Annotated in this window: 40 protein-coding genes and 1 riboswitch (1 of these 41 running past the window's edge); of the genes, 37 read left to right on the top strand and 3 right to left on the bottom strand. The window is 68.8% G+C overall.

What is annotated here, in order from left to right; genetic code table 11:
• Nucleotides 1-2,308, bottom strand: the 5' portion of a protein-coding gene (locus tag KA248_10285; protein ID MBP7830293.1) for an alpha amylase C-terminal domain-containing protein. It extends 1,016 nt beyond the left edge of the window; the window shows 2,308 of its 3,324 coding nt (coding positions 1-2,308); its start codon is at nucleotides 2,306-2,308; its stop codon lies beyond the left edge, outside the window.
• Nucleotides 2,309-2,584: 276 nt separating this feature from the next.
• Between KA248_10285 and KA248_10280 the strand changes: the two genes are divergently transcribed.
• The 13 genes from KA248_10280 (at nucleotide 2,585) to KA248_10220 (ending at nucleotide 26,732) form a co-directional block, all read left to right on the top strand.
• Nucleotides 2,585-5,440, top strand: a complete 2,856-nt coding sequence (locus KA248_10280) for a hypothetical protein (protein MBP7830292.1) — start codon at nucleotides 2,585-2,587, stop codon at nucleotides 5,438-5,440.
• Between the two features lie 28 nt (nucleotides 5,441-5,468).
• Nucleotides 5,469-6,455 carry a MoxR family ATPase gene (locus KA248_10275; protein ID MBP7830291.1) on the top strand — a complete coding sequence of 329 codons (987 nt, stop codon included), beginning with the start codon at nucleotides 5,469-5,471 and terminating at the stop codon, nucleotides 6,453-6,455.
• 124 nt (nucleotides 6,456-6,579) lie between these two features.
• Nucleotides 6,580-7,455 (top strand): DUF58 domain-containing protein, encoded by an 876-nt coding sequence (locus KA248_10270; GenBank protein ID MBP7830290.1) that lies wholly within the window; start codon nucleotides 6,580-6,582, stop codon nucleotides 7,453-7,455.
• Complete coding sequence (locus tag KA248_10265) at nucleotides 7,452-9,467, top strand: BatA and WFA domain-containing protein (GenBank protein ID MBP7830289.1); 2,016 nt, start codon at nucleotides 7,452-7,454, stop codon at nucleotides 9,465-9,467. Before KA248_10270 ends, KA248_10265 begins: the two co-directional genes overlap by 4 nt.
• Entirely contained in the window at nucleotides 9,464-11,674 is a 2,211-nt protein-coding gene (locus KA248_10260) for a hypothetical protein (protein ID MBP7830288.1), read from the top strand. The genes KA248_10265 and KA248_10260 overlap by 4 nt, the downstream gene beginning before the upstream one ends.
• Nucleotides 11,671-14,466, top strand: a complete 2,796-nt coding sequence (locus tag KA248_10255; GenBank protein MBP7830287.1) for a hypothetical protein — start codon at nucleotides 11,671-11,673, stop codon at nucleotides 14,464-14,466. The genes KA248_10260 and KA248_10255 overlap by 4 nt, the downstream gene beginning before the upstream one ends.
• Nucleotides 14,467-14,468: 2 nt before the next feature.
• The gene (locus tag KA248_10250) at nucleotides 14,469-15,110 is read left to right on the top strand and encodes a DUF4159 domain-containing protein (protein MBP7830286.1); all 642 of its coding nucleotides are present in this window, start codon (nucleotides 14,469-14,471) and stop codon (nucleotides 15,108-15,110) included.
• A gap of 334 nt (nucleotides 15,111-15,444) precedes the next feature.
• Nucleotides 15,445-19,845 carry a HEAT repeat domain-containing protein gene (locus KA248_10245; GenBank protein MBP7830285.1) on the top strand — a complete coding sequence of 1,467 codons (4,401 nt, stop codon included), beginning with the start codon at nucleotides 15,445-15,447 and terminating at the stop codon, nucleotides 19,843-19,845.
• A gap of 177 nt (nucleotides 19,846-20,022) precedes the next feature.
• Nucleotides 20,023-22,038, top strand: a complete 2,016-nt coding sequence (locus KA248_10240) for an elongation factor G (GenBank protein MBP7830284.1) — start codon at nucleotides 20,023-20,025, stop codon at nucleotides 22,036-22,038.
• Between the two features lie 22 nt (nucleotides 22,039-22,060).
• Nucleotides 22,061-22,813 carry a YebC/PmpR family DNA-binding transcriptional regulator gene (locus KA248_10235; GenBank protein MBP7830283.1) on the top strand — a complete coding sequence of 251 codons (753 nt, stop codon included), beginning with the start codon at nucleotides 22,061-22,063 and terminating at the stop codon, nucleotides 22,811-22,813.
• A gap of 12 nt (nucleotides 22,814-22,825) precedes the next feature.
• Nucleotides 22,826-23,323 (top strand): crossover junction endodeoxyribonuclease RuvC, encoded by a 498-nt coding sequence (ruvC, locus tag KA248_10230; GenBank protein ID MBP7830282.1) that lies wholly within the window; start codon nucleotides 22,826-22,828, stop codon nucleotides 23,321-23,323.
• A gap of 86 nt (nucleotides 23,324-23,409) precedes the next feature.
• The gene (gene clpB, locus KA248_10225) at nucleotides 23,410-26,043 is read left to right on the top strand and encodes an ATP-dependent chaperone ClpB (protein MBP7830281.1); all 2,634 of its coding nucleotides are present in this window, start codon (nucleotides 23,410-23,412) and stop codon (nucleotides 26,041-26,043) included.
• Between the two features lie 227 nt (nucleotides 26,044-26,270).
• Nucleotides 26,271-26,732 carry a bifunctional nuclease family protein gene (locus KA248_10220; GenBank protein ID MBP7830280.1) on the top strand — a complete coding sequence of 154 codons (462 nt, stop codon included), beginning with the start codon at nucleotides 26,271-26,273 and terminating at the stop codon, nucleotides 26,730-26,732.
• A gap of 7 nt (nucleotides 26,733-26,739) precedes the next feature.
• Here the strand turns inward: KA248_10220 and KA248_10215 are convergent, their stop codons facing one another.
• Together KA248_10215 and KA248_10210 are read right to left on the bottom strand one after the other, a co-directional pair.
• A complete protein-coding gene (locus KA248_10215; GenBank protein MBP7830279.1) occupies nucleotides 26,740-27,828 on the bottom strand; it encodes an LptF/LptG family permease in 1,089 nt (362 codons plus the stop codon).
• A 67-nt stretch (nucleotides 27,829-27,895) separates the two neighbouring features.
• Nucleotides 27,896-28,867 carry a hypothetical protein gene (locus tag KA248_10210; GenBank protein ID MBP7830278.1) on the bottom strand — a complete coding sequence of 324 codons (972 nt, stop codon included), beginning with the start codon at nucleotides 28,865-28,867 and terminating at the stop codon, nucleotides 27,896-27,898.
• Between the two features lie 201 nt (nucleotides 28,868-29,068).
• On the opposite strand from KA248_10210, the gene KA248_10205 reads away from it, so the two are divergent.
• From KA248_10205 to KA248_10090, 24 genes are all read left to right on the top strand, one after another.
• Nucleotides 29,069-32,203: an isoleucine--tRNA ligase gene (locus KA248_10205; protein ID MBP7830277.1), complete on the top strand. Its 3,135-nt coding sequence runs from the start codon at nucleotides 29,069-29,071 to the stop codon at nucleotides 32,201-32,203.
• A gap of 106 nt (nucleotides 32,204-32,309) precedes the next feature.
• Entirely contained in the window at nucleotides 32,310-32,945 is a 636-nt protein-coding gene (locus KA248_10200) for a TraR/DksA C4-type zinc finger protein (GenBank protein MBP7830276.1), read from the top strand.
• Nucleotides 32,946-32,973: 28 nt separating this feature from the next.
• Nucleotides 32,974-33,477, top strand: a complete 504-nt coding sequence (gene lspA, locus KA248_10195; protein MBP7830275.1) for a signal peptidase II — start codon at nucleotides 32,974-32,976, stop codon at nucleotides 33,475-33,477.
• Nucleotides 33,477-34,400, top strand: a complete 924-nt coding sequence (miaA, locus tag KA248_10190) for a tRNA (adenosine(37)-N6)-dimethylallyltransferase MiaA (GenBank protein ID MBP7830274.1) — start codon at nucleotides 33,477-33,479, stop codon at nucleotides 34,398-34,400. Before lspA ends, miaA begins: the two co-directional genes overlap by 1 nt.
• Nucleotides 34,369-35,697 (top strand): GTPase HflX, encoded by a 1,329-nt coding sequence (gene hflX / locus KA248_10185; GenBank protein MBP7830273.1) that lies wholly within the window; start codon nucleotides 34,369-34,371, stop codon nucleotides 35,695-35,697. Before miaA ends, hflX begins: the two co-directional genes overlap by 32 nt.
• 2 nt (nucleotides 35,698-35,699) lie before the next feature.
• Nucleotides 35,700-36,440, top strand: coding sequence for a DNA repair protein RadC (radC, locus tag KA248_10180; protein ID MBP7830272.1), 741 nt, complete (start codon nucleotides 35,700-35,702; stop codon nucleotides 36,438-36,440).
• Complete coding sequence (gene lpxA, locus KA248_10175; GenBank protein ID MBP7830271.1) at nucleotides 36,437-37,246, top strand: acyl-ACP--UDP-N-acetylglucosamine O-acyltransferase; 810 nt, start codon at nucleotides 36,437-36,439, stop codon at nucleotides 37,244-37,246. The genes radC and lpxA overlap by 4 nt, the downstream gene beginning before the upstream one ends.
• Nucleotides 37,247-37,530: 284 nt before the next feature.
• Complete coding sequence (locus tag KA248_10170) at nucleotides 37,531-40,323, top strand: hypothetical protein (protein MBP7830270.1); 2,793 nt, start codon at nucleotides 37,531-37,533, stop codon at nucleotides 40,321-40,323.
• Nucleotides 40,324-40,695: 372 nt separating this feature from the next.
• Nucleotides 40,696-40,872: riboswitch (FMN riboswitch) on the top strand.
• Between the two features lie 48 nt (nucleotides 40,873-40,920).
• Nucleotides 40,921-42,144 carry a bifunctional 3,4-dihydroxy-2-butanone-4-phosphate synthase/GTP cyclohydrolase II gene (locus KA248_10165; protein ID MBP7830269.1) on the top strand — a complete coding sequence of 408 codons (1,224 nt, stop codon included), beginning with the start codon at nucleotides 40,921-40,923 and terminating at the stop codon, nucleotides 42,142-42,144.
• Between the two features lie 14 nt (nucleotides 42,145-42,158).
• On the top strand, nucleotides 42,159-42,629 hold the full coding sequence (locus tag KA248_10160) for a 6,7-dimethyl-8-ribityllumazine synthase (protein MBP7830268.1): 471 nt from the start codon (nucleotides 42,159-42,161) through the stop codon (nucleotides 42,627-42,629).
• 6 nt (nucleotides 42,630-42,635) lie between these two features.
• Entirely contained in the window at nucleotides 42,636-43,088 is a 453-nt protein-coding gene (nusB, locus tag KA248_10155) for a transcription antitermination factor NusB (protein ID MBP7830267.1), read from the top strand.
• Nucleotides 43,072-43,980, top strand: coding sequence for a signal recognition particle-docking protein FtsY (gene ftsY, locus KA248_10150; protein MBP7830266.1), 909 nt, complete (start codon nucleotides 43,072-43,074; stop codon nucleotides 43,978-43,980). Before nusB ends, ftsY begins: the two co-directional genes overlap by 17 nt.
• Nucleotides 43,981-44,060: 80 nt before the next feature.
• Nucleotides 44,061-45,143 carry a bifunctional diaminohydroxyphosphoribosylaminopyrimidine deaminase/5-amino-6-(5-phosphoribosylamino)uracil reductase RibD gene (gene ribD, locus KA248_10145; GenBank protein MBP7830265.1) on the top strand — a complete coding sequence of 361 codons (1,083 nt, stop codon included), beginning with the start codon at nucleotides 44,061-44,063 and terminating at the stop codon, nucleotides 45,141-45,143.
• A 3-nt stretch (nucleotides 45,144-45,146) separates the two neighbouring features.
• Nucleotides 45,147-45,788: a riboflavin synthase gene (locus KA248_10140; protein ID MBP7830264.1), complete on the top strand. Its 642-nt coding sequence runs from the start codon at nucleotides 45,147-45,149 to the stop codon at nucleotides 45,786-45,788.
• Nucleotides 45,789-45,822: 34 nt separating this feature from the next.
• Nucleotides 45,823-47,109: a hypothetical protein gene (locus KA248_10135; GenBank protein ID MBP7830263.1), complete on the top strand. Its 1,287-nt coding sequence runs from the start codon at nucleotides 45,823-45,825 to the stop codon at nucleotides 47,107-47,109.
• A 43-nt stretch (nucleotides 47,110-47,152) separates the two neighbouring features.
• Nucleotides 47,153-47,992 carry a hypothetical protein gene (locus KA248_10130; protein MBP7830262.1) on the top strand — a complete coding sequence of 280 codons (840 nt, stop codon included), beginning with the start codon at nucleotides 47,153-47,155 and terminating at the stop codon, nucleotides 47,990-47,992.
• A 171-nt stretch (nucleotides 47,993-48,163) separates the two neighbouring features.
• Entirely contained in the window at nucleotides 48,164-51,010 is a 2,847-nt protein-coding gene (gene uvrA, locus KA248_10125) for an excinuclease ABC subunit UvrA (protein MBP7830261.1), read from the top strand.
• Nucleotides 51,007-53,541 (top strand): tetratricopeptide repeat protein, encoded by a 2,535-nt coding sequence (locus tag KA248_10120; GenBank protein MBP7830260.1) that lies wholly within the window; start codon nucleotides 51,007-51,009, stop codon nucleotides 53,539-53,541. Before uvrA ends, KA248_10120 begins: the two co-directional genes overlap by 4 nt.
• A gap of 14 nt (nucleotides 53,542-53,555) precedes the next feature.
• Nucleotides 53,556-54,179, top strand: coding sequence for a MotA/TolQ/ExbB proton channel family protein (locus KA248_10115; protein MBP7830259.1), 624 nt, complete (start codon nucleotides 53,556-53,558; stop codon nucleotides 54,177-54,179).
• A 7-nt stretch (nucleotides 54,180-54,186) separates the two neighbouring features.
• Entirely contained in the window at nucleotides 54,187-54,657 is a 471-nt protein-coding gene (locus KA248_10110; GenBank protein ID MBP7830258.1) for a biopolymer transporter ExbD, read from the top strand.
• Entirely contained in the window at nucleotides 54,654-55,463 is an 810-nt protein-coding gene (locus KA248_10105; GenBank protein ID MBP7830257.1) for a hypothetical protein, read from the top strand. The genes KA248_10110 and KA248_10105 overlap by 4 nt, the downstream gene beginning before the upstream one ends.
• Nucleotides 55,460-55,696 (top strand): hypothetical protein, encoded by a 237-nt coding sequence (locus KA248_10100; protein ID MBP7830256.1) that lies wholly within the window; start codon nucleotides 55,460-55,462, stop codon nucleotides 55,694-55,696. Before KA248_10105 ends, KA248_10100 begins: the two co-directional genes overlap by 4 nt.
• A 26-nt stretch (nucleotides 55,697-55,722) precedes the next feature.
• Nucleotides 55,723-57,024 carry a histidinol dehydrogenase gene (gene hisD, locus KA248_10095; GenBank protein ID MBP7830255.1) on the top strand — a complete coding sequence of 434 codons (1,302 nt, stop codon included), beginning with the start codon at nucleotides 55,723-55,725 and terminating at the stop codon, nucleotides 57,022-57,024.
• Between the two features lie 32 nt (nucleotides 57,025-57,056).
• Entirely contained in the window at nucleotides 57,057-57,527 is a 471-nt protein-coding gene (locus tag KA248_10090) for a YbhB/YbcL family Raf kinase inhibitor-like protein (GenBank protein MBP7830254.1), read from the top strand.
• Nucleotides 57,528-57,671 lie beyond the last annotated feature (144 nt).

Here is a 57,671-nt window from a genome sequence, read left to right as displayed (position 1 = left end):
GCGCGAGCGTCAGGTCCCGGTCGTACGTGTGGTGGATCCGGAGCCGCACGTTGACGTCGCTGACCACGTTGGTGCCCGCCTCGTTGATCGCCAGATCGGAGTACGTGGTCGAGGCATCGGCGATCTGCTTGGGCGTGTCCGTGCTCTCGAAAAGGTTGGTCGTCGTCGCCAGGTCCACGATCTGCCCGATGACGTGCTCGAAGGCGCTGGTCAGCGCCAGGCCGTTGAACGACGTCGCCAGTTCGAACTGGACCAGGCTTCCGCACGCCATGCCGGGGTCGAGCCGGTACTCGAAAACCGAGGCGTTTGTCGCCGCGGCGTCGGGGGCCATGGCGGCATAGGTCGACGCGCCCTGCAGGATGGTCACGCCCGGCGTCAGGGAGGTGAGCGCGGCGCTGACGTTTGTCGCGGCCGCCTGGGAATTGTTCCACAACACGATGGTCTCGCGGATGGTCTCGCCGGGGTCGAGGATCCCGTCGTCATTGCCGGCCGGCCGGTCGGCGGGCTCGGTGTCGCGGATGAGCATGCCCGTCCGCGGCACCTGGGAGAGGATCAGCACGCTGTAGGGCGCGATGGTGATGGTTCCCCACGGCGGCGTGCCCGCGGCGACGACCTCGACGCTGCCCGCGTGGCCGTAGTCGGCGGCGTAGTTCGTCGAATCGCTGTTGAAGTGGACGTACCACGTCCCCGCGGCGGGGAAATTGATGGGGTAGCCCGACCGCGTCGCGTTGGCGAAGTTGGCGGCGACCACGGTGTAACGGTCGGTGGCGGAGGAATCCCACCGGCTATAGGCCACCAGCTTGCTCGCGTTGTCCACGTGGTACGTGCTGCAGTTGTCGCCCAGCAGGCCCTCCGAAACGCCGTCGAGGTTGCGCCGCAGCCGGATGAGGTCGCGGTAGAGGCGGACGATGCCGGCGAAGCTGTTGGTGCGGGTCCAGTCCACGCCGAGCGTGTCGCTGAACTGGTTGGTCTCCAGCATCTCCTGCCCCTGCAGGAGCATCGGTGTGCCCGGGGCGGTCAGGACGAGCGCCGCGCCGAGCGTCGAGCGTTTTCGGGCGTAGTAGCCCGCGGGGTCGCCCGAGTGGATCGCCGTGGGCAGCCGGACGCCGCCGTTGAGGTCGCCGGCCGAGTCGTGGGAGTCGGTGAAGATCACGCGCTGGAATGTCCCGGCGACGTTCCGGGCGATGGTCGGCATGTCGCGGTCGCCGTCGCTGCCCTGGGTGAGCACGCCCCGGACTTCCCAGAGGAACGTGAAGTCCCAGTAGGCGTTGAACCCGCTCAACTCCTTCACGTCCTCGGCGATGTTCCACGTGCCGGGGTACTCGTCCGCCATCATCGCGAGGGCGTTCGTGATCAGCGCCAGGCCCTCGGGGATGTAGACGCCGTTGGTCGTGTACAGGATGTGGTATGGGGCGTCCCAGCGGAAGCCGTCCATGCGGTACTCGTTCTTCCACATCCGGAACGTGTCGAAGATCGCCGCGCAGACCTGGGCGTTGCTGTAGTCCGGCCGCGGGCCCCAGGGCGTCGTCGCGTAGGGATCCGTGTTGTAGAAGTACTGGCCGCCGTGGACGCCGTCCGGGTCCCAGCCGTCGAACCGCCACAGCGACGAGTCGGCGTCCCAGTGGTTATGGACCACGTCCAGCAGGACCGCGAGGCCGCCCTGGTGGCACTGGAGCACGAGCTGCTTGAGCGCGTCCGGGGTGCCGTAGTTGTACTCGACGGAGAACGGGTAGCCCGGGTTGTAGCCCCAGCTCGTGGACGACGGGAACTCGTTGACGGGCATCAGCTCGATCCCGCTCACGCCGAGGTCGCGCAGGTGGTCGAGCCGGCCGGTGAACGTCGAGAACGTGCCCGGCGGCCCGTTGAAGGTGCCGGCGTGCGCCTCGTAGAGCACGAGGTCGCGCGAGTTCGTGAGGCTGTACGCGTTGCCCTGCCAGTTGAAGTTGCTCGGGGCGGTGATGACGGAATTGTTGTTGTCCCCCGCGTTGACGCGCCGGCTGCGCGGGTCGGTCTTGTAGGTCGTCGGCGTGTTGACCAGGAACTTGTAGTTCTGGCCGGTCACCGCGCCGGACACGTCCGCGGACCACACGCCCGTGGTCGCGCTTTCGAGCGTGAGCGGGCGGGAGGTCGTGCTCCAGCCGTTGAACTCGCCGGCGACGGTCAGGTTCGTCGCGTGCGGCGCCCAGACCCGGAACGTCACGCCCCCGGCGTACGGCGTCGCGCCCCAACCGGGCCGCGAAGACTGGGCCCGCGCGGACGCGGCCAGCATCAGCACGCCCAGCCCCCATCGCATGGTTCGCTTGAACATGGTATCTTGCCGCACTATACACGTAATACGCTTTACCGTTCATAATGGACATGAACTTTTTTAAAAAATATTGCCGATTTTCTCTTCCGCCGGCGTAGTACCCCCATGAAGGGCCCGGAGGCAAGGTGCTTCCCAGGAAGGGGCCCGTGTACTAGGATGGGGCCCGCTTGACCGCCGAGGCCCGTAAGAGGACGGATTGAACAGGGGTCCGCTTCGGGCGGTCAGAGGAAGCGATCCCATAACCGGGGCAGGGGGGCGGCCGTCATCGGAGGACACATGATCCTGGCGAAATGTGCAGCGCGGTCGCGGCTCGTTCATGGTGTATTCGTTCTGGCCGCCTTGTTCGCGTTCCCTGCCGTCCGGGCCGATGAGGCGGCCACGAATGCGGCGGCCCCCGCCGCGAACGATTACAGTCAGGGCTTCGCAAAGTACTACGCGATGGGCCTCCCGAACGTCCGCGACGCGAAGTACGTCAAGCTGGACGTGTACAGCCATGGGCTCATGCTGTCGCTCATACGCCTGCACGAACTGCCGCTGGAGGGCAATGCCTGGCTCCTGGAGGAGGCCGAGGATAGCGGGCGCTTCGTAGTAAATCCCTGCCGAGTCTGCGAAGTCCACGATTTCCAGAAGACCAGCCGGCGGCTGGCGAAGGATGACGGGGGGCGGGCGGATCCCCGGCGCCTGCTGATGGGCGAGGGCAACCAGTTCATGGGCCAGTGGACCAAGGCGGACCTGGAGAAGGACGTGGCGAAGACGGTCCAATTTCTCGAGGAGAAAATCGAGAATCGGCAGCAGCACGATTGGACCTTCCGCCAGAACGGGTACGGGAAATTCCTGCTGATCGCGATTCACTACCACGCCCGGGGCTATGTCCGCGAGGCGAACCGCATCGCCGACCTGCTGTTCGAGCACTCGGGCGACTACCGCAAGGTTCTGGTCGAGGCCTTGAGCGTGCTCGCGAGCGCCCAGTATGACGAGGCGTGCGACCGCTTCGCCGCGGGCGGGGACTGGGCGGCGTACCAGAAGGATGTAAACGACCTGCTGGCCCGGTTCCCCGCGGGCTGGGACTACGGGCGGGCGGTGAAGAGGGTCGGCGAGGCGGTTCAAAAACGGCTGGAGCAGCCGACGCCGCCCCCCCTCGCCGGCGAGGGCCTCACGGACGAGGATCGCAAGCTGGCCGACGAACTCGCGGAGGCGGGGCCTTTCGTGGACCTGGACGCCACCTCCAGCGGTTATCGCGACTTTTTCGTGTTCCCGCTGTCCGGCTCCGGCCAGGCCGACCACCCCCTCGCGCGGCTTCGCGCGCGGGGCGTGGCGGCGGTGCCCCTGCTGCTCGCGATGCTGAAGGACGACTACCTCCTGCGCATCGACACGCGCCGCCTCAATCCCGGTTCCATGCACTATTCGATTGATTCCCGGAGTTTGGCCGGCCTGTCCGACGAGGAAGTGGCGAGGCAGTATGCCACCATGCGGCGGCCCGCCGCGCGCAGCGACCTCGCCGCCCGCTGGCTTCAGCCCCTGCCCATCACGGGCGCCCGCCGCCGGCACGGCGCGGACGAGTTGGACAAGGAGGAGCTCTACGAAGAGGTCCGGGCGTGGTATGCCGCGCACAAGGACAAATCGCCCGCCGAACTGGCGCGCCTGTACCTGGCCGAGGGCGGCGACGACCAGAAAAGCGCGGCCATGCAGTATCTCGTGGAGCAGGGCACGGAGTCGGACTTCCAGGCCGTGGAGAAGCACCTGCTGGAACTCGCGGACGCGGAGAACGTCATGATGGGCATGAGCCTCGTGTCCCAGTACGCCGGCAAGCGCGGGGCCGCGGCGAAGCCGTTCGTCGAGCAATACGAGGCGAGGGTCCGCGCCCGCGGGAAGGAAGAAGGCGGGATGGTGATCCTCGACGAGCGGGCGGACGAACAGATGGATCGGTTTCTCAAGAACCTCCGGCAGATGGTTTCGGCGGAACCGTTGGATGAGATCCTGGAGAAAGTGGCCGGCGGGGACACGAACGCCCCGGAGACCAGCCTGCTGTGGCATCGCCTGGCGCAGGAAAAGCCGGCCGACGCCCTCGGCGCCCTGCTCCGGGCGGCGCCCAAGGCGAAGGACGGGGAGATCGCGGCCGAGCTGCTGGGGATGACCATGATGATGAGCCGCCCGGCCTTCTTCCGGCAGATGAGCGGGCGCAGCGAGGACGCGGACGAGGAGGTCCGGTTCAAGGTCGCCGATCACGCCGACCTGTGGCGCGCCGTCCTGGCCGACGCGCGGCCCGCCGAGGAAGGCGTCGGGGGCGCCGGCGGCACCGTGGGCGACACGGCGGCCTATGCCATAGAAATCCTGTACGGCGAAGGGATGCCGGAAGGCGGGTCAGCCCGCGAACTCGGGCCGCGCGCCGGCGAGATCATGCGGAAGCGCGCCGAGGCGCGGCTGGAGGGGAAGAGCGAGTTGCCCGGGTTGCCGTCGGCGGACCACGTGAGCGCGGAGCGGAAGAGCGAACTGGGCGCGATCTTCTCCATGGGCGCGCCGGGGGACGTGCCCCGGAAGCTCAAGGGCCTGACCCTGAACGAACTGCTGGCGCTGGCGGACCTGGCGGAGGAGGACGATGCCCTTAACGACCGGCTGCGCCCGGCGTCGCTCCTGGTCCGGGATGTCCGGGCCACCGGCCTGGACGAGGAAGCCGCCAAGGCGTGGAAGGCGTCGATCGGCAAGCCGTTCGGCATCGAACTGGCGCGGCGCGCCCTGGAGGAGACCCGGGCGTCCGTCGAAGCGGGCGTCCCGCAGTCGGTGCAATTCGTCCAGGAGCCCCTGCTGGGGGGCGTGGTGATCGTGATCCGGCGAGGGGAACCCGATCGCATGCGCCGCATGATCCCCGGCGGGTCGGAATCCTCCGTGGCCGCCCTGTTTCAGTTAAGCCGCGAATACGGGCACGCGGCGTGGCCGGCGAAGAGCACGGAAGAAAGCCCGGACGGCGAGTCGGAGGACGAGGAATACGACGAGGACCGGATGGCGAAAACCCAGGCCGATTTCTGGGAGCAACTGGAGGGCGCGCTGCGCGAGGGGGCGGACGTCTGCTCCGGGGGGCAGGTGCGTTTCATGGGCGCGCCGGCGGAGAAAGAGACGCCGGAGTCGGATTTGTGAACAAGGTCGGTCAACCAGCGAGGTCAGCATGACGGACATCGGACAGGAAAAATGGCGGAAGGTGCAGGAGGCGGTGGCGTCCCTGCGGGAAGGCGTGGCCCGGGTCATCGTCGGCCAGCAGGCGATCGTGGAGCAGATGCTCGTGGCCCTGCTGTGCCGGGGGCACTGCCTGATCGTGGGCGTGCCGGGGCTGGCGAAGACCCTGCTGGTGAGCACGCTGGGCCAGTTGCTCGGGCTCAAGTTCCACCGCATCCAGTTCACGCCGGACCTCATGCCGATGGACATCATCGGCAGCGAGATCCTGCAGGAGGAGGCCGGCGCCGCGCGGCGCAAGTTCGAGTTCACGGCCGGCCCGATCTTCGCGAACCTGATCCTGGCGGACGAGATCAACCGGACGCCGCCGAAGACCCAGGCGGCGCTGCTGGAGGCGATGCAGGAGAAGCAGGTCACCGTCGCGGGCCGCACCATGCCGCTGGCGGAGCCGTTCATCGTGTACGCCACGCAGAACCCGATCGAGCACGAGGGCACCTACCCGCTGCCCGAGGCCCAGCTCGACCGCTTCTTCTTCAACCTGCTGATCGACTACCCGACGCCCGAGGAAGAGCGGCAGATCATCCTGCGGACCACCGGCCGGGAGAGGCCCGCCGTGCAAAGCCTGCTCGGCGCCGAGAAGGTGATCGAACTCCAGGATGCCGTCCTCGATGTGCCCGTCCCGGACAACGTGCTGGACTACATCCTGAAGCTGGTCACCGCGACGCGGCCGGCCCGCGAGCCGGCGGACCCGTTCATCCGCCAGTACGTGGAGTGGGGGGCCGGGCCGCGCGCGTCGCAGAACCTTACCCTCGCGTCCAAGGCGCTGGCCCTGCTGCGGGGCCAGCCGGCCGCGTCGGTCGAGGAAGTCCGCCAGGTGGCCAAGCCGGTGCTCCGGCACCGCGTCATCCCCAACTACAACGCCACGGGCGAGGGGATCAGCGTCGAGCAGATCGTGGACCATCTCCTGGAAACCGTCGGATGAAGCTTTGCCTTTCAGGGGCCTGCACTGGAGGGGCGAGCTCCGCGAGCCCGCTTCTTCGGCGTCGCGGAGCTCCGCCCTCCAATAGCCGGGCCGCCGGTGTCGCCCGGCTGCGGGAGAATCCGTAGTGGGCGACCTGCGCTTCAAGTACCTGAAGCCGGAGGATATCCGGAAGCTCGCGGGCTACGAGTTCGCCCCGCGGGCGCTCGTGGAGGGCTACCTCGCGGGGCGCCACCGCTCGCGGGCGCGCGGCTCGTCCATCGAGTTCCGGGACTACCGGCAGTACGTTCCGGGCGACGACCCCGCGCTCGTGGACTGGCGGGTCTTCGGGCGCACGGACCGGTATTACCTGCGCACGTACGAGCAGGAGACGGACATGGAGTGCCACGTCTTCCTCGACAGCAGCGCCTCGATGGGGTTCGGCCGCGGGCTCTCGAAGCTGGAGTTCGCGTCGTTCTTCACCGCCGCCCTCTGTTACCTCGTCGTGCGCAACAACGACCGCGTCTCGCTCCAGCTCTTCGACGACGGCATCCGCCGGTTCTTCCCGCCCGGCAGCACGGGCCGGCACCTGAAGAACCTGATGGTCGCGCTGGAGGAGAACCGGCCCGGGAACCGCACCTCCGTCGCGGCCGCCCTGCGGCGCTCCTACCCGCTGCTCAAGCGGCGCGGCACGCTGATCGTGATCTCCGACTTCTTCGACGAGCCCGCGGAGATCTTCTCCGCGCTGAACCCGTACCTGCACCGCGGGTTCAAGATCCACCTTTTCCATGTCCTCGCGCCCGAGGAACTGGAGATCGAGCGGCGCGGCCTGCTGCATTTCCTGGACATGGAAACCGGCCGGCGCGTGATCGCGCACACGGAGAACCTGGCGAGGCCGTACGCCGAGGCCATGCGCGCCCACGTTGCCGGCCTGCGCGAGCTGTCCGTGCGCCGCAAGGTGGACTACGTCGTGGCGCGGACGGATACGCACTACTTCAACCTGTTCGACCGGCTGACCACATGAGCCTGGTTTTCCTCAACGGGATGCTGTGGCCGCTCGCGGCGCTGATCGCCGTGCCGCTGCTGCTGCACCTGTTCGCGCGAAGCAAGCCCCCGGTCTACCGGTTCAGCTCGATCGAGTTCATCCTGCGCATCCTGCGCACGACCCTCCGCGTCAAGCGGCCGCAGGACTGGCTGCTGCTCCTGCTGCGCACCGCCCTGTTCGCGACCCTCCTGCTGCTGTTCCTGCGGCCGCTCTTCTTCGCGCGGCGGGCGCTGGCGGGCCCGCTGGCGCGGAAGAACGTCGTGCTGGTCGTGGACGCCACGGCCTCCATGGGCTGCCTCGAGGGCGGGCGCACGCGCTTCGCCGCCGCCTGCGCCGAGGCCTCGGAGGTCCTGTCCGGGTTGACGGCCTCCGACCGCGCCAACGTGGTCTGGCTCGACGCGGAGCCCGACCCGGTGTTTCCGGAAGCGGGCCTGAACATGGGCTACCTCCGCGCGGCGTTGAGCCGGGCGGAAGTCCGGCAGGAGGAGGGCGACCTCGCCGGCGCCGTGAAGCTCGCGGTCTCCATGCTCGAGCGCCTCGACGGCCGGAGCGAGATCTACGTGATCTCCGATTTCCAGCGCGCGGTGTGGGACAAGGCGGAAGTGGCCGTCCCGGATTCCATCCGGCTGGTGTACCTCCGCGTGGCCCAGGGCGACGGCGACAACAGCGCCCTCTCCGCCCTCGCCGTGGATCCGCCGTCGCCCCTGAAGGGCGAGGAGGTCACGATTCACGCCGAGGTCGTCAATTACTCCGAACGGCCCCGCCAGCAGACCGTGTATTTCGAGGCGGGGGAGAGCCGGCGCTCGCTGGAGGTCATGATCCCGGCCTGGGACCGCACGACCGTGTCCTTCCGGCACCGGTTCGCGGAGCCGGGCCTCCACGCCGTGACGGCCTCGCTGAACGAGGACCGGTTCCCGGCGGACGACCGCCGCTGGGCGGTGGTCCGGGTGTCCGACGGCCTCGCCGTGGCGGTCTCCGGCACGAACACCGCCGAGGGCCGGTACTGGTTCCGCGCGCTCGACGCGTTGCCCTGGGCGCGGATCGAGCCGGAGGATCCGGGCCGCCTAAACGGCGCCGCGGAGTACGACGTTTTCCTGCTCGCCGGCTGGGACGGGGCGGGGTCGGAAGCCCTCGCGGAAAGGCTGGCCCGGGGCGCCACGCTGGTCTGGACTCCCGCGCCCGACGCGCCCATCGGCCGGTTGCTGTCCGTCGCGGGGATCGAAGCGTCGGCGGTCACCGGGGAGGCCGCGTGGGAACCCTTGTCCGCGCCGCAGGGAACCCGGATCGCCGCGAAGGAGGACCGGGTCTTCCGGCTGTTCGCCGGCGGCGAGTACGGCGATCCGGCGGGCGGAAGGTTCGGCGCCCGGTGGCGGCTGCCGGACGGCGCCGCGGCCGGCGGCGAGGTCCTGCTGGAGTACGACGACGGCTGGCCGGCGCTCGTGCGGTATCGCCGCGGCGGAACGTTATATGTGTGGACGATGCCGCTCGATCCCGGGTTCAGCGATTGGGCGGGGCGCGTGGAGTTCGTGCCGTTTCTCGGCGAACTGCTGCTGTCGAGCCGCGCGCTCGGAGAGCCCCGGGGCCTGTCGGCTGCGCCCGGTGGCCAACTGGAGTGGCTCGTGGACCGCGAGGTGCTGGCGTCGGACGTGACGCTCCAGGATGAATCGGGCGCGGCGCACCCGCTCCGCGCGCTGCGCGAATCCGGCGGAACGCGGATGGTGTCCGAGCGGGCGGCCCGCGTCGGCCTGTTCACCTGGAGGCACGAGGGCCAGCCGCAGCAGCTCACGGCGGTCAACTTCCCGCCGATCGAGTCGGACCTGCGCACGATGTCCATGAACGAGGTCGAGCAGCAGGGCGAACTAGCGCTGGCGGCGGGGCGGCAGGCCCGGCAGTTGCGCGACGGGCTGCCCCTGTGGCCGTACCTCCTTGCGCTGGCCCTGGGCTGGGCCCTGCTGGAAGGCGCCGCGCAATACTGGGTGGAGCGGACATGAACCCCCTCCTTCCAGCGGAATACGTCGTGCTGTGGGCCGGCCTGCTGATGGCCGGCGCGGGTTTCCTCTCGTGGCGCGCCTCCGCGAAGTGCCGCCGCCCCGTCCGCCTGGCCCTGGCCGGCCTGCGGATCGGCGGCCTGGCCTGCCTGGCCGTGATCGCCCTGAACCCCGGCCGCTGGGTCGAGCATGCGCGGGAGCAGGAGACCGAACTGGCCGTCCTCCTCGACCGCAGCGCCAGCATGGCGACGCGCGACGCCGGCGAGGCCTCGCGCTGGGACGCCGCGCGGGACCTCGCGAGGAAATGCGCGGAACTTCCGGCCGGTTCGGAACGCATCCGCTTTTATGCCTTCGCGGACCAGGCGCAGCCCGTCCGCGCGCCGGACCTCAACGCCTTGAACGCGGACGGTGAATCGACGGATATCCCGCGCGCCATCGAGGGCGTACTGAACCTTTCCCGGGCCGGGAGCCGGCGGCTGGTCGGCATCCTGCTCCTTTCCGATGGGCGGCAGGTCGCGGCGTCCGGACCGTCGGACGCCGCGCTCCGGGCGCGCTCGCAGGACGCGCCGGTGTTCCCGCTGGTCCTGGGCGGCGAGGTCGCGCGCAAGGACATCGCCGTCGAGCCGCTGCGCCGCCAGTACGTGAGCTTCAAGGGGCAGCGGACGCGCCTCGCCGCCCGCGTCCGGTCGTCCGGCCTGGGCCGGATCCGCCCCGTCGCGCGGCTCCGGGACGGCGCGGGCGCCGTGCTCGAGGAACAGACGCTCTCCTTCGAAGGCGACGGCGAGACCACGGTCTTCTTCGCGGTCACCCCGGACGAACGCGGCTACCGCGACTACCGCGTCGAGGTCGCCCCGTGGGAGGGCGAAGGATCCCTCCAGAACAACGAGGCCCGCATCGGCCTCGCCGCGCTGGACGGCCGCATCCGCGTCCTGATGGTCGAGGGCGTGCCGTACTGGGACAGCAAGTTCATCGCGCAACTGCTGCGCCGGCAGCCTAACGTGGAGGTCGTCTCGGTGTACCGTCTGTCAGCCGACCGTTTCTTCCGGGTCGAGACCGACCTCGCGGACGCCGCGCAAATCACCGGGTCCGTGTTTCCGGACACCGCGGCGGAGCTCGACGCGTACGACATCGTGATCTTCGGCAAGGGCGCGGAATACTTCCTGACCCCGGAACGTGTCCGGCTCCTGCGCGATTTCACGCGCGACCGCGGCGGGGGCGTCCTCTTCGCGCGGGGCAAGCCGTACAGCGGCGTGTTCCCGGAACTGGAGGCGCTCGAGCCGATGGAGTGGGGGGAGCGTTTCGCCAGCCCGTTCGCGGTCCGGCCGACCGGGGCCGGCGAGAAGGCCGGCCTGTTCGGCGACATGCTGCCCGGGCCGGACGATCCCGTGTGGGGCCGGCTGCCGCCCCTCGGGTTCGCGCAGCGGGTCCGGCGGCTGAAGGCGTTCAGCGACGTGCTGGTCGAGGGGCGCGGCGAACTGGGCGGGCAGGAGCAGGTGTTCCCGGTCGTCGTCCGCCGCCGCTTCGGCAAGGGCATGATCGTGGCGGTCAACGCGGACGGCCTGTGGCAGTGGGATTTCTTCCCGTCGGTGAAGGACGCGGGCAACATGTACCAGGAGTTCTGGTCGCAACTGGTCCAGTGGGCGGCCACGTTCTCCGAGTTCCTGCCCGGCGCGCAGTACGCCCTCGGGCTGAACACCCGGGCGGCCGGGTCCGGCGAACCCGTGCGGCTTCGCGTAAGCCGGCGGCAGGCCGATCCCGGCGCCCCCGCGCCGGAAATCCTCGTGCGGCTCGGCGGGGAACTCGTGCGCACGCTGCATCCCGCGCCGGTCCCGGACGAGCCCGGCCGCTGGGAAACCGTCTTCTCCCTGGAAGCGCCCGGGACGTACCGGCTCGCGCTGCACGACCCGGCGGCGGAGGGGACGGAAGGCGACCTGTACGAGGCGCTGGAAGTGCGGGCCGCGCCGCGCGAGGAGGATAACGTCAGCGCGGATCCCGCCTTCCTGCGCGAACTCGCGGAGGCCTCGGGCGGGGAACCGGTCACGCCGGAGACGGTGGCCGCCGTGCTGGCCCGCCTGGACGCGGGCGAGCGGGCGACGGACGTCAGCCGGGCGACCTGGCAGCCGGCGTGGGACCGGGGCTGGTTCCTTCTGCTCACGGCCCTGTGTTTTGCCGCGGAATGGTTCGTGCGACGGAGGAACGGGCTGCTGTGACGCGCGCGCATCCCAAGTCGGAACTGGAGCGACGGCTGGCCGGACACCTGCGCTGGTGGCGGGCGGGGCTGGTCCTGCTCTCGCTGGTCCGGGCGCTGTCCTGGGCGCTCGCGCTCCTGCTGGGCTGCTTTCTCCTCGACTTCTTCCTGGCCCTGGACACGCCGGTGCGGGTCGGCCTGAACGCGATCCTCCTTGCGGGGCTGGCGGTCTTCGTCGTCGGCCGCTGGGTTCGCGCGGCGGCGCTGACTCCGCGGGACATGGCCGCGCGGGCGGACCGCCTGCTGGGCGACCGCCGCCACACGGTCTTGAGCGCCCACGAGCTCGAGGCCTGGCTCGCGAGCCGGCCGGACCCCGAGCCCGAATTGAAGGCGTTCCTCACGGCGCGCGCCATCGGGCGCGCGGCGGATAAGGCGGCCCGGCTGCGTCGCCGCGATGTCCTGCCGCGCGCGGAACTCCGGCGCGCGGGCCGCCGGCTGCTCACTTGCGCGGTAGTCGTCGCGTTGTCGCTGCTCGTCAACCGGGAGGCCGCCCGCGTCATCCTCGCCCGCCTGTTCCTGCCCGGCCGGGACGTGCCGCCCTACAGCCGCTACACCTTCCGCGTCACGCCGGAGCAGCCGGTCGTCCTCTACGGGCACGACCTGGCTGTGCAGGCGGAGATCGGCGGCCGGGAACTCGGCGGCGAGGTGGGGTTCCTGACGCGCGCCGGGGGGCGGGTCCACCGCGCCGCCTGTTTCCAGGAGAGCGCCACGCGGTTCGCCCAGCGGCTCGAGGGCGTGATCGAGCCCGTCGAATTCTGCTTTACCGTGGGCCGGGCGCGCAGCCGGTGGCACGCGGTGGACGTGCGGCTCGAGCCGCGCATCGCGGCCGCCGAGGTGCAACTGATCCCGCCGGCCTACAGCGGCCTGCCGGCCCGCCGGTTCTTCCTCGGCAGCGAGGCCCTCGCCGGGCTCAAGGGCTCGCGTGTCGAACTGACGCTGACCAGCAACCGGCCGCTGCTCGACGGCCGGCTCCTGCTTCGTCCGGAAAACGGGGACGCGACCGTCCCGGCCATCCCCGGGGAGAAAACCGGCGAGCACAGCGTCCGCTTCGCCTGGACGCTCGACGCCCCGGCGTCGGCCGAGATCACGATCCGCGACGTCCGGGGCACGCCGAACGAGACGCCGTTCATTGTGGCCCAGCGCGTCGTGCCGGACGAGCCGCCCGCCGTGACGCTGAACTCGCCGCCGCCGTTCTCCCTGGCCACGCCCGGCATCGTCGTGCCGGTGGAGGGGCGCGCGGACGACGATCTCGGGCTGCGGCGGGTCGACCTGGCGCGCGCGCTGGTCGGATACCGGGACCGGTTGCGGGAGGTCGGGCCGGACGAGCCGGGCGCGCGCTTCGAGTACACGGGCGAACTGGAACTCCCGAAGCTCGGCGTCGAGGCGGGCCAGGTCCTCGAGATTTACCTCGAGGCCCTGGACAGCAACCCGAGCCTCGCCGGGCTCTCCGCGTCCGAGGTCGCCCGCGTGCAGATCATCTCCGAGGAGGAATACGCCCTCATGCTCCGCGTGCAGGAATCGGCGGAGGAGTTCGCGGCCCGGTACCAGCTCCTGCAAAAGGAATTCAAGGCCTTGCAGGAGGACCTCAAGGCGTTGAGCGAGGAACTGGGCCGCTCCGAGCCGGACGCCGAGGCCGTGGAGCGGGCCCGGGAGAAGGCGCGCCGCAGCGCGGAGCGGGCGGCGAAGCTGTTCGACGACATCGCGAAGGATTTCCCGGCCTACGACATGGAGAAGCAGTTGCAGCAGGCCGCCGCCGGCATGAGCGAAAAGATGAAACAGGCGGAAGCCATGCTGGCGTCCAGTTCAGCGCCGCACGAGGGGCTCAAGGAGAAGGTGGACCAGTTCTTGGAGGACTACGCCGCCGGCGGCGAGCGCCTCGAGCAGGAGGCGCGGGACGCCGAGGAGGTCGCGCTGCTGGCGGAGATCATGGAGAGCGCCGCCCGCTACGCGCGGCTGATGAACGAGCAGGAAGCCCTCGTGCGGAGGTTCGCCCGGTTCGAGGGCGCGTTCCGGAAGGAGGACCGCCGGCTGCTGCCCGACCTGGAGCAGCGGCAGGCGGATATTCGGGAAGAACTGACCGATTTGCTCGAAACCATCGACCGGCAGGCCTCGCAGTTGAAGGTCGATTACAGCCGGCTCACGACTGACATGGAGGAGTTCGTCGAGAAGGCCGGCTCATTGCTGATTGTTCCGACCATGGCGAGCGCGGAGCAGGAGGCGCGGGCGGAGGACGGGCCGGAGGCGCACCGGCAGGCCCGGCTCGCGCTGGAAAAGATGCAGGAGCTGGCCGGGCCGGACTCCGGCTCGTGTTTCGGCGGCCTGTGCCGCGGCGAACTCCGGTTCGACGTGCGCGAACAGATGCGCTCGACGCTCGAGCAGATGATGGCCGCCATCACCATGAAGATCTGCAGCGGGGCGGGCGACCTGCCCGGCGAAGGGCGGGGCGGGGGGCCGGCCGGCTTCGGACTATACGGGGGCGGCGACCGCAGCGACGGGTACTGGATGGGCGGCCAGTCGCCGCTCAACCTTCGGGTCTATGGCCCCGAGCGGCGGGCGTTCCGGTCGGCGCCGGCCGGGGGAACCGGTCTCGGCCGGGGCCAGGATCCCGGCGGCCACCGGATCGGCGACGGGGCCACCGACCGGATGGCCGCCCCGGCGGCGGGGCCCGTCGCGGCGGACAGCATGCCGCTGGAGAACGTGCCCGAGTCGTACCGCGAAGCGGTGAAGAAATATTTCAGCACGGGAGATCCCTGATCATGAAAAAGGTTATCGTCATCCTCTGGGCCGCCGCCGCGCTGGCGGCGCCAGCCAAGGAGGGCGTGGTGCAGTGCGCCAACCTCATCTACGGCGGCGCCCACACCTCGCGGTGCTTCAGCGACGAGTTCTTGAGCGCGGTCCAGCGCGACACGGCCATCGCCACGGAGCGCCGCTTCAAGAGCGTCAAGCTCGCGGCCGACGACCTGTTCAACTACCCCTTCGTCATGATGACCGGCGAGGCGGATTTCCACTTCACGGCGAAGGAGCGCGAGAACCTGAAGAAGTACCTCCAGAGCGGCGGCTTCCTCCTCGCGTCGGCCGGCTGTTCGAACAAGGACTGGGACCGCGCCTTCCGCCGGGAGATGAAGACGATGTTCGGCGACGACAACCTGAAGAAGATCGAGATGGATCATCCCGTCTTCCGCACGGTCCACGCCATCGAGAAGCTCAAGCTTCACCACGCCGCGCCCGATGCGCGGCTCGAGGGGATCGAGTCCGACGGCAAGCTGGTGGCCATCTACTCGCCGCACGGGCTGAACGACACGGCCCACACCGAGGGCTGCTGCTGTTGCGGCGGCAACGAGATCGAGAATTCGCTCCAGGTGAACGTCAACATCCTCGTTTACGCGCTGATGTATTAACATCTTGAACTCTAAATTGTTACATACTGCGTATCCTCGTTGCTCCAGCAGAAGACCCCTGCGGCCTTGCGCCGCGGGTGAATCATACCATGTACGGGTGAGAGGCGGTACGAACGGCGTCGCAGAGCTCCGCCCTCCAGTTGCAGGAATCATGGAGGGGCGAGCTCCTGCGAGCCCGAAATCTACCCGCCTTCACTCGGAATTGGTATCAGTTTGGCGGCTGGCGCGGCCACGTCCATATTTCGCCTTCCGCGGCATTCGCAGCCGCCAAACTGATTCACCCGCCAGACAAGCTGGCGGGGGTCTGACAATTGGAGCGAAGAGGATATGCAATTTGTTACATATTGCCGTTTTCCTGGCCGCGGGGCTGTGCCAGGCGCAGTCGCCGGCGGGGGACATCCCGGCGGCGGCCACCGGCGAGGTGGCCCTCGTGTGGCACCGCGACCTGCGGACGGCATTGAGCCGGGCCGAGGCGGAGTACCGGCCGGTGCTGGCGGTGTTTTCGTCGCCGGGGTGCGGTTGGTGCCAGCGCCTGAAAACGGAGACGCTGGACGACCCCGAGACGAGGAACCTGCTGAAACACTACGCCCTCGTCGAGATCGACGTGATGGACGATCCGCTGACCGCGCAGCAGTACGGGTTGCGCGGCGTGCCTACGGTGCTGATTCTGTCCTCCGACGGGCAGGTCCGCAACGGGGTATCCGGTTACGTGTCCGCGCCGGAACTCTGCGCCCTGCTGCGGGGGGAACTGAACCCGGAGTTCATGGCGGCGCAGGACACGGGCTACCAGGAAATGATCGTGGCGCTGGACCGCAAGCAGGTCCCGGACGAGCTGTGGCCGAGGATACTCGCCGGGATGGGCGAGCCCGCGAAGCGAAAGGACCTGCGCGAGCGGGTGTTCGCCGTGAAGCCGTTCCCCGCGGTGCGGTTGGTCGCCCTGCTGGAGGATCCGAAACTGTCCGTCCGTCTCGGTGCCCTGGAGCTGCTGGAGGAGCTGGCGGGCCAGTCGTTCGGCTTCGATCCCTGGCAGCCGCCCGGCGGGAACGTCGAGGCGCTCCAGCGCTGGAAGGAATGGGCTTCCGGGGCCGGGGGCGCGGTGGAGAAGCTGTACGCGGCGCTGTCCGCCGACGAGATCCGGGCGTGCCTCGAGGACCTCGTGTCCGAGCATCGCGACCGGGCCCTGCGCGCCATGCGCCTGCTCGAGCAGGGCGGGCCCGGGACGGCGGACGCCGTGGCGGCGTTCCTCGCCGGGCATCCCGACCTGCCGGCGGGCGCGCGGGGCCGGATCCGGGAAGTCCGCTACGTCCTGGCGCTGCCCGGCACGGCCGGCGTGGATGTCCGGGCGCTCGCGCACCGGCTGGTCTTCGGCAACCTGGACGCGCGCCTGAAGGCGATCCAGGACCTGCCGCACTTCCGGGCCGCGGCCGTGCCCGTGCTGGCCGAGTTCCTGCGGGACCCGGAGCCGATCGTGCGGGAGACAGCCGTGGACAGCCTCGTGAAGAGCGGCGCACGGCAGGCGGTGGACCTGCTCGCGCGGCATCTCGAGACGGAGAAGGACCAGGAGGTGATCTTCTCGGTCCTCCGCGCCTTCGGGGCGCTGCCCGGCAAGAAGAGCGCGGCGCTGCTGACCCTGTACCTGTCGGACCCGAACGAGGATCTCGTCATCGCCGCGCTGCAAAGCCTCGGCCGGCTGAAATCGCAAACCGCGGTGGAGCAGGTCGGCCAGTGCCTGGCCGATCCGCGGTGGCGCGTGCGCGCGGCGGCGCTGGAGGCGGCGGGCAAGATGTCGGCCCGCTCGCTCTCGGATCCGGTGCTCGCCCTCGTGGACGATCCCGACGAGTTCATCCGGTTCGCGGCCATCGGGACGCTGGCCGAGCTGGGCGTCCGGAAGGCGGCCGGCCGGCTGGAGAAGCTGTTCCTGGAGCAGGACAAGCTGAAGGGGCCGGTGGTCCGGGCGCTGCTCCAGATGGAAATGACGCTGCCGCTTTCCTTCAAGGCCGCGCTCGAGGGGCGCGGCGCGGACGTCCTGCTGCCCGTGATCGATGCGATCGCCGAGGACGGCGAGACCAAGGACCTGTTCCTGGTCGCCCCGCTGACCGCGCACGCCGATCTCGACGTGGCCTGCGCGGCGATCCGGCTGATCGGCGGCAAGGGGATGACGAGCCCGGTGTACCGCAAGCTCCTGGCCAACATCCTGCGCGAAGGGCCGGCGGAGAAGGCGCTGGCCGCGCTGGAATCCATGGAGGTAGAGGAGGAGCAGATCGACTGGACAAACGAGTCCGCGTCCTTCGACCTGGACGTTCCGGAGGCCGGAACGGCGCCCGTCGCGGAGAGCAAGGAGCTGGAGGACTTGTTTGCCGCCTTCAAGCCCGCGGCGGAGCCGCCGGAGCCGCAGGCCTCGACGGAGGTCGTGGATGTCCTGGACGTGTTCGGGGCCTTCGGCCTGGGCCCGAGCCGGGCCCGGACCCCGCCGGCGAGGATGGCCGCGGGGCCGGACCCGCTGGAGGAAGCGATTCGCCCGTACGCGGACCCGTCCCGGGACGGGCGGACGCGATTCGCGGCGGCCATCCTGCTGGCCGCCATGGGGCGGGAGAACCAGGCGTCCTTCCTGCAGGGCTCGCTCGCGGAGCGCACCGAGGACGAGCGGATGCGCATCGCGCAGAGCCTGCGGCCGCGCCTGCGCGGGGAGTACCTGCCGCTCCTCGCGCAGTTGGTGAACGACCCGTCGCCGAACGTTCGAGTCGCCGCCGCGTACGCGGCGATCGACCGCGGGGGCGGCCGGGGCCTGGACTTGGTGCTGTCCGCCATGGAACGGCCGGACGCGCGCCTCCACCCGAAGGATATCTTCGGATACCGCGTGGAATCCGCCCTGCGCCGGACCGAGAGCCGCCGGATCGCCCGCGATTTCGCCCAGCGGTTCATCGGGCCGACGAACCGCGCCCCCCTGCGCGTGCTGGGCGTCCTGCTGCTGCACAAGAGCTGGCGGGCCGCCGACACGGCCCTGCTGCGGCCCCTGCTGGCGGACAGCGCTCCCTGGGTGCGGCGCGCGGCGTACCATGCCCTGGCGCAGAACGACATCAAGGCGTTCAAGGAGGTGCTGAAAGGGGCGGCGGAGGATCCCTCCGAGTTTGTCCGGGAGGTGGTCCCGCAAGCCTATACGCGCAGCATGACCCGCTGGGTCCACTATTTCGACAGGGACGATTTCGAGGAGGACTATTATTACTGGTCCGGCCAGAACCAGAAACCCCGCCCACAGGGCGCGGAACTCGACGCCCTGCGGAAGCTGGCCGCCGATCCCGAACCGCGCGTACGGCTGGCGAGCCTGCTGGCCCTGCTGTCCAACCGTCAGACGGTGGACCTGGCGGACGTCGTGCGCGCCGCGGAGGCGGTGCCCGACCGGCGCGCGGCGGCCGAGCGTATCGGGCGGTACCTGGCGGAGAATTACCTGGCCCTGGGCGGCGAGTTCGCGCTGCTGTTGCCCTACCTGGAGGACGGCGACCAGAACGAATCCGAAAAGGAGAAGGTGCGGCGGCATTTCGAGAAGAAGACCGGCGACTCCGTGCGGGCGGCGGATCTGCCGGTCCTGGCCGTCGAGGGCCGCCGCGTGGAGGCCGCGTTCGAGCCCGAGCCGGAAGGCGCCGCGGCAGGCGCCCCGCCGCCCGGCGTGCGCCTGGTGTTCTTCACCAGCTACGGGTGCCGGGAGTGCGAGAACGTCAAGGCGATGCTCCCGAGGCTCCGCGAGGTCTTCCCCGGCCTGCAGGTGGACGTCCACGACATCCGCAAGACGAGCGCGATGAGCCTCAACGAGGCCCTCTGCGAACGGTTCAACGTCCCCGACCGGATCCGGCTGGTCACGCCCGCCCTGTTCGCCCGCGCGGGCTACAGCATCAAGGAGGACATTTCCTTCGCGCGCCTGGGCGAACTCCTGGCCCGGTCGGCCGGCGGCGACGACGAGTGGTGCCGCGTGCCGGAGCAGGAGCTGGAGCAGGCGGCGGCCTCCATCGGCGGCCGCTACCGGGAAATCCGGCTCGGCGTGATCGCGGCGGCCGGCCTGCTGGACGGCCTCAACCCGTGCGCCTTCGCGACGATCATCTTCCTGCTGTCCTACCTCCAGGTGACGAGGCGGACCCCGCGCGAGATCGCGCAGGTCGGCCTCGCCTTCATCGCGGGCGTGTTTCTCGCGTACTACGTCCTGGGGCTGGGCCTGGTGGAACTCGTGGCCCGCTTCGAGATCCTGCGGCGGTTCAGCCGGCTGGTCAACGGGCTGCTGGCGGCGTTCACGCTGGTGATCGCCGCGTTGAGCGCGCGCGACGGGTTCCGCTGCCTGCGCGGGCGGATGGTGGAGATGACCCTGCAGCTGCCCGGCTTCCTTAAGGACCGGATCCACGGCGTCCTCCGCGCGGGGGCGCGCCACGCCCGCTTCGTCGCCGCCGCGTTCGTGGCGGGCCTCGTCGTGTCCGTGCTCGAGCTGGCCTGCACCGGGCAGGTGTACGCGCCGACGATCCTGTTCATGCTCAAGACCGGCGAGGAGCGCCTCGCGGCCATGGGCTACCTGCTGGCCTACAACGCCGCGTTCGTCGCGCCGCTCTTCGTGGTGTTTGCGCTGGCGATGGCCGGCCTGCGCAGCGAGGCGCTCATCCGCTTCCTGCACCGCCGCGCGGCCGCCGTGAAATTCGCTACGGCCGGATTGTTCCTGATCCTGTTCCTTGTCTTCGTGTGGAGTTTCCGGACCTGACGGGCGCGCGGTAAATCTTCTTTTCGCAGCAAATCCCGGGAGGGCGCGGTTACACCCGCGCCGGTACCATGGCTTGGTGAAAACCATTGCGGAGCCTGGCTCTTTTGTGTATCAATGCCTGTCCCTTGGAATCAGCGAGGCCGCTTTTTGAACCCGAATCGGTAAAAGGAACGCGCTATGAAGGACTTGGCAATCGGTAACGTGCGGAACGTGGTCCTGGTCGGGCACACGGGGGCCGGCAAGACGAGCCTGCTGGACGCGATGCTCTTCAAGCTGGGCGTCAACGACCGGCTCGGTTCGCCGGCGGAAGGCACGAGCGTGGCCGACTGGAGCGACGAGGAAAAGGACCGCAAGATCACGATCTGGGCCAAGCCCTTCAACGCCGTCTACGCCTCCGCGCAGGGCGGGAAGTACGATCTGGTCATCACCGATACGCCGGGTTACGCCGACTTCTACGGACAGACCGTGGCCGCAACCGCCGTGGCCGACGCGGGCCTGGTGGTCGTGGACGCCGCCTCGGGCATCCAGGTGGGCACAAACCGTTCGTGGCGGCGCTGCGAAACGCTCGGGCTGCCGCGCGGCATCGTGATCACCGGCCTCGACAAGGAGAACACCAGCTTCGACGACACCCTGTCCGCGCTGCGCGCGGTGTGGGGCGACCGGTGCCGCCCGGCCTCCGTGCTCGGAAAGGACAAGAAGTCGGTGGCCGACGTGCTGGCCGGCGGCGGCGATCTGGAAGCCTTGAAGAGCGCGCTGGTCGAGGCGGCCGCGGAGACCGACGATCAGCTTATCGAGAAATACCTCGGCGGCGAGACGCTCTCCCCGGCCGAGATCGCCTCGGGCCTGCGCAAGGCCGTTGCCACGGGCAAGCTGATCCCGGTCTTCGTGGCGCTGCCGAAGCTGAACGCGGGCATCGTCGAGCTGCTGGAAGGCCTGGTGCGCTTTTTCCCGTCGCCGGCCGACCGCGAAATCAAGGATGCCGAGGGCCACCCGATCGCGCCCGCCGCCGAGGCGCCGTTTGTCGGGCAAGTCTGGAAGGCGGTAAACGATCCGTTCGTGGGGCAGTTGACCATCGTCCGGATCTTCGGCGGCACGCTGCGGTCCGACAGCGAAATCTATAATGCCACCAAGGAACAGAAGGAGCGCATCGGCGCGTTGTACCTGCTGAACGGCAAGAAACAGGAATCCGTCGCGGAGGCGGGCGCCGGCGAAATCGTCGCCCTGGCCAAGCTGAAAGCCACGGTCATCAATGACGTCCTGTGCGCGACGGGCAAGAGCTTCAAGCTGGCGCCGATCGTCTTCCCGAACCCTACCGCGGCCTACGCCGTCGCGCCCAAGACGCAGGGCGACGAGGACAAGTTGAGCACCGGCCTGCACCGCGTGGCGGACGAGGACCCGACGATCCGGGTCGAGCGCAACGTGGAGACGAAAGAGCTGATCCTCTACGGGATGGGCGATCTGCACCTGGACACGACCCTTCAGCGCATGAAGAAACGCTACAACGTGGAGATCCTCTTGAGCACGCCCAAGGTGCCGTACCGCGAGACGGTCACCGCGCTGGGCGAAGGCCACTACAAGCACAAGAAGCAGACCGGCGGCCGGGGTCAGTACGGCGAAGTGTATCTTCGGGTTCAGCCGATGAAGTCGGGCGAGACGGACTGGTTCGAGGATGCGCTCGTCGGCACGAACGTCCCTCGCAATTTCCTCCCGGCCATCCAGAAGGGCTGCCTCGAGGGCATGAACCGCGGCGCCGTGGCGGGCTATCCCGTGACGGGGACGAAGGTCAGCATCTACGACGGCTCGTCGCACGACGTGGATTCCTCGGAAATCGCCTTCAAGATCGCCGCGGCGCGCGCGTTCAGCGACGGCATGAGCAAGGCGCGGGCCGTCCTGCTGGAGCCCATCGTCACGGTCAAGATCATGGTGCCGGACCAGTACATGGGCGACATCACCGGTGACATGAACCACAAGCGCGGGCGCATCCTGGGCATCGGCACGGAGGACGGCATGCAGGTGATCACCGCCGAGGTGCCGCAGGCGGAAATGTTCCGCTACAGCTCCGAGCTCCGCAGCATCACGGGCGGGCGCGGTTCCTTCGAGATGGAGTTCGCCCGGTACGACATCGTGCCGTCGAACGTGGCGCAGAAGATCGTCGCCGAGGCGCAGAAGAACAAGAAGGCCGAAGAGGAATAAGGGAGCGGAAAGGGAGATTGCCATGAGCGGTCACAGCAAATGGGCCAATATCAAACACAAGAAGGGCGCCGCCGACGCCAAGAAGGGCAAGGTCTTCAGCAAGATCGCCAAGGAAATCATGATCGTGGTCGGGGCCTCGGGCAAGGATGTCTCCTCCAACCCGGCGCTGCGGACGCTCATCCAGAAGGCGCGCGCCGTCAACATGCCGGCGGATAACATCGATCGCGCCATCAAGCGCGGCACGGGCGAACTACAGGGCGCGAAGCTGGAGGAGATCATGTTCGAGGGGTTTGCGGCCGGGGGCGTGGCCCTCATCGTCCAGGCCCTGACCGACAACCGCAACCGCACGGTCGCGGAAGTCCGGCACTCGTTTACCCTGCATGGCGCCAACTTGGCGGGGCAGGGGCAGGTGATGCGCACCTTCCAGCGCAAGGGCCAGATCCTCGTGGACGCGGCGGGCGTGGACGAGGACAAGCTCATGGAACTGGTCCTCGAGGCCGGCGCCGAGGACATGCGCCGCGAGGGCGACCAGTTCGAGATCATCACCGAGCCCGCGCAGTATCCCGCCGTGGCCGAGGCGATCAACAAGGCCGGTATCACGGCCGCCAGCTCGGAGATCACCCTGCTTCCGTTGAACTGGATGTCCGTGGCCCAGAAGGACAAGGCGACGGCTTTGATGCGCTTTATCGAGGAGTTGGAGGAGCTCGATGACGTGCAGAACGTGTACTCCAACCTGGACATTCCCGCCGAGATTCTCGAGTCGCTCGACAAGTAGAGGGGGCCGCCCATGCGGGTGCTGGGCATAGACGCCTCCCTGCGGTCCACGGGCTTCGGAATCGTCGCGTCGCAGGCCGGCTCGTTTCGAAGCCTGGGGTACGGCCTCGTTCGCAATCCGGCTTCGCGATCCCACTCGGCATGCCTGGCCGCCATCCAACGCAAGGTGGACGAACTCCTCGAAGCCCATCGCCCCGAGGCCGTCGCTCTGGAGGGCGGGTTCTACTTCAAGAACGCCCGCACGGCTTTGATCCTGGGAGAAGTGCGCGGGGCGGTGATCGCGGCCTGCGCCCTGCGCGGGGTGCCGGTCTACGAATACGCGCCGCGGCGCGTGAAGCAGGGGCTGACCGGCGCGGGCGCGGCGGGCAAGGAGCAGGTCGGGCGCATGGTCGCCTCCATCCTCGGCCTGGCCGAGTTGCCGCCCGAGGACGCCGCCGACGCCCTGGCGATCGCCCTCTGCCACTTCCACAGCCGCACCGGCATCGCGGCCCTGCAGCCGAAGCCGATCTGAAGGCCGCCGGTTTATCCCCTTTCCTGCGGCATTGAAATGTCGCCGGCTTCGCGTAATCATGAGGTCAAATCAGCGGAGCGAGATTTATGCAACTGGATCGTCTGACCATCAAGTCGCAGGAGGCGCTGCAGCGCGCCCAACGGCTGGCCGGGGAATACGGGCAGCCGGAGGTGGATACCGACCACCTGGTGCTGGCTCTGGTCGAGCAGGAGGACGGCGTCGTCCGTCCGCTGCTGGAGCGGATCGGGGTTTCCGCCGGCCCGCTGCGCGAGGCCCTGGAACAGTCGCTGGCCGCGCGGCCTCGCGTCGAGGGCGGCAGCGCGGAGCGGTACCTGTCCCGCGGCCTGCGCCAGGTCCTGGACGCGGCCTTCCAGGTCGCCGAAAAGATGAAGGACGAATACGTCAGTGGCGAACACCTGCTCCTGGCCGCCCTTCAGCAAAAGGACAGCGAAACCGCACGCGTGGCGACAAAACTCGGCCTGACGCCGGAGGCCGTGCTCAAGGCCCTGCAGGCCGTCCGCGGAAACCAGCGCGTCACCGACCAGGCCCCCGAGGACAAGTACGAGGCGCTGAAAAAGTACGGGCGCGACCTGACCGAGGCGGCGCGCCAGGGCAAGCTGGACCCGGTCATCGGCCGCGACTCGGAAATCCGGCGCGTGATCCAGGTCCTGTCGCGCCGTACGAAGAACAATCCCGTGCTCATCGGCGAGCCGGGCGTCGGCAAGACGGCGATCGTCGAGGGCCTGGCGCAGCGGATCGTCGCCGGCGACGTGCCGGAGGGCCTGAAGAACAAGCAGGTGGTTTCGCTGGACCTCGGCTCCATGATCGCCGGCGCGAAGTACCGGGGCGAGTTCGAGGACCGGTTCAAGGCCTTCATCAAGGAGGTGATCGGCGCCGAGGGGCGGATCATCCTGTTCATCGACGAACTGCACACGCTGGTCGGGGCCGGCCGCGCCGAGGGCGCGGTGGACGCGTCGAACATGATCAAGCCGCCGCTGGCGCGGGGCGAGTTGCGCTGCGTGGGCGCGACCACGCTGGACGAGTACCGGAAGTACATCGAGAAGGACGCCGCGCTGGAGCGGCGGTTCCAGCCGGTGCAGGTGAACGAGCCGACGGTGGAGGACGCCATCGCGATCCTGCGCGGCCTGCGGGAGCGCTACGAGGTCCACCACGGCGTGCGGATCCAGGACGGGGCGCTCGTGGCGGCGGCGCGGCTGTCCCACCGCTACATCAGCGACCGGTTCCTGCCGGACAAGGCGATCGACCTCGTGGACGAGGCCGCCAGCCGGCTGCGCATGGAAATCGACAGCCTGCCGACGGAGATCGACGAGGTCGAGCGGCGGATCATGCAACTGGAGATCGAACGCGCGGCGCTGCGCCAGGAGAAGGACGAGTCCTCCCGCGAGCGGCTCGCGACGCTGGAGAAGGAGCTGGCGGAGCAGCGGGAGAAGAGCCGGGGCATGAAGCTGCACTGGCAGCAGGAGAGGGAGCATATCGGGGAGATCCGGAAGCTGACCGAGGCCCTGGACCTGCTGCGCGGCGAGGAGGAGGCCGCCAAGCGGAACGGCCAGCTGGACCGCGCGGCGGAGATCCTATACGGGCGCGTCCCGAAGATCGAGGCGCAGATCAAGGCCGCGCAGCAGAAGCTGGCGGACCTGCAGAAGGACCGGCGGATGCTGAAGGAGGAGGTCGACGCCGAGGACATCGCCGAGGTGGTCTCGAACTGGACGCACATCCCGGTCAGCCGGCTGATGGAGACGGAGAAGGCGAAGCTGCTGCACATGGAGGACCGGCTGCGGCAGCGGGTCGTCGGGCAGGACGAGGCGGTCGCGGCGGTGTCCAACGCCGTGCGGCGTTCGCGCTCAGGCCTGCAGGACCCGAACCGGCCGATCGGCTCGTTCATCTTTCTGGGCCCGACAGGCGTGGGAAAGACCGAGCTGGCCCGCGCGTTGGCGGAGTTCCTCTTCGACGACGAGCACGCGATGGTCCGGCTGGACATGTCCGAGTTCATGGAGAAGCACACGGTCAGCCGGATGATCGGCGCGCCGCCGGGCTACGTGGGCTACGAGGAGGGCGGCTATCTGACCGAGCACGTCCGGCGCAAGCCGTACTCGGTGGTCCTCTTCGACGAGATCGAGAAGGCGCACCCGGACGTGTTCAACGTCCTGCTGCAGATCCTCGACGACGGGCGGCTCACCGACGGGCAGGGCCGCACGGTGGATTTCACGAACGCGGTGGTCATCATGACCTCCAACATCGGGGGCCCGGCCATCCACGAGGCGTTGCAGCGGAAGCCCGACCTCGAAAGCGGCGACCCCGCCTACGAGCAACTGGAGGGCCGCGTCTTCGAGGAGTTGCGGGCGCAGTTCAAGCCGGAGTTCCTGAACCGGGTGGACGAGATCGTGATCTTCCACAGCCTGGGCCGCGAGCAGATCCGGCGGATCGTGGAGATTCAACTGGCGCGTGTCCGGAAGAACCTGGAGGAGCGGCATATTACGCTGGAACTGACGGACGCGGCGGCGGATGTGCTGGCGGCCGAAGGCTACGACCCCGCGTTCGGGGCGCGGCCCTTGAAGCGGGCGATCCAGCGGCGCATCCTGGACGCCCTGGCCACGGAGATCCTCAAGGGCGCCGTGTCGGACGGCGATCGGGTCACCGCGGACGCGGATCCGAGCGGGGAAGGGCTGGCGTTCCGCGTCCGGACCGGACGGAAGGCCTAAGGGGTCCGGCGGCAGCGGTTCAGCGGGGTCGTAGCCCCCGCTGTATGGCAGGCGCGACGAGCCTGCTGTTCCACCCCGAATGGGAAGGCCGGCCGGCGGGGCTGTACGAAGGCCGGCCGGCGCGGTAGAATGAAACCATGGACACGTTTCTGTCAGCGGGCATGATCATCGGGATCTTCGCCCTGGTCATCTACATCACGCGGGACATGTAAGGAGTGGCGCCGACGATGCCGGCGGGGGAAATCCAGGTCGAGGTCCGGGGGCTGCTGCCCACCCAGAGCGGGGTCGGCGTGTTTCTGGGCCACGGGGACAAGGTGATCGCCATCTTCGTCGATCACAGCGTCGCGGCGGCGATCACGATGTTCATGCACAAGCTCAAGAAGCCGCGCCCCCTGACGCATGATCTGATCGGCAGCATCCTCGCCGGCCTCGGCGTCCGGGCGCAGAAGGTGCTTGTGAACGACCTCAAGGACGACACGTTTTTCGCCCGGCTGTTTCTCCTGCAGGAAGGCGAACTAGGGCGCAACCTCGTCGAGATCGATTCGCGGCCGAGCGACGCGATCGCCGTGGCGCTGCAGCAGGGGTGTCCCATCTACGTCAGCACGTCGGTCTGGGAGCGGGCCGAGGACATGACCTGGGCGCTCAAGCAGAATACGCCCGAGGAACCGCCGGGGGGCGAAGAGCCCTGACGCCGGTCTACCGCATGCGGTGGATCAGGACCAGGCCCACGCCGAGGAACAGCAGGTTGGGCAGCCAGCCGCCGACCCAGGGCGCGATCAGCTGCTTCTTGCCGAAGGCCAGCCCCAGGTTGACGAACACGTAGTAGCCGAAGAAGAGGCTCAACGCCAGCACGATGCCCAGGAACGCGCCGTGCCGCCCGCTCTTGGCCCCGAAGGGGATGCCCAGCAGCGTGACGATCAGGCACATCCACGGCATGGCCAGCCGGTGGTGCAGGTTGACCCGGATTCGCGCGACGGTGTCCCCGGACAGGCGCCGGTGCGTCCGCAAGAAGGTCAGGATCTCCCACGAGGACAGGAACTCGGGATCCTTGATCTCGTTGATGAAGTCCCGGGGCAGCTCGTTGTAGTCCGTCATCTCGCGGTGGAGTTCAAACCGCGGGGGGCCCTGCGGGTTGCCTTCCGCGTCGTAGGGTTGGAACGAGACGTCGTTCAGCCACCAGCGGCCGTCGTACCAGCGGCCGGTCCTGGCCTGGATCCGGTGCTCGTCGGAACCGTCCGCGCGGTGCTGGATCACGCTGACGGTCTTCATCTCGAACGTCTCCATGTTGAACTCGCCGATCATCCAGTCGCGCCGCCCCGTCTCGTTCCGGTACGGCAGCGGGGAAACGAGGCGGGTGTCGATCTTGTCCTTGTTCTTCTGCATGGCGATGAACTGGTGAGCCCAGTAGGCCGACCAAGGGCCGAGGGTCTCGTGGATGGCGCCCACGAGGAGGGAGCCCAGCAGCCCGAGGAACACGAGGGGCGCCATGAGGCGATAGAGGCTGATCCCGCAGGCGCGCATGGCGGTCAGCTCGTTGTTCTTCGTCAGGTGCGAAAGGCTGTAGAGCACCGCCAGCATCAGCGAGACCGGCGCGATGATCACGAGGACGGAGGGCATCAGGAAAAGGTAAAACCGGATCACGGCGGGCAGGGGCGTGCGCGCCTCGATAAAGTCCGGCAGGTTATCGAACAGGTCGTAGATGACATAGATCAGGATGAATCCCGAGAGGCAGTAGAGCAGCGGAACAAAGACCGCCTTGAAAAGGTATTTGTCGACGATTTTCATGCTCATCCGGGGCCGTTGACCGGCCGCGGCACTGTAGCCGCTCGGGGCCGGATCGGCAAGCGTCCCGCTACTCGGCCTTCAGGTCGTAGATCCCCCGGTCCACCCGCGTGCAGCGCGGCGTGCCGATCAGCAGTTCCAGCATGTAGCCGGCGCCCTTGCGCTTTTCAGGCTTCAGGGCCTCGTTGAAGGCCGTGGTAATCTTGCGGTAGTGGGCCGGGCGCTCCATCCGGGAGAGGATTTCCAGCGCGAAGACCCCGGCCCCTGCCCCGTACAGGAAGAAGCGTCCGTCCGTCGTCGCGGCGATGTCCGGGTCGTGGTTCAACAGGGCTTCAAGGGCCGCCGCGGGCTGCCGGAGCGGCGCCAGGGCTTCCGGCCCGGCGCGGTCGAGCAATTCCTCCAGCGTGAGCGGCCGGCCGGATTGGGACAGGAGCGTCTTCATCCGAGCCTCGAGCGACAGGAGGAACTCCAGGGGGAGGGTGGAGAAATACCCGTGGCGCGACGCCAACCGCGCCGGGTCGACCTCGCTCAACAGCCGCAAGAGCCCGTGGGGGTGCATCCCGCCCAGGGCCGGCTCCGACCGCAGCGACATCAGATCCGTGACGCCCGCCAGCCCGCCCTTCCGCTCCAGTTGCGCGCACAGGAAATCGTAAAAGGGCTGCAGGCAGGCCCGTGCGAGGCGGCTTTGAAGGTTCCGCAGGCCGGCGTCCTGGACCTGGCGTACGCGCTCGCGGGTGATCTGTTTCGCGTCCGCGATCTGCTGAAGCGTGGTGCGGCGGCGCGACGGCTTTTCGGGATCGCGGTCCAATCCGTACCGCGCGGCCAGGACGGCGCGCTCGGCGTCATCCAGGCACAGCGCGAAGACTTCCTGGATCGTCCCGAACCGTTGCCGGCCTTGCTCGATCTGCCCGCAGGTCCGCAGAAAAGAGTGTACGTGGCCGAGCGAAATTCGGCCCAGGCTGCGCAGCTTGAGAAGATCCGAATCGGCCAGCTCGCGCAACTGTCCGACCGTTTTCACGGGCACCACCCTCACCGCGTTCACGACGCGCACGGGCAGCCCGGATTCCTCGATCGGCCAGGCGTCGATTTCCTGGCGGCTGATGGCTTGAACCTGCATGCACTCCTGCCTGATTGAACGCGACCCTGCCCCAGACAGCGGGTAAATGTCAAGTAATATCCGCCGCCGCGCGGCGGCGCATCTCCGCTTGCAATACGCAATCGGGCCCGCGTATCTTCTTCGGCCATGTTTGACCCGGTATCCAGCAAGGTCAGCTTTCCTGAATTGGAGCGGGAGATCCTGCGATTCTGGGAGGCGGACGGCACCTTCCGCAAGTCGCTCGAAGCCCGGCGGGGCGCGCCGGAATTCGTCTTCTACGACGGCCCGCCGTTCGCCACCGGCCTGCCGCACTATGGCCACCTCCTCGCCGGCACGCTCAAGGACATCGTGCCGCGCTACCAGACCATGCGCGGTCATTACGTCGAGCGCCGCTTCGGCTGGGACTGCCACGGCCTGCCCGTGGAATACGAGATGGAGCAGGAACTCAAGATCAGCGGCAAGCGCGACATCGAGAAGCTCGGCGTCGACGTCTTCAACGAGAAATGCCGCGGCATCGTCCTGCGCTATACCCGCGAGTGGCGCCAGGTCGTCACGCGCATGGGCCGCTGGGTGGATTTCGACCACGATTACAAAACCATGGACCCGGCCTACATGGAGTCCATCTGGTGGGTCTTCAAGTCGTTGTGGGAGAAGGACCTGATCTACGAGGGGCACAAGATCCTCCCGTACTGCCCACGCTGCGCGACGCCGCTCTCCAACTTCGAGACGAACCAGGGCTACCAGGACGTGCAGGATCCGGCCGTCACGGTCCGTTTCGCCGTCGAAGGCGCAGAGAACACCTTCATCCTGGCCTGGACGACGACGCCGTGGACGCTGCCGTCCAACCTCGCGCTTGCCGTTGGCCCTACGATCCGCTACGTGAAAATCCGCGACGCCGGCCGGATCTACCTCCTGGCCCGCGACCGCCTGCCGGTCTACTACCCGAAGGGCGATGCCTACGAGTTGCTCGATGAAATGGACGGCTCGGCCCTGGCCGGCCTGCGCTACGAACCGCTGTTCCCGTACTTCTCCGACCTCCGGGCGAAAGGCGCGTTCCGCGTCCTCGAGGCCGATTTCGTGTCGACCGAGGACGGCACGGGCGTCGTGCATATCGCGCCCGGCTTCGGCGAGGACGACCACCGGCTCGGTCAGATTGCCGGCCTGCCCGCGGTTTGCCCCGTGGACGACGAGGGCCGGTTCACCGCGCCCGTCGAAGACTACCTCGGCCGCGAGGTGAAGGAGACCGACTCCGATATCCTGCGGCGGCTGAAGGAGGAGGGGAAGCTCGTCCACCGCTCGACGATCCAGCACAGCTACCCGCACTGCTGGCGCTGCGACTCGCCGCTGATCTACCGCGCCGTGGCAACCTGGTTCGTCCGCGTCGAGCAGCTCCGCGCCCGGCTCCTGGCCGCCAACGCGCAGACCCACTGGGTGCCCGAGCACCTGCGCGACGGCCGCTTCGGCAAGTGGCTGGAAGGCGCGCGCGACTGGGCGATCTCGCGCAACCGCTACTGGGGCGCGCCGCTGCCCGTCTGGCGCAACGCGCAGGGCGAGGCGGTCTGCGTCGGCTCCGTCGCCGAACTCGAGAAGCGCTCCGGGCAGAAGGTCGCCGACCTGCACAAGCACTTCGTGGACCGGATCGAGATCCCATCGGCGAAGGGCGGGGCGCCACTGCGCCGCATCCCCGAGGTGCTGGACTGCTGGTTCGAGAGCGGCTCGATGCCGTATGCCCAGTCGCACTATCCCTTCGAGAACAAGGCCCACTTCGAGCAGCATTTCCCGGCGGATTTCATCGCCGAGGGCCTGGACCAGACGCGTGGCTGGTTCTACACGCTGATGGTCCTGTCGACGGCGCTGTTCGACAAGCCCGCGTTCCGCCACGTCATCGTCAACGGCATGATCCTGGCCGACGACGGCCGCAAGATGAGCAAGCGGCTGAAGAACTACCCGGACCCGGTGTACATCCTGGACACCTACGGCGCCGACGCGCTGCGCCTCTACATGATCCATTCGCCGGTCGTCCGCGCCGAGAACCTGAACTTCTCCGAGGAGGGCGTGAAGCACGCCCTGCGCCATCTCCTGCTGCCGTGGTGGAACGCGTACAGCTTCTTCGTCACGTACGCGCGGGTGGACGGATGGAAGCCGGACAAGGGTTCAGGGGGCGGGGTTCAGGGTTCAGGGAATCTACTGGATAACTGGATTCATTCTTCGCTGGAGCGCCTGACCCAGGAGGTCGTGGCGGCGATGGACGCGTACGACCTGCAGCAGGCGGTCCGGCCGTTCGTCCGGTTCCTCGAGGACCTGACCAACTGGTACATCCGGCGCAGCCGGCGCCGTTTCTGGAAGAGCTCGGACGACGCGGACAAGGCCCAGGCCTACGCGACGCTGTACGAGGCGCTGGTCCGGCTGTGCAAGATCGCCGCGCCGTTCGTGCCGTTCATCAGCGAGGCGATCTACCGGAACCTGCGCACGCCGGACATGCCGGAGTCCGTGCACCTCTGCGATTTCCCGGTCGGCGATGACCGAGCCCGCGACGCCGCGCTGGAGGACCAGATGGACGACGTGATCCGCGTCGTCGGCCTCGGCCGCCAACTGCGCGCCGATCATAACCTCAAGGTGCGCCAGCCGTTGCGCGGGCTTCACGTGGTCTGCCGCGACGCGGCGCGCCGGGCGCGGATCGAGGCGCTGAAGGACCTGGTCGCCGACGAGCTCAACGTCCGCGAGGTCTGGTTCAGCGGGCGCGAGTCCGACCTGGCCACGTTCCTCGCCAAGCCCGATTTCCGCCGGATGGGCCCGCGCCTGGGGCCGAAGGTGAAGAAGGCCGCGCAGCAGATCCAGAAAATGGACTCCGCCCGCATCGAGGACCTGCTGGATGGAAGGCCCGTCGCCATCGAGGTGGACGGCGAAGCGGTGGCCCTGGAAGCCGCGGACCTGGCCGTGGAGCGCAAACCCCGCGAGGGGCTGGCGGTGTCCTCCGACGGCGGGCTGATCGTCGCGCTGGAGATTGACCTGACCCAGGAACTGGTGCGCGAGGGGCTGGCCCGCGAGTTCGTCAACCGCGTCCAGAGCCTGCGCAAGGCGGCCGATCTCGAGGTGACCCAGCGCATCCGGCTGGCCTACAGCGGCGACGAGGCGGTACGCGAGGCCGTGGAAGAGCAAGGCGACTATATACGCGGCGAGACCTTGTGCGTAGAATGCCTGTTCGTCGATTCGGCGGGCGAGGTCCAGGACCTCAACGGGCATCCCTGCGGCGTCCGCATCGAGCCCGCGGAAGAAAAATAGGCCGGCAGGGTTGACAGCGGCAGGAGGCTGTGGTACTCAAGCCGCTCTTCCGCCGGACTGGACCGGTGGAAGCACGACAAACGAGTCGTCAGGGGGAAGGTGCGAAATGGCAAAAAGCGCAAAGAAATCCAAGAAAAGCGCGCCCGTTCGGAAGAAGGCCCCGGTCAAGGCCAAGCCCGTCAAGAAGGCGGCCAAGCCGGTTGTCCGGGCCAGGGCCCGCAAGCCGGTCGCGGCCGCGAAGCCCGCGGTGGCCCTGAAAGGCCGTCCGGCTCGCAAGCCGGTCGCGGAACCGAAGAAGCCCCTGCCGCCGCCGCGCCGCCTGCCGGCCGCGGAACTGAAAAAGTACCGCGAGGTGCTCCAGAAGCTCCGCGACCGCGTCGTCGACGAGATTTCGTTCCTGGCGGGCGACAACCTGAACCGGTCCCCGCGCGAGTCGTCCGGCGATCTCTCCAGCTACAGTTTTCACATGGCCGACCAAGGTACCGACAACTTCGACCGCGAGTTCGCCCTGAACCTGGTGAGCAGCGAGCAGGACGCCCTTTACGAGATCGACGAGGCGCTCCAGCGCATCGAGACCGGCCTATACGGTTCGTGCGATTCCTGCGGCAAGCCCATCGAGAAGGCCCGCCTGAAAGCCTTGCCTTTCGCCAAGATGTGCGTGCATTGCAAGAGCGAGTCGGAAAAGGGCCGCAGCAAGTTCCGGCCGTTCGGGCCGACGATCCAACAGGGTGGGGAATCCTGACCCGGCCCGGCGAACGAGGAGCGGGCCCATGTCGGTGATCCTGCTGGCTTTCATCGTCGCGGCGCTGGATCAGGCGACAAAGTGGTACGTGCGCGCGCACTTCGACTTCGGCGTCGCGCACCCGGTCATCCCGGGCTTCTTCGACCTGACCTATGTCCGCAACACCGGCGCGGCCTGGGGCATGCTCGGCGGCCAGAACGCCGTGCTGACCCTCCTCTCGGTCGTCATCCTCGTCCTCATGGTGATCTTCCGGCGCTCGTTCTTGAGCCGGACCTGGGAGCACCGCCTGGCGCTGGCGTTGCTCGTCGGCGGCGTGGTCGGCAACCTGCTCGACCGTGTGCGCCTCGGCTGGGTCACGGATTTCCTCGATTTCCACGTGCGCGGCTGGCACTGGCCGGCGTTCAACATCGCGGACGCGGCCATCTGCGCGGGCGCGGGCCTGTACATCGTGTCCGCGTTCTGGGTGGCCGGCCATCCCCTCAATGAATCCCGCCGCAAGGCGGAGCCGGCCGCGCCGTCCCCGGAGTCCTGATGACCGGTGCGCCGACTGCCTGGTTTCTCGTCGGGCCGACCGCGGCCGGGAAATCGGCCGTCGCGCAGCACCTGGCCGAGCGCGAAAGCCTCGACATTCTCTCCGCCGATTCCATGCTCGTCTACCGGGGCATGGACATCGGCACCGACAAGCCTACAGCGGCTGAACGCCGCCGCGTCCGCTACCGGGGCCTGGACTTGGCCGGCCCCGGCGAGTCGTTCAGCGTCGGCCGGTACCTCGAGGCCGCCCGCGCGGCCTTCCACGAGACGGCGCCGGGCCGGCTGATCGTGGTCGGGGGCACCGGCCTGTACGTGAAGTGCCTCGTCGAGGGACTCGATGCCGCGCCGCCGGCCGATCCTGAACTCCGCCGGCGGCTTTCGGAACTGGATGTCGCTGGACTGCAGGAGGAATTGCGGCGGCGCGATCCGGCGCGCCTGGAAGCGCTGGCCGATCCCCGGAATCCGCGCCGGCTGATCCGGGCCATCGAGTTGGCCGAGACCTCCGCTCACCCTTCCCGCCTCGCGCGCCCGTCGGGGCCGCCGATGGTCGGCCTGCGGCCCCAGGCCGCGCCGTGGCGCGCGAAGATCGGGGAACGGGTGCGCAAGATGTTTGACGGAGGACTGCTGGAAGAAGCGCGACGCCTGCACGAGCGGCACTCCGCGCTTTCCGCTACCGCCCGCCACGCCATCGGCTACGCCGAGGCCTTCGCGGTGCTGGACGGAACCCTGACCGTGGGGCAGGCGCGGGAGCAGGTCGTCCACCGCACCTGGCAGTTGGCGCGCCGGCAGATGACCTGGTTCCGGCACCAGGTCCGCGTGGAGTGGATCGATCACGATTTCAGCGAGCCCGTCGCCCGGCTCGCGGACCGGGTATGGGCGGCATGGAGGAAACATGGGCCGAACCCCGTTGTCCTTCCGGGATGAGCCGGAACGGGTCCTGCTGGTCGGCGTCCGCCTGAAGGACCAGCGCCGCGAGGTTGTCGAGGACCTGCTGGACGAGCTGGCGCAACTGGCCGATACCGCCGGCGCCGAGGTCGTCGGGCGGATGATCTCCAACCAGCAGACCTTCCACCCCGCGACCCTGATCGGCAAGGGCAAGGCCGCCGAGCTCGCCGGGCGCGCCGCGGCCGAGGACATCACGACGATCCTCTTCGACGACGACCTCTCGCCCGCGCAGGGCCGGAACCTGGCGGACATCACGGAGTGCAAGGTCATCGACCGGGCGCAGCTGATCCTGGATATCTTCGCGCAGCACGCCCGCTCGAAGGCCGGTCGCCTGCAGATCGAGCTGGCGCAACTGCAATACCTGCTGCCGCGCCTGCGCGGCATGTGGACGCACCTCGAGCGCCAGCAGGGCGGCATCGGCCTGCGCGGCCCGGGCGAGAAGCAGCTGGAACTGGACCGGCGCCGGATCCTCGATCGGATCACGCGGATTCGCGAGTCGCTCGAGGAGGTGCGTCAGCACCGCGCCGAGCAGCGGCGCGGCCGCCGCCGCCACGGCTGGGCCCTGCTGACGCTCGTGGGCTACACCAACGCCGGCAAGTCCACGCTGATCAACCACCTGGCCGACGCGCAGGTCGAGGCCGACGACCGGCTCTTCGCCACGCTCGATCCCACCACGCGGCAGATCCGCCTGCCGAACCACCAGCCCGCCCTGATCACCGACACGGTCGGCTTCATCCGCAAGCTGCCGCACCACCTCGTCGAGTCGTTCAAGGCGACGCTGGAGGAGGTCGGCGAGGCGGACCTGCTGATCCACGTCATCGACGCCGCGCACCCGGGCGTCGAGGAGCAAATCCGCGCCGTGGACCAGGTGCTGAAGGAACTCGGCGCGGAGGGGAAGCCCCGGATTTCCGTGCTGAACAAGCTGGACCTGCCGGCGGCGGGCGCGCAGGCCGCGCGGCTGGCGCCCGGCCTCGAGCGGCCGGTGACGGTCTCCGCGCTGACCGGCGAGGGGCTCGACATGTTCCGGGCCGAGCTCGCCGACTTCCTCAAGAGCCGCACCCTGCGCGCGCAGCTGCTCGTCCCGCCGGCGGAGGGAAAATTGCTTGCCGCCATCCGGAGTTCCGGTAGGGTGTTCGAGGAGAAATACGAGGCCGACGGCGCGGTCCGGCTCGACGTCAGCCTTCCGGAGCGGCTGTTCGGCCTGTGCCTGCCGTACCGGCTGGACCACGGGGAGTCGCCGCCCGGGGACGGCGCGAACGGCTTCCGCGACCCGTGACCATGGAAACGCTCTATCCCATTGCGCCGAGGCGCGTCGCCGACATCCCGTCGCGGCAGCGGCCGCGCGAGCTGTTCGAGCGGCTCGGCGCCGAGCACGTGTCCGAGGAGGTGCTCATCGCCCTGCTGCTGCGGTGCGGCATGAAGGGCCTGAACGTCGTGGACCTGGCGCATAACCTCCTGATGGAGTACGGCTCGCTGACCGCGCTCGCCCAGGCCCCGGTCCAGGAACTGACGAAGAAGAAGGGCATCGGCCCCGTCAAGGCCCAGATCCTGCGCGCCGCCCTCGAGCTCGGCCGCCGCCTGAACGAGGAATCCGCGCCCGAGCGCCCGTTCGTCCGCACGCCGGAGGACGCCGCGCGCGTCCTGCGCGGGCGGGCCAATACGCGCGAGACGGAGGCGTTCTGGGTCCTGCTGCTGGATACGAAGAACCGCCTGCGCCAGAACCCCGTGGAGATCAGCACGGGCCTGCTCAACGCCAGCCTGGCCCACCCGCGCGAGGTGTTCAAGGAGGCGATCCGCTGCCTGTCCGCCGCCGTGGTGCTCGTGCACAACCATCCCTCCGGCGATCCCGCGCCGTCGGCCGAGGACATCCGGATCACGCGCCAGCTGGTCGAGGCGGGGCGGATCGTGGACATCCCGGTGCTGGACCACATCATCCTGGGCCGCGCCGCGGAGCCGGGGGCGAAGGACTATTACAGCCTGCGCGAGAGCGGGGTGGTCAGCTTCGAGGACAAATCATGAACATTCATCCGACCGCCGTCGTGGATCATGGCGCCGTGCTCGGCGCGGACGTCGTCGTGGGGCCGTTCGCCGTCATCGACCGGGATACGCAGATCGGCGACGGGTGCGTCATCGGCCCGCACGCCGTCATCCACCGCTACACCAGCATCGGGCCGGGTGGCCGGATTCATGCGGGCGCCGTGCTCGGGGATCTTCCGCAGGATCTCGCCTTCAAGCCGGAGACGGTCAGCTATGTCCGGATCGGCGCGCGCTGTTGGATTCGCGAGGGCGTGACGATCCATCGCGGCACGAAGCCGGACACCGTCACGGAGGTCGGCGACGACTGCTTCCTGATGGTCAACTCGCACCTCGCGCACAACGTCAAGCTGGGGAACGGCGTGATCCTGGTCAACGGCGCGCTGCTGGCGGGCTACGTCGAGGTGGGCGAGCGGGCGTTCATCAGCGGCAACGCCGTCGTGCACCAGTTCGTGCGGATCGGGCGGCTCGCGATGATGGGCGGGCAGGGGGCGGTGTCGCAGGACATCCCGCCGTTTTGCACCGGGCGCTCGGGCGCGGGGAACCAGATCCTGGGCCTCAACACCGTCGGGCTGCGCCGAGCGGGCTTCAAGCCCGAGACACGCCAGGCCCTGCGCGCCGCGTTCAAGATTCTTTACCGCTCCGGCCTGAACACCTCGCAGGCCGTGGAGCGCATCCGCGCGGAGTTGAACGATCCGGCCGTGACGGAGTTCTGCGACTTCATCGCCGCCTCCCGGCGCGGCATCTGCGGCCTGCTGGAGGGCGGGGAAGGAGTGGAGGACCAGGCCTAGATGGAGGGCGGCATGCCTCTGCCGCCAGGCCCTTCTGCGGGCGCCGGCAAGCGGCGCCCCTACAGGATTGATTCATAAGGCCGGCGCCCATGCCCCGATCTTTAGCGAGTCCTGGAGGCGCCGCGCCCCCGCGGCGCATCGAGCGGGACGAGGGCGTCCCGCCTCCAGCTCGCTGAAGATTCGGGCGCCCCTACATTGAGAACATTTCCCTGTTTCCATCGCCGTGGCAGGCTGATACAATACCGCCACAACGAGGCGCTGCGCATAGAACAGGGAGGTCGGTCATGAAGCGATTCGCGATCGGGTGGGTCGTGTTGGTGTTGCTGGCCGGGGTGGCGGGCACGCTCGCGGGCAGCGTGTGGATCAATGAGGCGGGCCCGGCCTACGGCACGATTCAGGCTGCGGTCAATGCGGCCAGCAGCGGGAACCAGATCTGCATTTCCACCAGCGTGTTCCCGGAGAACGTGGTCGTCTCTGACAAGGATTTGACCTTGCGGGGCGGTTACGATGAATCGGTGCCGATCCATGTCGGCGGCTATTCCGTGATCAACGCGGGCGGGTCGGGCGGGGCGTTGTCGTTCATCCGCAGCATCAGCACCGTGAACTACTTGAAACTGCAGAATGGAAACCGGGGAGGGGATGGCGGGGGCGGCGCCCACCTCGTCTCTTCCACCGTGGATTTTAACGATGTTCACTGGATCAACAATTACGGCCTCAACGGAGGCGGCTTGTACGTGGACAGCCAGTCCGAAGCCGGGTTTTACAATGCCTCGACCATTTCCAACTGCTATGGCGTTTATGGCGGCGCGGCCTTTGTAGCCGGCAAGCTGAACCTGTACAATGGTTCCCGGATCGTCTGCAACCGGGGTACCAACGAGGGCGGAGGGGTTTTTGTCTGGACGAACGCCGAGTTGACCGCGTGGGGCACCCTTTTCCACAGCAACACGGCCGTGAAGGCCACGGCACGGGGGGGGGCGGTGTATGCCGCCACCAATTCCGAGGTGGTTTTGTGGGAGGGCAGCGTCATTCAAAGCAACCGCGCATACGAGGGCGGCGGGTTGTGGGGCAGCGGGGGCTGGGTTGTTGTGGTGGATTGCTCGTTCATCGGCAACACGGCCGATTCATCCGGCGGGGCTATCTACGGGGAGAATCTGAAAGCCTTTGCCATGCGCTCCAAGGGGCTGTTTAACGTCACCTCCCCCTCGAACGTAGTGCAAAACAACCAAGCGCTGTACGGCGGGGGGATGATGTTCATCAGTTCGCCCATCGTCATTTCCAACGCCCTGGTCATGTCCAACACGGCGCTGTACGGCGGGGGAATCTACTACATAGATGCCCCCGGTTTCGCGGGCGCCACGATACGCTGCGCCCGGGTCGTCGCGAACATGGCCGTGGACCCCGTAGGCTTGAGTTCGGCCGGCGGCGGGGGGATCTACGCCAGTTTCGGCCACATGCTGCTGGACGGCGTGAATATCATGACCAACTACAGCGACGGGCATGGCGGAGGCGTGCTGGCCTTGAACGATGCGCGCATCAGCGTCGAGTCGTCGAGTCGGGCTTCCATCGTGGAGTATAACGCCGCGGCGCATTCGGGCGGAGGATTCTACGTCAACGGCACGAATGCCCTTCGGATCCTGGGACGTGCCAACGAGCCATCGTGGGTGGATTGGAACCGTGCATGGGAAAGCGGCGGCGGCGTGTATGCGCGATACCTGTCGATCACCGGCGCCGTGATGGTCAACAACAACCGCTGCGCCACGAACGGCGGAGGTGTCTGCGTCCTGGACAAGGTGGACGTGCTCGGCGGAACGAACGCGATGGTGCAGTTCATCGGCAATTGGGCCGACCAGAATGGCGGCGGGCTGTACATCGGGCCCGAGGGCTCCGTGTACAGCGTGGCCAACATCACCAGCATCCTGTCCGGGGTAACATTCGATAATAATCGCGCGATAGCCTCGGGTGGCGGGGTCTATCTCAAAGCGCGCAGCGCGAATATCGGGCCCGCGGCCTTTACAGAAAATTGGGCCGATCAGTATTCCGGCGGGGGCTTGGCGGCTGTCGAGGCCCCCTGGCTGCTGGTCGGCTCGGATGACCGCTATTTCAAGGCGCCCAGCAACTGGCCCACGTTGTTTGCACGGAACTACGCCACCTTGCACGGGGGCGGGTTGTATATGGACTCGTGCGAGCGTTCGACGGTCCGCTTGAGCGCGATCCTATCCAACCTATGCTGGAACGGAAGCGGCGGCGGCCTGCTGGCGAACAGGTGCCGGTTCGATCTGCTGGACTCCGTGGTGGCCAACAATCACACGGTATGGACCCTGGGCACTGACGGGGTCTCTATTCAGAACAGTACGGGCTGGGTCGAGCAATGCACCATTTACAGCAATGGGGGGTATGGCGTTTCCTTCACCGATGCCGGGTATAATGTCAACCATTCGATCCTGTGGGGGCACTCGATAGCCCAACTCCAGGGACTCGGGTTTGTCACCACCCGCTATTGTTGCGTGCAGGACAACTGGCCGGGGCTGGGGAATATCACCAACAACCCGCGGGTGATGGCGAATTACCACCTGCGCTACGACTCGCCCTGCATCGAGGCGGGCGAGGCGGCCGCGGGCTCGTACGACGTGGACGGGGAATTCCGCCTGTTCATGAAGGATCTCGGCTGCGACGAGTTTGTGGACACCGACCTGGACAACCTAGCCAACGTCGTCGAAACGGGAACCGGGGTCTACCAGGGCGAATACGACGCGGGCACCAGCTGGCTCCAATCGGATACGGACGGCGACGGAACCAAGGACGGCGACGAGGTTATCGCCGATACCGATCCCACCAGTTCCAACAGCGTGCTGCGGTTCGTCTCCATCACGCGCTCCAACGCATGGATCAACCTGGCGACCGACGGCGGCCAGCAGGCCTACCGCGTCTACGAGTGGCGGACCGCCATGATGGATACGAATCAGTGGATCGTGCTGTGGACCAATACGCCGCCGATGCCGAATCGTACCAATCTCCTGGTGTCCTTCGGCGTGCCGGATGACTACTACTTCCGGGTCCGGGCCTTCCGCGACCCCTGACGGAAGGCATGGCGGCGGCCCGCCCCCGGTCCGGCGGGCCGGCAGGACTGATTCAAGAGGCCGGTGAGCCCTTGATCCAAAGGAATGTGCCTTTTCGATAGGCCTTGGCCCGCAAAACGTAAGGGCCCCGAATTCACGGAGCCAGCCTGCCCGCGACCGGGGGCGGTCGCGAGCTACGCCGAGCACGGCCTCCCCGGCGTCCGTGTAGCGCGGCCTCGCCCTCGAGGCCGGCGCATGCCCTGGTGTGCGCGGGCCTTGTTCTTCCATGGTTGGAACGGGTTACGATCCTTTGTGAATCAGTCCTGGCGGTCCGGCCGTCCTGGCGGATTGTGCTTGAATTCCATGCTGTGTTGTGTAGGGTACGACCATCGGAAAGATCTTCAGGGCAAGGTGAGCCCGGTCCGAAAGGCGCCGGGCGAGTCCTGACCGGCGGTGAAAGCCCGCGACCCGTGCAGCAGACCAAGCGTCGCTGCACGGCTGATGTGGTCAGGCCGGGAAAAAACGGCCGATCCGCAGCCGACAGTAAAGTCTGGATGGAAGAAGATCGAGGCGACACGTGCGCCTGGGCCCTGGGATTTTTCCCGGGGCGTTTTTTTTATGAGCCAGGAAAAGCCAACAAAGGCCGCGCCGTTCAGCGCCATCGCGGACGCCATCGAGGCGGTCCGGAACGGCGAGCTGGTCGTGGTCGTCGACGACGAGAAGCGGGAGAACGAGGGCGACCTCGTGCTCGCGGCGGAGAAGGTGACGCCCGAGGGCATCAACTTCATGGCGCGGCACGGGCGCGGCCTGATCTGCGTGTCCATGGAGAAGGACGCCCTGCAGCGGCTCCACCTCACCCGCATGGGCCCGCCGGGCGAGGGCGGGCGCTTCGCCACGGCCTTCATGCAGTCCGTGGACGCGCGCGAGGGCATCTCGACGGGCATCAGCGCCTACGATCGCGCGCAGACCATCCGCGTGCTGATCGGGAAGGACACCCGGCCCGGGGATCTCGTGCGCGGGGGGCACGTGTTTCCCCTCGAGGCCGTGTCGGGCGGCGTGCTGCGGCGGGCCGGCCATACCGAGGCGGCCGTGGACCTGGCGCGCCTGGCGGGCCTGAACCCGTCCGGCGTGATCTGCGAGATCATCAACGACGACGGGCGCATGGCCCGGCTGCCGGACCTGCTGGAATTCGCCGCGCGGCACGGCCTCAAGATCATCACCATCGCGGACCTCGTGGAGTGGCGCCGCAAGCGCGAGAAGCTGGTCGAGCTCGAGCGCAAGGTCAGCCTGCCGACGGAGGCCGGCCGGTTCGACCTGTACCTGTATCGTTCGCTCCCGGACGATCACCACCACCTGGCCCTGGTCATGGGCCAACCCGCCGAGCAGCCCGCCCCGCTGGTGCGCGTGCATAGCGAGTGCCTGACGGGCGACGTCTTCGGCTCGCTGCGCTGCGACTGCGGAACACAGCTAAAGGCGGCCATGGAGATGATTGCGAAGGAAGGGCACGGCGTGGTGCTCTACATGCGGCAGGAGGGCCGCGGGATCGGCCTGGCCAAGAAGCTGCACGCCTACGAACTGCAGGAGTCGGGGCTCGACACGGTGGAGGCGAACCAGAAACTGGGCTTCGACGCCGACCTGCGGGACTACGGCATCGGCGCGCAGATTCTCGCGGACCTCGGGCTGAAGCGGATCCGGCTGCTGACCAACAACCCGCGCAAGATCGTCGGGCTGAAGGGACACGGGCTCGAAATCGTCGAGCGCGTGGCGCTGGTCCTGCCCCCGACGCAACACAACGAACGTTACCTGGAGACGAAGAAGGCCAAGCTGGGGCACTGGTTATAGACAAGGAGCAACACATGAGCACGAAGGAATACGCCGGTCAGTTGAATGCCGCTGGGCTGAAGTTCGGCATCGTGGTGAGCCGGTTCAACGACTTCCTCACGCGGCAGCTGGTGGCCGGCGCGATGGACTGCCTGGTCCGGCACGGGGCGGCCGAGACGGACATCGCCATAGCCTGGGTCCCGGGCGCCTACGAGATCCCGCTGGCCGCCCAGAAGCTGGCGCAGGGCAAGAAGTACGCCGCCGTCGTGGCGCTGGGCGCGGTGATCCAGGGGGCCACGCCGCACGCGGAGTTGATCAACACGCAGCTCGCCCGGGCGCTGATGCAGATCGCGCTCGACAGCGGCGTGCCCGTGATCGACGGGGTCGTCGCCGCCGAGAACCTCGACCAGGCGATCGAGCGCTGCGGCACGAAGTCGGGCAACCGGGGCTGGAACGCCGCGCAGGCGGCGATCGAGATGGCCAACCTGTTCGGCAACTGGAAGTAGGCCGGCATGGGCGGACGACACGAGGCGCGGCAGTGGGCGGTGCAGTTCCTGTTCCAGCGGGATTTCAACCGGGACGACCTGGACCCGGCCCTCGAGCTGTTCTGGGCGGGGGTCAAGGGCACGCCGGCCGCGCGCCGGTTCGCCGAGGATCTCATCCGGGGCGTGGACGCGAAGCGTGAGGAACTGGACCGGCTCCTCCAGAAGTATGCCGAAAACTGGGACCTCAAGCGGATGGGTGCCGTGGATCGCAACGTCATGCGCGTCGGCCTCTACGAGATGCTGCATTGCCCCGACGTGCCGCCCGTGGTCTCCATCAACGAGGCCGTCGAGCTCGCCAAGGAATTGAGCGGCTCGGAGTCCGGCAAGTTCGTCAACGGCATCCTCGACCGCGCGCGCAAGGACATCGACCGGCCCGCCCGGGCGGCGGTGAAGAGGGAGAAACGTGGTCACGTGGATTGACGCCCTGGCGCGGACCCGCCGGCAGATCGCGGGCGCGCTGTCCCGGGTCTTTTCCGGCCGGAAGAAGGAGGACGTCTCCTTCGAAGAACTGGAGGAAACCCTCCTGCGGGCCGACGTCCCCGTCCACCTGGCCACGAAGCTGGTCGCGGAGATGGAGCAGGCCTACCAGGGGCTGCGGGTATCCCGCCGGGAGGTGCTGCGCACGATTCTCCGCGACAGCCTGAAGGGCGCCGCCTTGGAGCCGTTCGCGTGGCCGGCGCAGCCCCGGCCGCTCGTGCTCCTCGTGGTCGGCGTCAACGGATCGGGCAAAACGACCACCTCGGCCAAATTGGCCCGTCATGCCTTGCGCGCGGGGCTCCAGCCGCTGCTCGGCGCCACGGACACGTTCCGCGCCGCTGGCGCCGACCAGTTGAAATGGTGGGCCGACCACCTGGACGTGGAGGCGGTGGTCGGCGCGCCGAACGCCGACGCCGCCGCGGTGGCCTACGACGCGCTCGACGCCGCGATCGCGCGGAAGAAGGACGTGCTGATCGTGGACACGGCGGGCCGGATGCACACCAAGCAGCCGCTCATGCAGGAGTTGCAGAAGGTCCGCGGCGCGTTGAACAAGCGGCTGCCCGGCGCGCCGCATGAAACCTGGATCGTTCTCGATGCCACGCTGGGCCAGAACGCGCTGGCCCAGGCGCGGGTCTTCCACGAGGCCGTGCCGATGACCGGTGCCGTCGTGGCCAAGCTGGACGGTTCGGCGAAGGGCGGTTTCGTTTTCGGGGTTGCCCGGGACCTGGGCATCCCGATCCGGTTCGCGGGCCTGGGGGAGAGCGCCGATTCGCTGGCGCCATTCGACCCGGACGAGTTCGTGAACGCCTTGCTGGGGCCGGACGAAGGGAAATGAAGATCAGGAACAAAGGGAAAGTGACACGGGCGTCCCGCCCGTACTCCGCACGGCCGGGACGGCCGTGCCACCGTATCTGAATGAAACACGAACCCTACATGTGTCGGGCGCTGGAGCTCGCCCGCCGGGGCGAAGGGCTGACCCGCCCGAACCCGGCGGTGGGCGCGGTGGTCGTGCGCCGCGGGCGGATCGTGGGCGAGGGTTGGCATCGGAAGGCGGGCGGCCCGCATGCCGAGGTTCACGCGCTCCGCCGGGCGGGAGCGCGGGCGCGGGGCGCGACGCTGTACGTCACGCTGGAGCCCTGCTGCACGTGGGGGCGCACGCCGCCCTGTACCGCCGCCATCCTGGCGGCGGAAATCGCCGAGGTGGTCGTCGCCACGCGCGACCCGAACCCGGCGCATGCGGGGCGCGGGTTGCGCCTGTTACGCAAGGCTGGCGTGAAGGTTGTCGAAGGCGTTCTCAAGGGCGAGGCGCGGGAGTTGCTCGCGCCGTTCGCCCGGTGGATCCTGACGCGCCGGCCCTTCGTGACGCTGAAGATGGGCATGACTTTGGACGGCCGCATCGCCGACGAGACGGGCGCCTCGCGCTGGATCACGGGCCCGGCGGCCCGCCGCCAAGTGCAGGCCCTGCGGCGCCGGGGCGACGGGGTGCTCGTGGGCAAGAACACGCTGCTCAAGGACAATCCCTCGCTCCTGCCGCGGCCGGCGAAAGGCCGAAAGCCGTGGCGCATCGTCCTGGCGCCCGACGGGCGCGTCCCGGCATCGGCCAAGGTGCTGTCCGACGGGCATGCCGACCAAACCCTGGTGGCCGTGTCGCGCGCCTGTGCCCCGGCCCGGGTGAAGGCCATCGAGGCGGCCGGCGCGCGCGCGCTGCGGATACGGACGGCCGCGGGCCGGCTGTCGGCGAAAGACCTCCTGGAAGAACTGGGCCGGCGGGGCCTGCTGCACGTGCTCTGCGAGGGCGGCGGGGGATTGGCGGCGTCGCTGATTCGGGATGGACTGGTGGATGAGTACCTGTTCTTCATTTCGCCGTCCTTCCTGGGCGGAGGCGCGGCCGCCGTCGTGGGGGGGCGGGGCTGGCGCATGGCGGGTCGGCCCCAGCTTCGATTCATTTCCGTTGAGCGGTGCGGGCCGGATATCATGGTGCGCGCCAGACCGAGGTAACTCATGTTCACGGGATTGATCCAGCAAGCCGGCCGCGTGGTTTCCGTGAGCGTCGGCGCGGAGGCCGGGCGAATCACCGTGCAGGCGGAAGCGTGGGGGCAGCCCTTCGCCGTCGGCGAGAGCATTTCCGTTTCCGGCGCGTGCCTGACACTGGTTTCATTCGCGGAGAACCGGCTGGTGTTTGACGCCTTGCAGGAGACGTTCCGCCGAACCAACCTGGGACAGAAGAAACCGGGCGACCGCGTGAACCTCGAGCGGGCCCTGCGGGCCGGGGAGGCCCTGGGCGGGCACATCGTCACGGGGCACGTGGACGGGGTGGGGACGGTCCGCGCCGTCGGCCGGGCCGGGCGCGACTGGGTGCTGGAGATCGAGGTCGGGAGCGAACTGCTGGCCGGCCTGGTTCCCAAGGGCTCCGTCGCCTGCGACGGGGTCAGCCTGACCCTCGCGGATCTGAAGGGAAAAACGTTCAGCGTGCATATCATACCGCACACGTGGAATCAGACCGCCCTTTCGGACTTGCAGGCCGGCGCCGCGGTCAACATCGAAACCGACATTCTAGGGAAGTACGTCAGGCGGCTGCTCCCGGGCGGCGGCGGAGCCGCCGTGACGATGGAGTCGCTGCGCCGGGCGGGTTTTATGGATTGAAGTGAACGCCGGGCTCCTTTAGAAACTACCGCGAATGAAATCCCCGAGCCCAAAGCGCACGGCCATCGAACCCGCGGCCGGACGCCCGCCTTGGATTACCCTCCTGGCATGGGCTGCGCTGGCCGCGGGGGCGCTGATGGCCCTGCTGGCGGTGAGCCAGATGTTCGGTTCCGCGTCGGCCGCGGGCCGGTTCGCCGCGGAGGGGTGGGGGGACAGCGCCTCGATCATCGTCCGGAACCGGATCGGCGCGCTGTGGCATGGCGCCCTTCTCTTCGGCTGCGCCGGGGGGTTCCTGTTCCTGCTGACCGCGCGCCGGGAGGGCGCCCCGTCGATCCAGGTCGTGGCGGCGCGCTGGGGGTTGGTCGCGGTCATGGCCCTGGATGCGATCCTGCTGGCCCGGCACTATGTGCACTCCATGCCGCTGACCGCCGTGCAGGAGAACGATGTCGTCCGCGTCCTGAAGGACCGCCCGCGCGAGCAGCGGGTGGCCCTGCTCACGCAGGAGGGCTTCTATAACAACTGGCTCACGTACCTTTTTCCCTACCACGGCATCAAGTCTGTGAATATCACCCAGATGCCGCGCATGCCCGAGGAATACCAGCGCTTTCTCCAGACCGTCGGGCGGAACCCGCTGCGCTTCTGGCAGCTCTCCGCCGTGGACCGCGTCCTGGCCCCCGCCGGCGCCTGGAGCCAGATCCAGGCCGATCCCGGGATGAAGGACGCGTTCACGCTGGCGCTCGGCTACAACGTCGGGCTGCGCGACGGCGATCTCGTGGTCACGCCGGCGAACGCCTACGCGCCCGCGCAGCACGTGGTGCTGACGTTCTTGAAGCCGGCCCCGTACGCCGCGCTGCTGGGCGGCTGGGCCGCCATGGACGATGACGCCGCGCTTCGGCGGCTTGCGGACCCGGCCGTGGAGCCTTTCCAGGTCCTGGCGGTTTCGCCCGACACGGCCGAGGGCCTGCCGGCCCCGGAGGGGCAAGGCCTCGTCGGGCAGGCCCAGGTGGCGCGGTACGCCTCCGGGAGCATGGCGATCCTGACCTCCGCGGATCGGCCGGCGGTGCTCCGTGTGGCCGAGAAGTTCGACCCGGGCTGGCAGGCCCGCGTGGACGGCCGGCCGGCACCCGTGCGGCGGGTGGACTTCCTGTTCCTGGGCGTGGGCGTGGAAGCCGGTGCGCACGAGGTGGAGCTTTTCTACAAGACGGGCGCGGGCAGCCTGGCGGCGCTGGGGCTGGGCCTGCTGCTCTGCGCCGGCGCGGCCGCGAGCCTGCTGGTGCGCCGGGTGTTCACCCGCCCGGGCGGGCAGGACGGGAAACACTAAAACGCGTTTCTTCCCGTAATAGGGAAGAGGCGGATGGATCCCGATGACATCACGATCAAACAGGATTCTGTTGGGCTTCACGCTCGTGCTGGCCGCGGCCGCGATCGGGGCCGCGATCCTCTACCGGAACCAGGCCCGGCTCGCGCAGGAGCAGGCCGACGTGGCGCGCACCGAGGCGGAGACGTGGCGGGCGCGGGCGTGGACCGAGCCCGCCGCCGTGGCTCCGTCGCCCCAGGCGGCGCCCGTCGAGGTGCCCGCCGGCGTGGCCGTCCGCGCGGAGGACTCGGGGGCGCAGGAGCGGATTCGCGCGCTGGAGACCGCCCTTGCCGAGAAAGACCGGGTCATCTGGGACCTGCAGGTCCGGGCCACGAACCGGCCGCCCCCGGAGGAGCGCCGGGATCGCGGCGACTGGATGGAGGAACTCCGGCAGAGCGATCCGGCCCGGTACGAGGAAATGCAGAAGCGCCGGGAGGAGCGGCAGCGCGAAGTGTCCCGGCAGTACGCCGAGAAGGCCGCCTACTTCCTCAAGCGCGACACCTCGAAGATGAAGGACGAGGAAAAGGCTTCGTACGATCTCATGCTGCAGCTGCTGGACGAGACCTGGCGCCTGACCGAGCAGATGCGGGTGGTCAATTCGCCGGAGCAACGCCGGGAACTGGGGATGGCCCTGCGCGAGAAGGCGCGGGTGCTCAACCCGCTGCTGGAGGAGGAGCGCACGCGGACCTTTGTCGAACTGGGCGAGCAGGTCGGCTACACGGGCGCGGCGGCGGCGGAATTCGCGGACTACCTCGAATCCATCATCGAGCTCACCTCGCCCCGCGGCCTGTTCCGCGGCGGCCCGCCGGGCGGGCGCGGGGGCGGCGGGCCTCCGCCCGGGCCCTGACGGCCCGCTCCGGGCGCGGCTCGTCTGTAACAAATCACTTCACATCCGTGAATTGATTTGTTGCATCACGGCGCGGCGGCGGGGCCGGCGCCGCCGAAATATGCCCGGTTTTCAATCCGGGCACGGTGTGCTAGGATGACCCATTGATTCTTTCCCGGAAAAGCGGAACCCATGAGCACGGACCATATCCTGGTGGCGGGGGCGCGGGAGCATAACCTGAAGGACATCACCGTCCGCATCCCGCGGAACGCCCTGACCGTCGTCACGGGCTTGAGCGGGTCCGGGAAGTCCTCGCTGGCGTTCGACACCCTCTACGCCGAGGGGCAGCGGAAATACGTCGAGAGCCTGTCGGCCTACGCGCGGCAATTCCTGGAGCAGATGCAGAAGCCGGAGGTGGACCACATCGAGGGCCTGTCGCCGGCCATCGCCATCGAGCAGCGGACCGCCGGCGCCAACCCGCGCTCCATCGTGGCCACCACGACGGAGATCCACGACTACCTCCGCCTCCTCTACGCCAGCGTCGGCCACGCCCACTGCTGGAAGTGCGGGCGGCCGATCAGCCGCCAGAGCGCCGAGGAGATCGTCGAGCAACTGCTGAAGCTGCCGCCGAACACGCGCCTGACCCTGCTGGCCCCGCTGGTGCGGGGCCGCAAGGGCCGGCACGAGGAGATCATCGAGGCCGCGCGCAAGCAGGGCTTCGTTCGGGCGCGCGTAAACGGGGAACTCGTCGAACTCGACGGCGCGCCGGACCTGGACAAGCGGAAAAAACACACGATCGAGGTCGTCGTGGACCGGCTGGTGCTCAACGACAAGATCCGCGCGCGCCTGACGGACTCGGTGGAACTGGCGCTCAAGCAGGGCGAGGGGCTCCTCCAGGCGATCTACCCCGCGGGGGACGGGCAGGCCGTGGAGCAGCTGTATTCCGAGAAGCACGCCTGCCCGCACTGCGAGTTGAGCTTCGACGCCCTGACCGCGCGGCATTTCTCGTTCAACAGCCCGTACGGGGCGTGCCCGACCTGCCTCGGCCTCGGGACGATGCTGGTCTTCGACGAGGACCTGATCGTGCCCGATCCGAACCTGACGCTGGACGAAGGCGCGGTGCGCGCGTGGAAGGGCGGGGGGCGGCGGACGGCGATCTACTACAAGGGGCTCCTGCGGGCCATCACCCGGCACTGCAAGATCGACATGGAGACGAAGTACCGGGACCTGCCGGAGTCGTTCCGCGACGTCCTGCTGCACGGGACGGGCGAGGAGGAGGTCGAGTTCGGGTTCTGGCGCGGCGGCGCCTACCACAAGTACCGCAAGCCGTTCGAGGGCGTCATCCCCAACCTCAAGCGCCGCTACGAGCAGACCGACAGCGATTACATGCGCCAGAAGCTGGCCGGCTTCATGAGCCGACAGCCCTGCACCGCCTGCGACGGCGCCCGCCTGCGGCCCGAGGCGCTGGCCTGCAAGGTGGGAGGCCGGTCGATCGTGGACGTCACCCGGATGTCGATCAAGCGCGCGCTCGAGTTCTTCTCGGCCCTGCCGTTGACCGAGCAGGAGGCGCGGATCGCGAAGGAAGTCATCAAGGAAATCCGGGAGCGGCTGACGTTCCTCGTGGACGTCGGGCTGGACTACCTGACGCTCGACCGCGAGAGCGGGAGCCTGTCCGGCGGCGAGGCGCAGCGCATCCGGCTGGCCACGCAGGTCGGGGCCGGGCTCGTCGGGGTGCTGTACGTGCTGGACGAACCCAGCATCGGGCTGCACCAGCGGGACAACCGCAAACTGATCAACACCCTGCTGGGCCTGCGCGACCTGGGGAACACGGTGGTCGTCGTCGAGCACGACGAGCAGACCATCCTGTCCGCCGACCATGTCATCGACCTCGGGCCGGGCGCCGGGCGGCACGGGGGCGAGGTGGTTTTTTCGGGCACGGTGCCGGAGCTGATGAAGTCGCCGTCGTCGCTGACGGCGAAATACCTGCGCAAGGAGGTGGAGATCCAGGTGCCGGGGGCGCGGCATCCGCCGGCCGGCGAGTGGCTGGATATCCACGGCGCGGCGGAGAACAACCTCAAGAACATCCACGTCCGCATCCCGCTGGGGCTGCTGGTGTGCGTCACCGGCGTCTCCGGCAGCGGCAAGAGCACGCTGGTGGACGAGATCCTGCGGCGGGCCCTGTTCCGGCGCTTCTACGGCTCCCGCGAGCGGCCGGGCAAGCACAAGAAGATCACCGGGATGGAGTACCTCGACAAGGTGATCGTCATCGACCAGTCGCCGATCGGCCGGACTCCGCGGAGCAACCCGGCGACGTACACCGGGGCCTTCTCGCTGATCCGGGACCTGTTCGCGAACCTGCCCGCCTCCCGGGTCCGGGGCTACGGGCCGGGCCGGTACAGCTTCAACGTCAAGGGCGGGCGCTGCGAGCGGTGCAAGGGCGACGGCATCCTGCGGATCGAGATGCATTTCCTGCCGGACGTCTACGTCACGTGCGAGCAGTGCCGGGGCCAGCGCTACAACCGGGAGACGCTGGACATCCGGTACCGGGGGAAGAACATCGCGGAGATCCTCGCCCTCACGATCGACGAGGCGGTCGAGTTCTTCCAGCCGATCCCGCGGCTGGCCCGCAAGCTGGTGACGCTCTCCGAGGTGGGCCTGGGCTACCTCCAGCTCGGGCAGCCGGCGACGACGCTCTCCGGCGGCGAGGCGCAGCGCGTGAAGCTCTCCGCCGAGTTGAGCCGGCAGGACACCGGGCGCACGCTCTACCTGCTGGACGAGCCGACCACGGGCCTGCATTTCGCGGACGTGCATCGGCTGTTGAAGGTCCTCGAGCGGCTGCGCGACGCGGGGAACACCCTGGTGGTGATCGAGCACAACCTCGACGTGATCAAGACGGCGGATTACGTGATTGATCTGGGGCCCGAAGGCGGGGATGCTGGGGGCGATATCGTGGCCTGCGGCACGCCGGAGGAGTTGGCGGCCCATCCGGATTCCCATACCGGGCACTACCTGGCCGAGGCCATGGGACGGCGCAAATGAAGCGGACAACGGTCAGCCTCCTGGCGGGCCTGCTGATCTGGGGCGGGCCGGGGGTCTTCCCGTCGCGGGGCGACCTCTGGCCGCGCCACGCCCAGGACCGCGACCGGGCGCTCCAGGCCGGGCGCGCCGCGCTGGAGGACGGGCTCTACCAGGTGGCGGAGCAGCACCTGGAGCAGTACGTCCGGCTCGCCAGCGGGCGCAAGGCCCGGTCCGAGGGGACCCTCCTGCTGGCCCGGGCGCTGTACGGGCAGGGCCGCCACGGGGCGGTGGTCGCCCTCCTGGACGAGCGGGTCTCGTGGGCGCGCGGGACGGACAGCGAGGCGGGCTTCGTGCTCTGGCAGGCGCTGTCCCTGTTCGAGATGGGCCGGTACGAGGACGTCCTGCGCCTCGTGGAGGATTTCAAGACCCGGTTTCCCGACAGCCCCTACCGCCCGCAGGCCGCCCGGCTGCGCACCAAGTGCCTCGTGAAGATGCAGGAGATCGCGGAGGCGCTGCAGGCCTTCGCGAAGTTCCAGGAGACCTATCCCGAGTCGCCGGAAATCCCCGCCAACCTGCTGGACTGGGCGGGCACGCTGATCCGGCTGGGCCGCAAGGAAGAGGCGCGCCAGGTCTTCGGCCAGTTGCTGGACACATACCCGGACAGCGAGGCCGCCGCCCGGGGCCAGCTTTGGCTCGCCGGCACCTACAAGGACATGGGCGAATGGGAGACGGCCCGCGACGTCCTCGCCTCGCTCGCGAAGCAGAAGGCCGCGCGGCCGGAGTACCGGGCCTCCGCCTGGTTCGCGCTGGCCGACATCCAGGAGTCGCGGACGAACTACCCCGCGGCGCTCGAAGCCCTGGAGCAGGCGGCGGCATCGAGCGCCGATCCTCGCGGCGTCGCCCGGGCTGAAAGCGCGAAGGGACGGGTGCTGGTGCGGATGGGGCGCGTGGACGAAGGCGTGGCCGCCCTCCGCGCCGTCGTCGCGCGCGGCCTGGAGGACCCCGCGCCGCAGGACCTGCAACTTGATCTGGCCCGGGTGCTGTTGGAAACGGGCCATTACGAGGCCGCCGAGAGGCAGTACCAATACTACCTCGAAGCGTTTGCCGACCCGGCCCGCCTGGCCGCGGCCTGGATGGGCAAGGGCTGGTGCCTGTGGGAATTGAAGCGGTATGCCGAGGCGGCCGCCGCGTTCGAGCGGGCGCGCGAGGCGGCGTCCGAGCCCGACCTGAAGGCCCGGGCGCTCTACAAGGTGGGCGACTGCCACTTTGCCGGCGGCGCCTACCAGCGGGCGATCGACAGCTACCGGCAGGCGGCCGGCGAGACCGGGGACTTGGCCCTGGCGGCCGACGCCCGGTTCCAGGAGGCCGAATCGCTGGCCCGGTTGAATCGGCTCGACGAGGCGGAAAGCCTGTTCGGGCGGATCGTCACGGAGGCCGCCGACCCGGCCCTGGCCGAGCGGGCCCGGCTGCGGATTGCCCAAGTCCGTGAACGGGCCGCGCGATGGGCCCCGGCGATCGAGATGTACACCCAGTTGCTGAAGGAGGAGGGTGTCTCGCCGGCGGCCCGCGAGCAGGCCCTGCACAACCGCGGGCTCATCCAGTATCGCCTGGGCCGGTTCAAGGAGGCGATGAAGGACTTCGACCAGGTCATCGAGGATTACCCGGGCGGTTCGACCGCGGAGCAGGCGTTCTACATGCGCGGCTGGGCCTTGTACCTCCTCGGCAACGACCGCGAGGCGCTGTCCGTGTGCCGGAAGTTCCTGGCCGAGTACCCGCAATCCGCCTGGGCGGCCGACGTGCTCTTCTGGCTGGGCGAGTACTATTTCAACCGGGGCGAGTACGCCGAGGCGGAGAAGCATTTCGCGCGCCTGGCGGAGCAGTACCCCGCGGGCGACCTGGCCGATGACGCGCTGTTCTGGGCCGGCCGCTCCGCGGCGACGCGCAAGGAGTACGTGCAGGCCATCGAGCATCTCAACCGACTGGCGCAGGATTATCCCGAGAGCCCCAAGCTGCCGGAAAGCCGCTTCGCGCAGGGCGATGCCCTGACCGAGCTCGGTCAGTTCGGCGGGGCGATCCTGGCCTTCGACGAGGTCATCAAGAAGTACCCGGACAGCCCGCTGGCGGACGCGGCCTGGGGGCGGAAAGGGGACTGCCTGTTCACCCTGGGCAACGACGATCCCCTGCGTTATGCCGAGGCGCTGGAGGCCTACCGGATGGTGCTGAAGAGCCCCACGGCCGCAGCCGATATGAAGGCGCAGGCGGAATTCAAGATGGCGCGGTGCCAGGAGAAGTCCGGGCTGCCCGACGAGGCCGTCGCCACGTACATGAACGTGGTGTACGGCCATCTCTCGGCGCTCGGCAAGGGCGCCTCCGGCAACCCGCTCTGGTTTACGCGCGCCGCGTTCAACGCCGCGGCGATCCTCGAGTCGCAGTCGAAATGGCGCGAGGCGGTGAAGGTGTATCAGCGGGTGGGGGAGGCGGGCGTGCCGGCGTCGGCCGAGGCGCAGGCCCGCATCCGGCAGATCCAGTCCGAGCACTGGATCCTGTTTTAGAAAGGAGCGCGGCCATGCTGGAGATCATGCAGAAAGGCGGCCCGATGATGTGGCTGATCCTGGTGGTCAGTTTCATCGGGGCCGCGGTGTTCCTTGCCAAGCTCTACGAGCTGCACCGCGCGCAGATCCCGTCCGGCGATTTTCTGAAGGGGATCTTCAATATCCTCAACCGTCACAACATCGTGGAGGCCGTGAGCATCTGCGAAGAAACGCCCGGCCCGGTCGCCAGCGTCGTCCGCGCCGCCATCCTGCACCACGACGAGGAACGCCCCGCGATCGCCCAGGCCATCGAGGAGACCGGCCTCGCCGAGATCCCGCGGCTCGAGCGCCGCGTGGCGCTGCTGGCGACCGTCGCGCAGCTGGCCCCGGTGATGGGGCTGCTGGGCACGGTGATCGGCATGATCCGCGTGTTGTTGACCATCGAGCAGAAGGCCCCGCTGGTCCACGCCGGCGACGTGCTGGGCGGGCTCTGGCAGGCGCTGCTCGCCGCGGCGGCGGGGCTGGCCGTCGGCATCCCCGCGTACGCAGGCTATAACTTCCTGGTCAGCCGCGTGGAGTCCATCCTGCTGGACATGGAGCGGGCCGCCGCGGATATCCTGACGTACCTGACCGGCCCGGGCCGCCGCACCGGAGCGTAAGCCGATCATGCCGGACACCTTCCATCCCGAGACCGAGCGGTTGAGCAGCCTGCGCCGGCGGTTCCGCACCCGGCTCCGGCTGGCCTGCGGGCCGATGGCGGCGGTCCCGCTGGTCAATGTCCTCCTGCTCCTCTGGCTGTTCCTGATCGTCCACTCCTCGTTCGTGCTGCGGCCGGGTATCCGCATGCAGTTGCCCGCCGCGCCGTTTAACGCGGGGACCCGCTACGGGACCTGGGTGGTCACCCTGACCCAGGAAGGCCTGGTGTTTTTCGGCGACGAGCGGATGGGGCTCAACGAGCTGCCCGCGGTCCTGGCGCAGGCCGCGTCGGCGAGGCCCGATACGCCGCTGCTCATCGAGGCGGACGGCAAGGTCCGGCAGCAGGTGCTCGTGAACGTCTACACCATGGCCAGCGAGGCCGGCTTTCGGGAAGTGGTGCTGGCCACGCGCCTCCCGGACCGGGCGGCCGGTGCGCCATGAACACGGGCGTGGCCGAACAGCCCGCCCTGCCGCTGCGCCGCCCGTCCCTCCCCGTCGCACCGCCGGCCGTCCGTCGCCGGGGCGGCGGCGCGTGGGCGGCGGCGCTGCTGCTGGCCGCGGCCTGGCACGCGGCGTGGATAGTCGGGTTGGGGTGGCGCAAGGAAACGCCCCGGCCGGCCATGCCCTCGGCTCCGAATCTCCTCTTCGCGAAACTGCCGGCGGGGCCGGAGGTGTACGCCGATCCCCGCCTGGTCTGGTCTCCGGTCCTGTTCGCCCTGCCCAGCCCGTGGGGCTTCAGCCGGCCGGCGCTCGAGGAGCGGATCGTGCATCGCCCCGCGGCGGGCAGGCAGGGCTCGGTTCCGCGCCTGCGGGAACGTGAACAGATGCCGCCGCCCGCGGGCCTGTACCGCGACGGGCAGCTCGAGGACGAGGTTGCGGCCAACTTGTTCCGGGTGCCGCTGCCGCCGCTGGGGGCGTCGGTATTCCGGCGTCCCGCCAGGCCGCCGCCCGCGGTCGTGGAGTACGGGCCCGGCTGGTCCGAGGAACTGCTGGAGGACGGGCCCCTTCCCGAGGGTTGGGAAGAAGGCGGCAAGGCCCCGTGGGAGGTCGCGGCCTACGTCGAGGCGGACGCCGCCGGCCGCGTGACGCACGTGCTGCTCGAGGCCCCCTCCGCCTTTCCCGAAGTCAACCGCGTCCTGGAGGGGGCGCTCCGGCAATGGCGGTGGAAGCCCGGCGAGGGAGCGCGGAGCGGCCGCGTGGTGTTCCGCGCGCCCGGCGCCCCGCCGGACGCGAAGGAGACCCCGTGATTTCCGTCTCGCTATACACCCTGCTGTGGCTGCCGATGGCCGCCGCGCTGCTGGTCGTGCTGGGGCTCGGCGCCGGCTACTCGAGGGCCGGCCGCGTGCGGACCCGCCGCCGGCGCGCGTCCAACATCTACCGCTGCGCCGTCTGCCGCCGCGTGTACGTCGAGGCGAGAGATCTTCCCCTGGCCCGCTGCCCGCATTGCAGTTGCATGAACGAAGTCGTTAAGCGAGGATAACGGTCTGGAGAGACCCGGAGCCGCCCATGGAAATTCACATTGCACGCTGGTCCGTCGATCGCTCGTGCCCGGAGGTGGACCGTTTCCTTCAGCGGCCGGCGATCGACCCGGCGGCGGAAAAAAAGGCCCGGCGCGTGTTGGAGGATATCCGCCAGCAGGGCGACGAAGCCCTGGTCCGGTACGTCCGCGAGTTCGACGGGGCGGCCCTGGAGCCCGCCGGCCTGGCCGTGAGCACCGAGGAACGCAAGGCCGCGCTCGCCTCGGTGGACGCCGAGTTCAAGCGCTGCGCCACGGACGCCTGCCGGCGGATCACGCGCTTCGCGCAGGCCGGCCTGCGGAAGGACTGGACCATCGCCACGCCCAAGGGCGGCGTGCTCGGCGAGCAATACGTCCCGCTGGCGCGGGTCGGCTGCTACGTCCCGGCCGGCGCGGCCCCGCTGGCGTCCACGGCGTTGATGACCGTCACGCTGGCCCGGGTCGCCCATGTCCGTGAAATCGTCGCCTGCTCGCCCGCGGGCAAGGACGGCACGCTGGATCCGTACCTCCTCTACAGCCTCGACCTCGCCGGCGCGTCCGAGATCTACAAGCTCGGCGGCATCCAGGCCATCGGCGCGATGGCCTACGGGACCCCCACCGTCCGCAAGGTGCAGAAGATCGTCGGCCCCGGCGGCCCCTACGTCACCGCGGCCAAGCGCCTCGTGTACGGCGAGGTGGACCTGGACATGATCGCCGGACCCAGCGAGATCGCCGTGCTGGCCGACGATTCCGCGCTGCCGGAGTACGTGGCCGCGGACCTTCTCTCCCAGGCCGAGCACGGCACGGGCCATGAAAAGGCGCTGCTGGTGACACCCTCGAACCGCCTGGCCGAGGCCGTGCGGAAGGAACTGGTCCGGCAGGCCGAGCGGCTCTCGCGCCGCCAGGCCGTGGAGCGGGTGCTGGAGGACGGCGTCCTGTTGGTCGTGGTGGATCACCTGGACGCCGGCATGGAACTGTGCAACCGCTTCGCGCCCGAACACCTCGAGATCATGACGGCGGAACCGCGCCGGTGGGTGCCCAAGGTCCGCGCCGCGGGCGCGGTGTTCACCGGCGCTTGGACGCCCGAATGCGCCGGCGATTTCGTCGCCGGCCCGAGCCACGTCCTGCCCACGGGCGGAACGGCCGCCATCTTCTCCGGGTTGAGCGTGGACAGTTTCCGCCGCCGCAGCAGCATCCTTTCCCTGACGCGGGCGGACCTGCAGGACATGCTGCCCGTGATCGAGGCGTTCGGCCGCGTAGAGCGGCTCGACGGGCACACCCGCTCCGCGCAGATCCGCTTCGAGCAGAAGTAGCCGGCACGCCGGCCGGCGAGGAGGGGGCCATGATGGAGTTGGTCGTGATGAGCGCCGCCTTCGCCATGGGGGCGGCCATTCCGCACAAGTATTCCGGGGGCGGGGGGAATGCATCGCCGCCGTTGGAATGGGGGACCGTACCGGACGGCACGAAGAGTATAGCCGTGTTGTGCGACGACCCCGACGCGCCCGCGGGCGACTGGGTGCACTGGGTGCTCTTCAACCTCCCGCCGGACGCGCGGAAACTGGAGGAGGGGATCCCGGCCTCGCCCCGCCTGCCGGATGGCGCCGTCCAGGGCCTCAACGACTACAACCGGAACGGCTACGCCGGGCCCTGGCCGCCGCCCGGCCGCCCGCACCGTTACCACTTCAAGGTCTACGCCCTGGATGCCCGGCTGTCCCTGACCGAGAAGGCCCGCAAGGCCGACCTGCTGAAGGCCATGCAGGGGCACATCCTCGCCCAGGGCCTGTTGACGGGAACGTTCGGGCGCCAGGCACTGTAGCGGCGGCTCTGCGAGCCGCCCCTCGTGTTTGGCCCTTTTCTTATCCTGTCAGTGCGTACAGGACGGCAGATTCGAGTCGAGGGAGGGGTTTTTTCGACTTCTGGGTAGGGGGTGATGTGTGCACGAAGTCACATAAACCCGGTC

The organism is Kiritimatiellia bacterium (assembly GCA_018001225.1).
In the GTDB taxonomy this organism is placed as follows: domain Bacteria; phylum Verrucomicrobiota; class Kiritimatiellia; order CAIQIC01; family JAGNIJ01; genus JAGNIJ01.
The sequence above is the reverse complement of the archived record's forward strand: the minus strand, read 5'-3'. Positions and strand labels throughout refer to the sequence as shown.

What these genes read in the sequence shown, in the direction of transcription:
- KA248_10280 (MBP7830292.1), top strand. Translation starts at nt 2,585, where the DNA reads ATGATCCTGGCGAAATGTGCAGCGCGGTCGCGGCTCGTTCATGGTGTA.
- KA248_10275 (MBP7830291.1), top strand. Translation starts at nt 5,469, where the DNA reads ATGACGGACATCGGACAGGAAAAATGGCGGAAGGTGCAGGAGGCGGTG.
- KA248_10265 (MBP7830289.1), top strand. Translation starts at nt 7,452, where the DNA reads ATGAGCCTGGTTTTCCTCAACGGGATGCTGTGGCCGCTCGCGGCGCTG.
- KA248_10260 (MBP7830288.1), top strand. Translation starts at nt 9,464, where the DNA reads ATGAACCCCCTCCTTCCAGCGGAATACGTCGTGCTGTGGGCCGGCCTG.
- KA248_10250 (MBP7830286.1), top strand. Translation starts at nt 14,469, where the DNA reads ATGAAAAAGGTTATCGTCATCCTCTGGGCCGCCGCCGCGCTGGCGGCG.
- KA248_10240 (MBP7830284.1), top strand. Translation starts at nt 20,023, where the DNA reads ATGAAGGACTTGGCAATCGGTAACGTGCGGAACGTGGTCCTGGTCGGG.
- KA248_10235 (MBP7830283.1), top strand. Translation starts at nt 22,061, where the DNA reads ATGAGCGGTCACAGCAAATGGGCCAATATCAAACACAAGAAGGGCGCC.
- ruvC (MBP7830282.1), top strand. Translation starts at nt 22,826, where the DNA reads ATGCGGGTGCTGGGCATAGACGCCTCCCTGCGGTCCACGGGCTTCGGA.
- clpB (MBP7830281.1), top strand. Translation starts at nt 23,410, where the DNA reads ATGCAACTGGATCGTCTGACCATCAAGTCGCAGGAGGCGCTGCAGCGC.
- KA248_10220 (MBP7830280.1), top strand. Translation starts at nt 26,271, where the DNA reads ATGCCGGCGGGGGAAATCCAGGTCGAGGTCCGGGGGCTGCTGCCCACC.
- KA248_10215 (MBP7830279.1), bottom strand. Translation starts at nt 27,828, where the DNA reads ATGAAAATCGTCGACAAATACCTTTTCAAGGCGGTCTTTGTTCCGCTG.
- KA248_10205 (MBP7830277.1), top strand. Translation starts at nt 29,069, where the DNA reads ATGTTTGACCCGGTATCCAGCAAGGTCAGCTTTCCTGAATTGGAGCGG.
- KA248_10200 (MBP7830276.1), top strand. Translation starts at nt 32,310, where the DNA reads ATGGCAAAAAGCGCAAAGAAATCCAAGAAAAGCGCGCCCGTTCGGAAG.
- lspA (MBP7830275.1), top strand. Translation starts at nt 32,974, where the DNA reads ATGTCGGTGATCCTGCTGGCTTTCATCGTCGCGGCGCTGGATCAGGCG.
- miaA (MBP7830274.1), top strand. Translation starts at nt 33,477, where the DNA reads ATGACCGGTGCGCCGACTGCCTGGTTTCTCGTCGGGCCGACCGCGGCC.
- hflX (MBP7830273.1), top strand. Translation starts at nt 34,369, where the DNA reads ATGGGCCGAACCCCGTTGTCCTTCCGGGATGAGCCGGAACGGGTCCTG.
- radC (MBP7830272.1), top strand. Translation starts at nt 35,700, where the DNA reads ATGGAAACGCTCTATCCCATTGCGCCGAGGCGCGTCGCCGACATCCCG.
- lpxA (MBP7830271.1), top strand. Translation starts at nt 36,437, where the DNA reads ATGAACATTCATCCGACCGCCGTCGTGGATCATGGCGCCGTGCTCGGC.
- KA248_10170 (MBP7830270.1), top strand. Translation starts at nt 37,531, where the DNA reads ATGAAGCGATTCGCGATCGGGTGGGTCGTGTTGGTGTTGCTGGCCGGG.
- KA248_10165 (MBP7830269.1), top strand. Translation starts at nt 40,921, where the DNA reads ATGAGCCAGGAAAAGCCAACAAAGGCCGCGCCGTTCAGCGCCATCGCG.
- KA248_10160 (MBP7830268.1), top strand. Translation starts at nt 42,159, where the DNA reads ATGAGCACGAAGGAATACGCCGGTCAGTTGAATGCCGCTGGGCTGAAG.
- nusB (MBP7830267.1), top strand. Translation starts at nt 42,636, where the DNA reads ATGGGCGGACGACACGAGGCGCGGCAGTGGGCGGTGCAGTTCCTGTTC.
- ribD (MBP7830265.1), top strand. Translation starts at nt 44,061, where the DNA reads ATGAAACACGAACCCTACATGTGTCGGGCGCTGGAGCTCGCCCGCCGG.
- KA248_10140 (MBP7830264.1), top strand. Translation starts at nt 45,147, where the DNA reads ATGTTCACGGGATTGATCCAGCAAGCCGGCCGCGTGGTTTCCGTGAGC.
- KA248_10135 (MBP7830263.1), top strand. Translation starts at nt 45,823, where the DNA reads ATGAAATCCCCGAGCCCAAAGCGCACGGCCATCGAACCCGCGGCCGGA.
- KA248_10130 (MBP7830262.1), top strand. Translation starts at nt 47,153, where the DNA reads ATGACATCACGATCAAACAGGATTCTGTTGGGCTTCACGCTCGTGCTG.
- uvrA (MBP7830261.1), top strand. Translation starts at nt 48,164, where the DNA reads ATGAGCACGGACCATATCCTGGTGGCGGGGGCGCGGGAGCATAACCTG.
- KA248_10120 (MBP7830260.1), top strand. Translation starts at nt 51,007, where the DNA reads ATGAAGCGGACAACGGTCAGCCTCCTGGCGGGCCTGCTGATCTGGGGC.
- KA248_10115 (MBP7830259.1), top strand. Translation starts at nt 53,556, where the DNA reads ATGCTGGAGATCATGCAGAAAGGCGGCCCGATGATGTGGCTGATCCTG.
- KA248_10110 (MBP7830258.1), top strand. Translation starts at nt 54,187, where the DNA reads ATGCCGGACACCTTCCATCCCGAGACCGAGCGGTTGAGCAGCCTGCGC.
- KA248_10105 (MBP7830257.1), top strand. Translation starts at nt 54,654, where the DNA reads ATGAACACGGGCGTGGCCGAACAGCCCGCCCTGCCGCTGCGCCGCCCG.
- hisD (MBP7830255.1), top strand. Translation starts at nt 55,723, where the DNA reads ATGGAAATTCACATTGCACGCTGGTCCGTCGATCGCTCGTGCCCGGAG.
- KA248_10090 (MBP7830254.1), top strand. Translation starts at nt 57,057, where the DNA reads ATGGAGTTGGTCGTGATGAGCGCCGCCTTCGCCATGGGGGCGGCCATT.